This window comes from Alkalihalobacterium elongatum, assembly GCF_019024285.1.
Taxonomy (GTDB): Bacteria; Bacillota; Bacilli; order Bacillales; family Bacillaceae_F; genus Alkalihalobacterium; species Alkalihalobacterium elongatum.
The window spans coordinates 1-56,832 of the sequence record NZ_WMKZ01000021.1; the positions used below are offsets into that span (position 1 = coordinate 1).

The 56,832-nt window shown below is 35.3% G+C and carries 65 protein-coding genes, 1 pseudogene and 1 riboswitch (1 of these 67 only partly in view); of the genes and pseudogenes, 19 read left to right on the top strand and 47 right to left on the bottom strand.

All coding sequences use genetic code 11. The annotated features are described in order from the left end of the window. Positions 1 to 572: 572 nt before the first annotated feature. From GKP30_RS16895 to GKP30_RS16915, 5 genes are all read right to left on the bottom strand, one after another. Entirely contained in the window at positions 573 to 821 is a 249-nt protein-coding gene (locus tag GKP30_RS16895) for a spore coat protein (RefSeq protein WP_328703176.1), read from the bottom strand. Positions 822 to 885: 64 nt separating this feature from the next. Continuing rightward, the gene (locus GKP30_RS16900; RefSeq protein WP_216830644.1) at positions 886 to 1,074 is read right to left on the bottom strand and encodes a hypothetical protein; all 189 of its coding nucleotides are present in this window, start codon (positions 1,072 to 1,074) and stop codon (positions 886 to 888) included. A 65-nt stretch (positions 1,075 to 1,139) separates the two neighbouring features. Continuing rightward, positions 1,140 to 1,412 carry a spore coat protein gene (locus GKP30_RS16905; protein WP_216830645.1) on the bottom strand — a complete coding sequence of 91 codons (273 nt, stop codon included), beginning with the start codon at positions 1,410 to 1,412 and terminating at the stop codon, positions 1,140 to 1,142. A gap of 15 nt (positions 1,413 to 1,427) precedes the next feature. After that, the gene (locus tag GKP30_RS16910) at positions 1,428 to 1,643 is read right to left on the bottom strand and encodes a hypothetical protein (protein WP_216830646.1); all 216 of its coding nucleotides are present in this window, start codon (positions 1,641 to 1,643) and stop codon (positions 1,428 to 1,430) included. A gap of 143 nt (positions 1,644 to 1,786) precedes the next feature. Beyond that, positions 1,787 to 3,760 (bottom strand): electron transport protein, encoded by a 1,974-nt coding sequence (locus GKP30_RS16915; RefSeq protein WP_216830647.1) that lies wholly within the window; start codon positions 3,758 to 3,760, stop codon positions 1,787 to 1,789. Positions 3,761 to 4,015: 255 nt separating this feature from the next. Between GKP30_RS16915 and GKP30_RS16920 the strand changes: the two genes are divergently transcribed. After that, positions 4,016 to 4,603: a lysophospholipid acyltransferase family protein gene (locus GKP30_RS16920; protein WP_216830648.1), complete on the top strand. Its 588-nt coding sequence runs from the start codon at positions 4,016 to 4,018 to the stop codon at positions 4,601 to 4,603. Positions 4,604 to 4,622: 19 nt separating this feature from the next. Here the strand turns inward: GKP30_RS16920 and GKP30_RS16925 are convergent, their stop codons facing one another. The 3 genes from GKP30_RS16925 to GKP30_RS23800 all read right to left on the bottom strand — a co-directional run bounded on the left by GKP30_RS16925 (position 4,623) and on the right by GKP30_RS23800 (position 6,992). Then, positions 4,623 to 5,354: an alpha/beta fold hydrolase gene (locus GKP30_RS16925; protein WP_216830649.1), complete on the bottom strand. Its 732-nt coding sequence runs from the start codon at positions 5,352 to 5,354 to the stop codon at positions 4,623 to 4,625. Positions 5,355 to 5,429: 75 nt separating this feature from the next. Then, the gene (locus GKP30_RS16930) at positions 5,430 to 6,569 is read right to left on the bottom strand and encodes a CapA family protein (RefSeq protein WP_216830650.1); all 1,140 of its coding nucleotides are present in this window, start codon (positions 6,567 to 6,569) and stop codon (positions 5,430 to 5,432) included. A 294-nt stretch (positions 6,570 to 6,863) separates the two neighbouring features. Further along, positions 6,864 to 6,992, bottom strand: coding sequence for a hypothetical protein (locus GKP30_RS23800; RefSeq protein ID WP_268884695.1), 129 nt, complete (start codon positions 6,990 to 6,992; stop codon positions 6,864 to 6,866). A gap of 75 nt (positions 6,993 to 7,067) precedes the next feature. Between GKP30_RS23800 and GKP30_RS16935 the strand changes: the two genes are divergently transcribed. After that, positions 7,068 to 7,397 carry a YolD-like family protein gene (locus GKP30_RS16935; protein WP_216830651.1) on the top strand — a complete coding sequence of 110 codons (330 nt, stop codon included), beginning with the start codon at positions 7,068 to 7,070 and terminating at the stop codon, positions 7,395 to 7,397. Between the two features lie 212 nt (positions 7,398 to 7,609). Here GKP30_RS16935 and GKP30_RS16940 read toward each other — a convergent pair whose 3' ends face one another. Beyond that, positions 7,610 to 8,191: a hypothetical protein gene (locus GKP30_RS16940; RefSeq protein WP_216830652.1), complete on the bottom strand. Its 582-nt coding sequence runs from the start codon at positions 8,189 to 8,191 to the stop codon at positions 7,610 to 7,612. Positions 8,192 to 8,386: 195 nt separating this feature from the next. Here GKP30_RS16940 and GKP30_RS16945 point away from each other — a divergent pair, with 195 nt between their 5' ends. The 3 genes from GKP30_RS16945 (at position 8,387) to GKP30_RS16955 (ending at position 10,238) form a co-directional block, all read left to right on the top strand. Beyond that, positions 8,387 to 8,824 (top strand): MarR family winged helix-turn-helix transcriptional regulator, encoded by a 438-nt coding sequence (locus GKP30_RS16945; RefSeq protein WP_216830653.1) that lies wholly within the window; start codon positions 8,387 to 8,389, stop codon positions 8,822 to 8,824. Positions 8,825 to 8,963: 139 nt separating this feature from the next. Next, complete coding sequence (locus tag GKP30_RS16950; RefSeq protein ID WP_216830654.1) at positions 8,964 to 9,590, top strand: FMN-dependent NADH-azoreductase; 627 nt, start codon at positions 8,964 to 8,966, stop codon at positions 9,588 to 9,590. An 81-nt stretch (positions 9,591 to 9,671) separates the two neighbouring features. After that, the gene (locus GKP30_RS16955) at positions 9,672 to 10,238 is read left to right on the top strand and encodes an FAD-dependent oxidoreductase (RefSeq protein WP_216830655.1); all 567 of its coding nucleotides are present in this window, start codon (positions 9,672 to 9,674) and stop codon (positions 10,236 to 10,238) included. Positions 10,239 to 10,299: 61 nt separating this feature from the next. Here GKP30_RS16955 and GKP30_RS16960 read toward each other — a convergent pair whose 3' ends face one another. The 3 genes from GKP30_RS16960 to GKP30_RS16970 form a co-directional block, all read right to left on the bottom strand. Further along, the gene (locus tag GKP30_RS16960) at positions 10,300 to 10,452 is read right to left on the bottom strand and encodes a hypothetical protein (protein WP_216830656.1); all 153 of its coding nucleotides are present in this window, start codon (positions 10,450 to 10,452) and stop codon (positions 10,300 to 10,302) included. A 69-nt stretch (positions 10,453 to 10,521) separates the two neighbouring features. Then, positions 10,522 to 10,806 carry a hypothetical protein gene (locus GKP30_RS16965; protein ID WP_216830657.1) on the bottom strand — a complete coding sequence of 95 codons (285 nt, stop codon included), beginning with the start codon at positions 10,804 to 10,806 and terminating at the stop codon, positions 10,522 to 10,524. Positions 10,807 to 11,061: 255 nt separating this feature from the next. Beyond that, positions 11,062 to 11,517 carry a hypothetical protein gene (locus tag GKP30_RS16970; RefSeq protein ID WP_216830658.1) on the bottom strand — a complete coding sequence of 152 codons (456 nt, stop codon included), beginning with the start codon at positions 11,515 to 11,517 and terminating at the stop codon, positions 11,062 to 11,064. 612 nt (positions 11,518 to 12,129) lie between these two features. Between GKP30_RS16970 and GKP30_RS16975 the strand changes: the two genes are divergently transcribed. Continuing rightward, complete coding sequence (locus GKP30_RS16975; RefSeq protein WP_216830659.1) at positions 12,130 to 12,675, top strand: CBO0543 family protein; 546 nt, start codon at positions 12,130 to 12,132, stop codon at positions 12,673 to 12,675. Between the two features lie 73 nt (positions 12,676 to 12,748). Here GKP30_RS16975 and GKP30_RS16980 read toward each other — a convergent pair whose 3' ends face one another. Continuing rightward, positions 12,749 to 14,179, bottom strand: coding sequence for a hypothetical protein (locus tag GKP30_RS16980; RefSeq protein WP_216830660.1), 1,431 nt, complete (start codon positions 14,177 to 14,179; stop codon positions 12,749 to 12,751). 170 nt (positions 14,180 to 14,349) lie between these two features. On the opposite strand from GKP30_RS16980, the gene GKP30_RS16985 reads away from it, so the two are divergent. Beyond that, the gene (locus tag GKP30_RS16985) at positions 14,350 to 14,826 is read left to right on the top strand and encodes a DUF4367 domain-containing protein (RefSeq protein WP_216830661.1); all 477 of its coding nucleotides are present in this window, start codon (positions 14,350 to 14,352) and stop codon (positions 14,824 to 14,826) included. 54 nt (positions 14,827 to 14,880) lie between these two features. On the opposite strand, the gene GKP30_RS16990 is transcribed toward GKP30_RS16985, so the two are convergent. Beyond that, complete coding sequence (locus GKP30_RS16990; protein ID WP_216830662.1) at positions 14,881 to 15,333, bottom strand: hypothetical protein; 453 nt, start codon at positions 15,331 to 15,333, stop codon at positions 14,881 to 14,883. A gap of 202 nt (positions 15,334 to 15,535) precedes the next feature. Here GKP30_RS16990 and GKP30_RS16995 point away from each other — a divergent pair, with 202 nt between their 5' ends. Then, positions 15,536 to 15,703 (top strand): hypothetical protein, encoded by a 168-nt coding sequence (locus tag GKP30_RS16995; RefSeq protein ID WP_216830663.1) that lies wholly within the window; start codon positions 15,536 to 15,538, stop codon positions 15,701 to 15,703. Positions 15,704 to 15,896: 193 nt separating this feature from the next. On the opposite strand, the gene GKP30_RS17000 is transcribed toward GKP30_RS16995, so the two are convergent. The 5 genes from GKP30_RS17000 to GKP30_RS17020 all read right to left on the bottom strand — a co-directional run bounded on the left by GKP30_RS17000 (position 15,897) and on the right by GKP30_RS17020 (position 21,984). Next, complete coding sequence (locus GKP30_RS17000; RefSeq protein ID WP_216830664.1) at positions 15,897 to 17,063, bottom strand: DNA cytosine methyltransferase; 1,167 nt, start codon at positions 17,061 to 17,063, stop codon at positions 15,897 to 15,899. Positions 17,064 to 17,161: 98 nt separating this feature from the next. Continuing rightward, positions 17,162 to 17,620: an RrF2 family transcriptional regulator gene (locus GKP30_RS17005; RefSeq protein ID WP_328703177.1), complete on the bottom strand. Its 459-nt coding sequence runs from the start codon at positions 17,618 to 17,620 to the stop codon at positions 17,162 to 17,164. A gap of 60 nt (positions 17,621 to 17,680) precedes the next feature. Further along, positions 17,681 to 19,456: an SLC13 family permease gene (locus tag GKP30_RS17010; protein WP_216830665.1), complete on the bottom strand. Its 1,776-nt coding sequence runs from the start codon at positions 19,454 to 19,456 to the stop codon at positions 17,681 to 17,683. A gap of 302 nt (positions 19,457 to 19,758) precedes the next feature. Then, positions 19,759 to 21,057, bottom strand: a complete 1,299-nt coding sequence (locus GKP30_RS17015; protein WP_216830666.1) for an FAD-dependent oxidoreductase — start codon at positions 21,055 to 21,057, stop codon at positions 19,759 to 19,761. 324 nt (positions 21,058 to 21,381) lie between these two features. Continuing rightward, positions 21,382 to 21,984 carry a CBO0543 family protein gene (locus GKP30_RS17020; RefSeq protein WP_216830667.1) on the bottom strand — a complete coding sequence of 201 codons (603 nt, stop codon included), beginning with the start codon at positions 21,982 to 21,984 and terminating at the stop codon, positions 21,382 to 21,384. 211 nt (positions 21,985 to 22,195) lie between these two features. Here GKP30_RS17020 and GKP30_RS17025 point away from each other — a divergent pair, with 211 nt between their 5' ends. Both GKP30_RS17025 and GKP30_RS17030 read left to right on the top strand, forming a co-directional pair. Next, positions 22,196 to 22,690, top strand: a complete 495-nt coding sequence (locus tag GKP30_RS17025) for a hypothetical protein (RefSeq protein ID WP_216830668.1) — start codon at positions 22,196 to 22,198, stop codon at positions 22,688 to 22,690. 118 nt (positions 22,691 to 22,808) lie between these two features. After that, complete coding sequence (locus GKP30_RS17030) at positions 22,809 to 23,828, top strand: potassium channel family protein (protein ID WP_216830669.1); 1,020 nt, start codon at positions 22,809 to 22,811, stop codon at positions 23,826 to 23,828. A 59-nt stretch (positions 23,829 to 23,887) separates the two neighbouring features. Here GKP30_RS17030 and GKP30_RS17035 read toward each other — a convergent pair whose 3' ends face one another. The 4 genes from GKP30_RS17035 to GKP30_RS17050 all read right to left on the bottom strand — a co-directional run bounded on the left by GKP30_RS17035 (position 23,888) and on the right by GKP30_RS17050 (position 27,665). Next, positions 23,888 to 25,234 carry a TrkH family potassium uptake protein gene (locus GKP30_RS17035; RefSeq protein WP_407928633.1) on the bottom strand — a complete coding sequence of 449 codons (1,347 nt, stop codon included), beginning with the start codon at positions 25,232 to 25,234 and terminating at the stop codon, positions 23,888 to 23,890. A 5-nt stretch (positions 25,235 to 25,239) separates the two neighbouring features. After that, positions 25,240 to 25,896 (bottom strand): potassium channel family protein, encoded by a 657-nt coding sequence (locus GKP30_RS17040; RefSeq protein ID WP_216830670.1) that lies wholly within the window; start codon positions 25,894 to 25,896, stop codon positions 25,240 to 25,242. An 89-nt stretch (positions 25,897 to 25,985) separates the two neighbouring features. After that, a riboswitch (cyclic di-AMP (ydaO/yuaA leader) is annotated at positions 25,986 to 26,131 on the bottom strand. Positions 26,132 to 26,239: 108 nt separating this feature from the next. Further along, a complete protein-coding gene (locus GKP30_RS17045; RefSeq protein ID WP_216830671.1) occupies positions 26,240 to 26,428 on the bottom strand; it encodes a hypothetical protein in 189 nt (62 codons plus the stop codon). A gap of 748 nt (positions 26,429 to 27,176) precedes the next feature. Beyond that, a complete protein-coding gene (locus GKP30_RS17050) occupies positions 27,177 to 27,665 on the bottom strand; it encodes an isochorismatase family protein (protein ID WP_236035160.1) in 489 nt (162 codons plus the stop codon). A gap of 171 nt (positions 27,666 to 27,836) precedes the next feature. Here GKP30_RS17050 and GKP30_RS17055 point away from each other — a divergent pair, with 171 nt between their 5' ends. Next, a complete protein-coding gene (locus GKP30_RS17055; protein WP_268884696.1) occupies positions 27,837 to 28,613 on the top strand; it encodes a metal-dependent hydrolase in 777 nt (258 codons plus the stop codon). A gap of 35 nt (positions 28,614 to 28,648) precedes the next feature. Here the strand turns inward: GKP30_RS17055 and GKP30_RS17060 are convergent, their stop codons facing one another. Both GKP30_RS17060 and GKP30_RS17065 read right to left on the bottom strand, forming a co-directional pair. Then, positions 28,649 to 29,575 (bottom strand): stalk domain-containing protein, encoded by a 927-nt coding sequence (locus GKP30_RS17060; protein ID WP_216830673.1) that lies wholly within the window; start codon positions 29,573 to 29,575, stop codon positions 28,649 to 28,651. 372 nt (positions 29,576 to 29,947) lie between these two features. Next, positions 29,948 to 30,604 carry a hypothetical protein gene (locus GKP30_RS17065; protein WP_216830674.1) on the bottom strand — a complete coding sequence of 219 codons (657 nt, stop codon included), beginning with the start codon at positions 30,602 to 30,604 and terminating at the stop codon, positions 29,948 to 29,950. Between the two features lie 715 nt (positions 30,605 to 31,319). On the opposite strand from GKP30_RS17065, the gene GKP30_RS17070 reads away from it, so the two are divergent. The 3 genes from GKP30_RS17070 to GKP30_RS17080 all read left to right on the top strand — a co-directional run bounded on the left by GKP30_RS17070 (position 31,320) and on the right by GKP30_RS17080 (position 33,517). Continuing rightward, entirely contained in the window at positions 31,320 to 32,243 is a 924-nt protein-coding gene (locus GKP30_RS17070) for a S66 peptidase family protein (protein ID WP_216830675.1), read from the top strand. Between the two features lie 201 nt (positions 32,244 to 32,444). Continuing rightward, on the top strand, positions 32,445 to 32,921 hold the full coding sequence (locus tag GKP30_RS17075; RefSeq protein WP_216830676.1) for a YsnF/AvaK domain-containing protein: 477 nt from the start codon (positions 32,445 to 32,447) through the stop codon (positions 32,919 to 32,921). A 92-nt stretch (positions 32,922 to 33,013) separates the two neighbouring features. Then, positions 33,014 to 33,517, top strand: a complete 504-nt coding sequence (locus GKP30_RS17080; RefSeq protein ID WP_216830677.1) for a YsnF/AvaK domain-containing protein — start codon at positions 33,014 to 33,016, stop codon at positions 33,515 to 33,517. Between the two features lie 171 nt (positions 33,518 to 33,688). On the opposite strand, the gene GKP30_RS17085 is transcribed toward GKP30_RS17080, so the two are convergent. The 13 genes from GKP30_RS17085 to GKP30_RS17145 form a co-directional block, all read right to left on the bottom strand. Beyond that, positions 33,689 to 35,035, bottom strand: a complete 1,347-nt coding sequence (locus GKP30_RS17085) for a Na+/H+ antiporter NhaC family protein (protein ID WP_328703179.1) — start codon at positions 35,033 to 35,035, stop codon at positions 33,689 to 33,691. 313 nt (positions 35,036 to 35,348) lie between these two features. Next, complete coding sequence (locus GKP30_RS17090) at positions 35,349 to 35,507, bottom strand: hypothetical protein (RefSeq protein WP_216830678.1); 159 nt, start codon at positions 35,505 to 35,507, stop codon at positions 35,349 to 35,351. After that, a complete protein-coding gene (locus GKP30_RS17095) occupies positions 35,494 to 35,802 on the bottom strand; it encodes a gas vesicle protein (protein WP_216830679.1) in 309 nt (102 codons plus the stop codon). The genes GKP30_RS17090 and GKP30_RS17095 overlap by 14 nt, the downstream gene beginning before the upstream one ends. 16 nt (positions 35,803 to 35,818) lie before the next feature. Continuing rightward, positions 35,819 to 36,109: a gas vesicle protein K gene (locus GKP30_RS17100; RefSeq protein WP_216830680.1), complete on the bottom strand. Its 291-nt coding sequence runs from the start codon at positions 36,107 to 36,109 to the stop codon at positions 35,819 to 35,821. Positions 36,110 to 36,128: 19 nt separating this feature from the next. After that, complete coding sequence (locus tag GKP30_RS17105; RefSeq protein WP_216830681.1) at positions 36,129 to 36,332, bottom strand: gas vesicle protein; 204 nt, start codon at positions 36,330 to 36,332, stop codon at positions 36,129 to 36,131. After that, on the bottom strand, positions 36,325 to 37,173 hold the full coding sequence (locus tag GKP30_RS17110) for a GvpL/GvpF family gas vesicle protein (RefSeq protein WP_216830682.1): 849 nt from the start codon (positions 37,171 to 37,173) through the stop codon (positions 36,325 to 36,327). Before GKP30_RS17110 ends, GKP30_RS17105 begins: the two co-directional genes overlap by 8 nt. Positions 37,174 to 37,183: 10 nt before the next feature. Continuing rightward, positions 37,184 to 37,432 carry a gas vesicle protein GvpG gene (locus tag GKP30_RS17115; RefSeq protein WP_216830683.1) on the bottom strand — a complete coding sequence of 83 codons (249 nt, stop codon included), beginning with the start codon at positions 37,430 to 37,432 and terminating at the stop codon, positions 37,184 to 37,186. Positions 37,433 to 37,434: 2 nt separating this feature from the next. Continuing rightward, positions 37,435 to 38,190, bottom strand: a complete 756-nt coding sequence (locus GKP30_RS17120) for a GvpL/GvpF family gas vesicle protein (RefSeq protein WP_216830684.1) — start codon at positions 38,188 to 38,190, stop codon at positions 37,435 to 37,437. Then, positions 38,180 to 39,088, bottom strand: coding sequence for a gas vesicle protein GvpN (gene gvpN / locus GKP30_RS17125; RefSeq protein ID WP_216830685.1), 909 nt, complete (start codon positions 39,086 to 39,088; stop codon positions 38,180 to 38,182). The genes GKP30_RS17120 and gvpN overlap by 11 nt, the downstream gene beginning before the upstream one ends. Positions 39,089 to 39,101: 13 nt before the next feature. Further along, a complete protein-coding gene (gene gvpO, locus GKP30_RS17130) occupies positions 39,102 to 39,365 on the bottom strand; it encodes a gas vesicle protein GvpO (RefSeq protein WP_216830686.1) in 264 nt (87 codons plus the stop codon). A gap of 60 nt (positions 39,366 to 39,425) precedes the next feature. Next, complete coding sequence (gene gvpA / locus GKP30_RS17135) at positions 39,426 to 39,668, bottom strand: gas vesicle structural protein GvpA (RefSeq protein WP_216830687.1); 243 nt, start codon at positions 39,666 to 39,668, stop codon at positions 39,426 to 39,428. Between the two features lie 310 nt (positions 39,669 to 39,978). Continuing rightward, positions 39,979 to 41,418, bottom strand: a complete 1,440-nt coding sequence (locus tag GKP30_RS17140; RefSeq protein ID WP_216830688.1) for a YheC/YheD family endospore coat-associated protein — start codon at positions 41,416 to 41,418, stop codon at positions 39,979 to 39,981. A 114-nt stretch (positions 41,419 to 41,532) separates the two neighbouring features. Beyond that, positions 41,533 to 42,642 (bottom strand): YheC/YheD family endospore coat-associated protein, encoded by a 1,110-nt coding sequence (locus GKP30_RS17145; RefSeq protein ID WP_216830689.1) that lies wholly within the window; start codon positions 42,640 to 42,642, stop codon positions 41,533 to 41,535. A gap of 232 nt (positions 42,643 to 42,874) precedes the next feature. On the opposite strand from GKP30_RS17145, the gene GKP30_RS17150 reads away from it, so the two are divergent. The 3 genes from GKP30_RS17150 (at position 42,875) to GKP30_RS17160 (ending at position 44,919) form a co-directional block, all read left to right on the top strand. After that, positions 42,875 to 43,132 (top strand): hypothetical protein, encoded by a 258-nt coding sequence (locus GKP30_RS17150; protein ID WP_216830690.1) that lies wholly within the window; start codon positions 42,875 to 42,877, stop codon positions 43,130 to 43,132. Between the two features lie 448 nt (positions 43,133 to 43,580). Further along, positions 43,581 to 44,099: a DUF2243 domain-containing protein gene (locus tag GKP30_RS17155; RefSeq protein ID WP_216830691.1), complete on the top strand. Its 519-nt coding sequence runs from the start codon at positions 43,581 to 43,583 to the stop codon at positions 44,097 to 44,099. After that, a complete protein-coding gene (locus tag GKP30_RS17160) occupies positions 44,086 to 44,919 on the top strand; it encodes a cytochrome c oxidase assembly protein (protein WP_216830692.1) in 834 nt (277 codons plus the stop codon). The genes GKP30_RS17155 and GKP30_RS17160 overlap by 14 nt, the downstream gene beginning before the upstream one ends. 79 nt (positions 44,920 to 44,998) lie before the next feature. Here the strand turns inward: GKP30_RS17160 and GKP30_RS17165 are convergent, their stop codons facing one another. From GKP30_RS17165 to GKP30_RS17175, 3 genes are all read right to left on the bottom strand, one after another. Continuing rightward, the gene (locus GKP30_RS17165) at positions 44,999 to 46,300 is read right to left on the bottom strand and encodes an MFS transporter (RefSeq protein WP_216830693.1); all 1,302 of its coding nucleotides are present in this window, start codon (positions 46,298 to 46,300) and stop codon (positions 44,999 to 45,001) included. A 318-nt stretch (positions 46,301 to 46,618) separates the two neighbouring features. Continuing rightward, a complete protein-coding gene (locus GKP30_RS17170) occupies positions 46,619 to 47,224 on the bottom strand; it encodes a hypothetical protein (RefSeq protein ID WP_216830694.1) in 606 nt (201 codons plus the stop codon). A 191-nt stretch (positions 47,225 to 47,415) separates the two neighbouring features. Further along, positions 47,416 to 47,694, bottom strand: a complete 279-nt coding sequence (locus GKP30_RS17175; protein ID WP_216830695.1) for an AbrB/MazE/SpoVT family DNA-binding domain-containing protein — start codon at positions 47,692 to 47,694, stop codon at positions 47,416 to 47,418. Between the two features lie 263 nt (positions 47,695 to 47,957). Between GKP30_RS17175 and GKP30_RS17180 the strand changes: the two genes are divergently transcribed. After that, the gene (locus tag GKP30_RS17180) at positions 47,958 to 49,349 is read left to right on the top strand and encodes a sensor histidine kinase (RefSeq protein WP_328703178.1); all 1,392 of its coding nucleotides are present in this window, start codon (positions 47,958 to 47,960) and stop codon (positions 49,347 to 49,349) included. Continuing rightward, positions 49,327 to 50,007: a response regulator transcription factor gene (locus GKP30_RS17185; RefSeq protein ID WP_216830696.1), complete on the top strand. Its 681-nt coding sequence runs from the start codon at positions 49,327 to 49,329 to the stop codon at positions 50,005 to 50,007. Before GKP30_RS17180 ends, GKP30_RS17185 begins: the two co-directional genes overlap by 23 nt. An 84-nt stretch (positions 50,008 to 50,091) precedes the next feature. On the opposite strand, the pseudogene GKP30_RS24045 reads toward GKP30_RS17185, so the two are convergent. The 6 genes and pseudogenes from GKP30_RS24045 to GKP30_RS17215 all read right to left on the bottom strand — a co-directional run. Further along, positions 50,092 to 50,205: pseudogene (locus tag GKP30_RS24045) on the bottom strand (IS3 family transposase); the annotation flags it as partial. Between the two features lie 383 nt (positions 50,206 to 50,588). Then, entirely contained in the window at positions 50,589 to 50,951 is a 363-nt protein-coding gene (locus GKP30_RS17195; protein WP_216830697.1) for a helix-turn-helix domain-containing protein, read from the bottom strand. A 95-nt stretch (positions 50,952 to 51,046) separates the two neighbouring features. After that, on the bottom strand, positions 51,047 to 52,594 hold the full coding sequence (locus GKP30_RS17200) for a multicopper oxidase family protein (protein WP_216830698.1): 1,548 nt from the start codon (positions 52,592 to 52,594) through the stop codon (positions 51,047 to 51,049). A 188-nt stretch (positions 52,595 to 52,782) separates the two neighbouring features. Next, a complete protein-coding gene (locus GKP30_RS17205) occupies positions 52,783 to 53,580 on the bottom strand; it encodes a YncE family protein (RefSeq protein WP_216830699.1) in 798 nt (265 codons plus the stop codon). Positions 53,581 to 53,925: 345 nt separating this feature from the next. After that, positions 53,926 to 54,156, bottom strand: coding sequence for a hypothetical protein (locus tag GKP30_RS17210; RefSeq protein WP_216830700.1), 231 nt, complete (start codon positions 54,154 to 54,156; stop codon positions 53,926 to 53,928). Between the two features lie 367 nt (positions 54,157 to 54,523). Further along, positions 54,524 to 56,832: the 3' portion of a heavy metal translocating P-type ATPase gene (locus tag GKP30_RS17215; protein ID WP_216830701.1), read on the bottom strand. Its footprint extends 154 nt past the window's final position; the window shows 2,309 of its 2,463 coding nt (coding positions 155-2,463); its start codon lies off the right edge, out of view; its stop codon occupies positions 54,524 to 54,526.

The window sequence follows — 56,832 nt, forward strand, 5'->3', positions numbered from 1 at the left end:
ATGTATCTCTTTATTTCGCTTGGCTTTTTGTTCAGTTTTCAAAGAACTTTTTATGTCGTTGTTAGCGACAGGAATTATATCTTACCACGCTAGCAACTTTTGATCAACAACTAATTTTTGGTAAACTTTTTTACCTGTTCACTTCTTTTGAAGCGACAATTAATAATTTAACATGAACTCTAACTCTATGCAACATCTTTTTTGATGCTAAAAATTATTATTACATGTCAAAAAGAAAGCAGTCGTTCAGAAGCGACAAGAAATAATATACCAAATAATAATTAATAATACAATAGTATTACTCCATGAAATCACTGGTAATTTTTTAACATCATCACTATGAAAGAGGATTAAGATTAATTTCCTAACACTTTCTTATTACTTGGCCATTTTCATAAACTTTGTTGCTTTTGGACCGTTTTTTCATGCAGAGCATGAAGAGCCCGTCCTTCACTTGGCTAACGGTCCAATAGCAAAGAGCAACAATCCTTGAGAACATAGCATATTACTTATCAAGATTGCACTAAGCCTTTAGCGCCAAGTAATTATGAATTGAAATTTAATTAGCCATTTTAATTATCTGCAAGGTTTAATGCAGTTTCAGCAGTTTCTAGGTCAACTTTTAATTGTTTCGACATATCTTGTGGGTTATAGTAGCCGTTATTGATCATATAAGTAGATATTTTTTCGTGAAACATAATCGCATCTTCTAAATGATGCACTAATGTATTACGGACCTCTGGTGTCGCAGCTTCTGTAATTGCTAAAGCATAGTTCTTTATTTCTGATTTAGCGGCTACCAATAAATCTGTCGCTATCACTTGATCAGTTAACGGAGCAATCCCCGTCAGCTTTTCAATTAAATTGGTTTATTTAAATCACCTCTTAGTATAAATGGGTTTTTAGCTCTTCAATATGTCTTGATGTCATTTGAACATCTTGCTGCATTATGTCCTTTAAGTTTTGATCTGTAACTAATGCTTGCATAATAGTCGCTTTTGTTAGACATAAACTCTTAAAAGTTATTAGTTCATGTAATTCTAATGTTTCATGTACACCTAAGTTTTCACCCATGAGTTATCACCTCTCTTGAGTATATTGATTTAATTGGCTAGTTAGATTTTTTCTTCTATATATAGTTAATGTTCTAATGCTCTACTTGCGTATTGGACATCTTTTTGTAGTTGTTGTGGCACATTATATGCATCGTATATCCCTCTATCTTGAAGAAAACCATAAATTTGCTCATGCTGTGTAATAGCTGTTCTTAATTCTTGAACTAAAAAAGAACGTATTTCAGGTGTTGACGATTCAGTGATGGCAGTTGCAAAGTCTTTTATTGCAGCCTTCGTTTCAAAGAGCATATCGGTCGCAATCGTATGATCAGCAACACTTAATTGTTTTGAATCCATAATCAATCCTCTCCTTTACTGGTTCATTTGTGTTTGGGCATCACTAAGGAAATCTTTCATCTTCCCTACAGTCATAGTCCCTTGCTGAATGCTTTGTTCAACTAGTTGTTTAAGTTCTGGATTTTCTACAAGTTCTAATCGTGTTTTGGCTTGTGTAAGACAAGCCCATTTAAAATTGCTTAACTCACGTAAATCTACAATTTCATGAACGCCATATCGACTACTTTCCATATTATCACCTCCATTACCCTAAGATAGTTTTCGTTAGCAGGCGTTGTTTATTTCCAAGGAACCTTATTAAACCTTTACTTCATTTTTCAAAATAAACAATGAGAACGAAGAACTTTTGTCCTTCGTCCTCATTGTTTATATTACTAATTATCTATTTGATCATCACTAGAAGTTATCGAAAGTAAAAACTCAATTAAAGCATCTTGTTCTTCTTTTGAAAAACCAGTTGTTTGATCTACCCAGTGCTCGTGTCCAATCCCTTCAACATTTGCCCCTTGAAGTGCTTTTGATTTCCTGTTAGCTTTAACTACTTTTTTACGTAAATTTGAGTCAATCATTGCTTTTAAACTGTTGTATGGGTCAGGGTTAATAGTTTTGTGTAGGGTACCAGGAATTCCAAGATCCTTTTTTTCGTTTGGTCCGACAGCAACACCACCGTCGTGTAAATAAGGCGGGGACCATTTTAACCCAATTAACCCTTTTACTTTATAGCCTCCACTCTTATTTTCATCTTGAGCAAGCACTAATTTCTTCTGGTTCTCGGCAACATGTTCGGTCGGAACCCTAATAGCTTTAGCTTCTTTCGGAATAGGAACTGGTGTATCAAAAGAATAAATCCACGAGTCTTCCATTAGCTTCACCGTATCTTCAAAAGCCTTAGCCCTTGAAGGTTGTGCTTTTACTATATCATTATCAATTACTCGATTATTCGTATAGGCTGGTCCCGCGTGGCAGGAAATACAACCCCCTCGTTCGAAGACATCTCGCCCTTGAGCTTTTGTATTTTCATCAATTTCATACTTTGGTGGAATAAGAGAGTTTTGATAAGCTGACATTGCATTAATTTGTTCACCAAAATGAAATCCTGGTGAGTTAATAACAGTCCCGTTCGGTGAAAACATTGATATTTTCGGGAATGTTGGTGGCTTAACCATTTCGTTAACCCCTGGCACTGCTGGCTCTTCATCAATAACCTTCATAAATTCGGATGGCTTTTGACCTGACTCTGGATCATACCGATAATTAGGATTAGCCGCATTTTGTAATATCGTAGCAATATAAACTTCCTTATCAATTTCAAACAGATCATTACTCTGGTCAGCCTGTGCTAATAAATCAGAGTTTTGCGCATGTACGTTATTATTTAATGAACTAAGTCCTTTAAATGGTCCAACTGCTGCGAAACCATTCCAACCATACGGATGATCACCTAGAGTAAACGAATCGGGAATTTGTGCAGGGTTGTTAACCAAGTCCATGGTTGAATCAAAATTACCTGGAGGCCATTGCACAAGCATTTCATCAACAGCTTGTTCTAGCTTTTGCGGATCAGGTAATGCCTCTTGGTTCCCGTCAGTCGTTTCTACTGTTCGGTCATGATCTTCAATAAATGCTTTTATTTTTTCAGCATCAATATCAGTATTGGTAAAATAAGCGGTAGAATTTGATGCTAACGCTAACATCATCCCAGCGTTAAAGTCTAAATTAGGTGCCCCTTCTATTACCATTCCTGTTTCACGATCAACGGTAGCGTGGCAAGCAGCACAGCTCACACCTGCTTTTAACCTTCCTTCCTTGAAGGAAATAGGCATTCCAAGTGGCGCAAGGGCACCTTTTGGTACATCTAGTCCTGTATCAATCTTATCACCTTTGGCATAGTGCTTCCCACCAATTGTCACGTTTTCGGCAAGCTCAACCTGAAGATTATCGGTTTGTCCGCCTCTTAGCTCCAGTATCGCTTTTGCAATATTAGTTACAGAGATTGGACCATCTAGCATCCCTAAAATATCGGTAATATATATTTCGTTGTCAAAAGTTTCTTTATAAAAGATTTCCCTGCCAAGTTCTACAAAATCTTGATCAACTTCGACAGTCCCGTTTGAAGGAGAGAGCATTTCCATTCCGTCCTCGGTTTCCATAAGCTTCGCTGCTTCTTCAGGGGTAACGGTCACACCCCAAATATCATAGCTCGTACCTTGGCCTACTTCAGATCTTGAGTCATTTAGCACTTGCCCTTTTCTTGGCATATAAGCATATTCTGGCTCAATCATCCCTACTACGCCGACAGCAGCAACAATAAAGATCGCCGAAATGAAAAGAATAGTTCTTTTCCGCACGAATACCTATCCACCCTTCATTGAGTAATTTAGAGTATTTTCCTTAAAAAGCCTCTGTTGTATTCATTAATAAAGAAATTCTAAAAACTTATAATAATATCCATTTTTTGGAGCAAGACCTAATTTTATGAGTTAATAACCTTTTTAACAAAGGAGAATAAGATATAGAAAGTTTTTTAAATAAAATTTATTGCACAACACTCTTGTAGGAAAGCGGTAGCAAGGATAAGACCAAAAAGAGGGTGCGGTGATATAATGTTTTATTATTTTTTACGAATGATCATTAGCCTCTATTTAAAAGTACGATTTAGAATAGAGGTCATAGGAAAGAACAATATTCCTATAAAAGGCGCTCTAATTATCGCCGCTAATCATGTTAGTCACTACGATCCAATCATTATCATGTGCCTAGTAAAGAGAAAGATTCATTTCCTAGCCAAAGTTGAACTTTTTAAGTTTAAAATAACGAGATGGTTTTTCAGAAAAGTACACGCAATTCCTATAGACCGAAATAGCAAGAATATGATTCGGTCGATTCGTGAGTCAATATCCACATTAGATGAAGATAAAGTTTTAGGGATTTTCCCCGAAGGGAAGCGGTTAAGAGTTAATGAAGTAGTAAAGCCGAAAAAGGGAGTAGGTTTTTTTGCTTTAAAGAGCCAAGCACCGATCTTGCCGATTTCAATAATAGGACTTGAGCAAAAAAGGCTATTTAGACAACCTATTAAAGTGGTTGTTAGCGAAGCTATCAAATATGATGATATCGGTACAAGTAATTATGAGGAAATAGCACAATATGTAATGGATATGATTGAAAAAAATAAAAGAATGACACAAAGATAAATAAAGGTGCCTGGCACCTTTATTTTACGGTCAGCCATCCTTGAAGTGCTTCGATAAATTGTTCGGGTTTATCAAGCATACCCATATGTGATGTATCAGTAATCGCTTTCGTAATGCGGGGCGAAGCTGTATGAAAAGGTGCTTCTGACAAATCTTTAGTCCCTTCTAAAAACAATAAAGGAATATCTACTCGATTTAGCATGTCGACTTGATTTGGGCGGTCTCTCATTGCGTACAGAGCACCGACTGCCCCTTCAACTGTTGTTTGATCGGCGTGCTGGTACGCTTCATTCACATCCTTAGGGTCTCCTTGAAATGCAAAATAAGTAGGGATGCGTTTTTTTGCCAGTGCAGCGACACCTTCTGTTTGAACTAATTGAATATGTTCATCTCTTTGTTCCCTATCTTCATTACTATCCTCGACTGGTGATGAATAAACAAATGCGGCTCTCTTTACGTATTCTGTATGATTTTCTATCGCGGCCATTGTGATATAACCACCCATAGAATGACCGATCCATGTCGCATTAATAATATGTAGAGAGGACAATAATTCAACGATCCTAATGGCATAGTCATACACTGTTTTTTCATTATTGTACGAAGACTTGCCATGACCAGGTAAGTCTATGGAAATGACATCGTAGTGTTTTGTAAAATAGGAAAGAACTTTATCATATACATGATTTGTACTCAAAAATCCATGAATGAATAGCAGAGGTTCACCTGTCCCTTGACGATCAAAATGCAACAATTAAAACACCTCACACTAAAGTCAAAATAGTTATACCGTTTTACATAGTTTTTAAATTTCATTAACCCTAAGCTAGTCAGTTAAAAGCTTTTCTGATCTATGTAAATATTGCAATGTGTGGTCGACGACTTGATCATACGTTGTACCTGAAAGTGTTGATCTCTCAACATCAAACATCGGGATAACATAAAACCCACTTTCTTTTTGGATGACAACAGTCGGTTCTATTTTGGGAGAACTAAAGCTCACTGTGACTTCATCTCCATCTGCCACTTTAGTCACATCTACCGTTGCAACCCCACCAATATCAGTGAATTGAAATTTTTGACCAGAAAAAAAGTTCCCTAATGAGTAAAAAACAATGGTTTCAAGACCTTCCTCGCGATCAATTTTTTCTATTGGTTGTAATACATGTGGGTGGTGCCCAAAAATAATGTCAGCTCCAGCTTCTGACAGCACTCTTGCCAAATTCCGTTGTTCATCATTAGGCTCTCGTTCGTACTCATTACCCCAATGCATATGAACTACAATTACATCAGCTTTGCCACGGAGGTTCTGAACATCTCGAACCATTCTCTCTTGATTAATCATAGCTACGACATCAGGATGATCATGAGGAATTGGAATTCCGTTAGTTCCGTAAGTGTAAGCTAAAACTCCGATTGCAATATCGTTTATTATGACGATACGCTCTATTTCCCTATCCTCTTTATTGCGGTAAACACCTACATAGTCCATACCAATCTCTTCATAATAATCAAGGGCACTTTCTATTGCGTTCATTCCACGATCAAGTGTGTGATTATTTGCTCCGATGACCATATCAACACCTAATTTTTGTAATGTTGTAACGATCTCTTTCGGGCTATTAAATGATGGGTATGTAGATAAACCAATTTCGACTCCTCCAGGCATTGATTCCTGGTTAGCCATTAAAAAATCAGGTTTTTTTAGTAGCGGTTTTACTTCATTTAGCATCGGATCAAAATCATAGGTGCCATCTGGCTTTTTTGCTCTTTGGTACACACGTTCATGTAGAAGTACATCTCCTATCGCTCCAATGGTGATAGTTACTTCCTCCACACCTTTTAATTCCTCTTTTTCAAAGAAATTAGATTTAAGGACAGATGAGTGATCTCTGATAGGTTCTGTATGCTGGCATCCAAAAAGAAAAAAGGAAATAGCAAGAAAAAAGAATAACTTTTCGATCATGTTTTTTACCTCCCTCTATTAGAGACAAATAGAGAATTAAGTTAAAGGTCTTCGCTTCCCGTCGACCTTTTTTATCAGTAATTATGTCTATTTACTGAAGTCCTCATCCATTAAATTCACTTTTTTTCAAATAAATCCCTTATTAAATAAAATCAAATTTCTTAGATCTTCCTGTTTTCATAGCATGGAATAATACTTATCCGTGTATTCTGCTCCAATGATTAGAGCGTTCCTTAATTGATAAAATATTTTCCACCCTAAACATTCTTAACAGCTTACTCTTATGGCATATTCCTAGAACTCGACCTTTTCTCCGACTTTCTTGATTGTAATGATGCGTTGAGTAATGATTTCTTTTTTAGAGAGATAGATCATCTCAAGAGGTAATCCTGATAACAAAGCGCATTTTAAAATACCTTGCATTTTTTGTTCGCCTCCTTATACAATATTATACGAACAAATGTTCTAATAAATCAAGTTCAAAAAGGAGACCAATTTATGTTAAAGGACCGTGGAAATAAAAAATGGACCTCCCTCATGTTACCAGAGCATGTTAGACAGCTTAGAATAATGGCAAAGGAACTAAACAAAATTCCGCAACCAACAATTGATGAACAACAACTTGAGGAATTTGAACGAAAAATAAGTGAAGCGATCGAAATTGACCAGACCGTTACAATCTTCTACTGGGAAAGCGGTGAAATTTATATTGTTGAAGGCAAAATTCAAGGAATAAATCGCTCTGAAAAAATGGTTAAATTAATTAAAGAGGATGAACGAATTGCTTTCATTTCCTTCTATAGTGTCATTGAAATAGAATTTAGTTAATTCTGTATTTAGGTATAATGACAGTTGTTGAGAATTAGATCATCATGTGAAATAGGAACATTAACTGCTCCCAACTATTAAAGAACCATTCGCAACCAGTTGCTCCGAATGGTTCTTTCGTAGTTCATTAAATTTTATAAAAACACCAATTTGGTTATTATGATAATAATGTTTGAAAACAATTTAAAGTGTCACATCAACGAATTTAGTATTTACTGCTTTCGAAAAGGAAATTGTTGTGTTTGGTATACATCCCCTGATGGAAATGGGTGTGTCATTGGTCCTTCCATAAAATCGTCCATCATTAGTGGCATCATACCATGATGTTGTTGAGTGTGTGGCATCATTTGCGGCATCATGCCATGGTGTTGTGTGTGTGGCATCATTTGGGGCATCATACCATGGTGTTGAGTGTGTGGCATCATTTGTGGCATCATACCATGATGTTGTTGAGTGTGTGGCATCATTTGCGGCATCATGCCATGGTGTTGTGTGTGCGGCATCATTTGCGGCATCATACCATGGTGTTGAGTGTGCGGCATCATTTGCGGCATCATACCATGGTGTTGAGTGTGTGGCATCATACCATGCATGTGAGAATGTGGCATACTGCCGCAACATGATGGCATCATATGTTGATGATGTGGCATCATCGTATGCATATGGTGTTGGTCCATTAATGGCATTGTCATCCCTGGCTGTGTCATCATTCCGTGATGATGCATATTCGGCATCATATTATCTAATGTTAATGGAGCTTTACTCTTATTTTTACAATTGCAATTTCTATCCATAGAAAACCATCCTTTATAAGTTTACTTCTCTTCCTTTGTATGCAAATACCTAGAAAAGCGAGCGGGCTAATACCTAAAATTAGGTAAATTTCCTAAGTAATTAAAAAACAAAAGATTTGACATCACCTTTTCCCTTTACTATAATTTGAGTTGTAAATAGTATGTATAGCAACTAAATGAATGTGAGGTACCACTTTGAAACTCTCTTTGCATGACTACATTAGTATTAAAATACATCAAACTGACCTTCATTTGACGAGTTATATAAAAACCAAATTAGAAGTTTTTAATATAGCACCAGAACAAAATTTAATCATGATGCTTCTTTGGGAACAAGATGGTCTAACTCAAAATCAGATTTCTCAAAAGTTGAACAAAGATAAAACAAACATCGCTCGTATGGCTTCTAATCTTGAGAAAAAGGGATTTATTTCAAGAGTTAATTGTCATGATGACCGTCGTTCAGTGAAGCTATATTTAACTCCCGAAGGTAGAGCGTTAGGAGAGAAAGTTATTCCGATCACTGAAGAATTCAATGATATTGTCACTAAAAATATTTCAAAAGAAGAACTTCAGCAATTAGAAAAAACGCTTAAAAAAATGAGTAATAATGTAGACTGTTTTCTAAAGTGAAACAGCTACTTTTTACCTAAATAGTTGCTATTACAACATCTTGTATTTATGATTTATTAGTACTTAGTTGCTACAACAACCTTATAGTACTTTAGTTGCTATACCAACTTCTCAATTTAAACATATTCTGGAGGTTATTATGCCAAATGTATTATTTATTAAAGCGAATTCAAGACCAATTGACCAGTCAGTTAGTGTAAAACTATATCAAGCTTTTTTAGAAAGCTATAAAGAAAGTAATCCGCAAGATCAAATTACAGAGCTTGATTTATTTAGTGAAAACTTACCCTATTACGATACAAACATGATCAACGGTATGTTCAAGTTAGGTAAAGGAATTGACTTGTCAACTGAAGAACAAGCGGCCACCGAAATCGTGAACAAATTTTTAAACCAATTCCTTGCAGCTGATAAAATAGTCATTGCCTTCCCTCTTTGGAATTTTACAGTACCTGCTGTGCTACACACGTATTTTGATTATTTATCTCAAGCAGGCCAGACTTTTAAATATACGGCTGAAGGTCCAGTAGGCTTAATCAATGATAAAAAAGTTGTTTTATTAAATGCTCGTGGTGGGGTTTACTCTGAAGGTCCAGCTCAATCAGTAGAAATGGCTGTCAACTATGTACAAAATATTCTTGGCTTCTGGGGAATTCAGGACCCAACTACTATTATTGTTGAAGGTCATAATCAATTTCCAGATCAAGCTGAAGCGATTATTTCTGAAGGTATTGAACAAGCAAAAAAGGTAGCAAAAGAATTTTAACCTTTGCGTTTCGAGACTAGTAAATTTTTTACTTTATAACTCTAGTCTTTCTATAACGATACAATATTAGGAGGAATGAACATGTATGATGTAGCAATTATTGGCGCTGGACCTGCAGGGGCAAGTGCCGCCCTATTTTCAGCTAAAGCGGGGAAGAAAACTATCATATTTGAAAATGATAAAAGTATGACTAATCGTGCTTGGGTAGAAAACCACTATGGTGTAAATGGTATTGAAGGTCCTGCCCTACTTGAATTAGGGAAAAAGCAAGCGGTAAAACAAGGTGCTGAAGTAGTTAATAGAACGGTCGTAAACATTGACAAGGAAAGTGAAGGATTTACGATCACAACCGAAGAAAACCAACAATTTCAAACGAAGTATGTTTTGTTAGCGACAGGTGCAATAACCGATCTTGCTAGCAAAGCTGGTGTTAATTTAGTTGCTGGTACAGAACCGAGAATAAAAACCATCGTAGAAGTAGATGCTGATGGCAAAACGAATATCGATGGGATTTGGGCAGCAGGAACTATCGCAGGAGTTAGTGTTCATACGATTATTACAGCAGGCCATGGTGCCTCTGTAGCAATAAACATTATTAGTGAATTAAATGGTGAACGTTATGTTGATCATGATGTACTAAAATTATAGAATTAAACAGGGTGATCATACGCATCACCCTGTTTTTATTTTATACTAGTTTATTAATATACTAGTTTTTATTTTGGAAATATGGAAATACAGGGAACTTTAGAATAGAGTTATTAATCGGTTTTGATAGGACTTGGTCTTGAAGCCTTTGTAATTTAATTTTTGATACGTCTCTTCCGTCATAGTAATTTGGCTCGTTAATATTTGTTTTCATAATAAACCTCCATTTTTGTTATTGTAAAATTACTTTAGTAACCTAAATTTACATAACATAAAAAATAAATCAGGACATTTTTTCCTTATTAAAAATTTCTAGTATAATTGCAACCAAAATGGAAGCAAAGAATGAAATTGCAAGAAAAATGATGATCAGTATATCATATATCCCCTCAAACCCTTGAGAAATGAATTGCAATTTTATGTAAAAGAAGAATATTCCAGCTACAGAAACTTTCGCTGGTATGTACTTAACTAGATTTTTAGATTTGGCCTTTCCTATTTGGTATACAGACAATGAGACTAAAGCAATTAAAATAACTCCAATAACTAAAGTATATTGTACGGCCATTTTTTAACTCCCTTAGTTTATTTCTCAAAAAATGTATAATATAGGTTACTATGATACCATTTCTATAGTATCATATTTTCCATCTAAACACTTAATATTTTTTAGTAAAATAAGTACTAGTGCTCATATTTAATAAATTGAGAAAAAAATCAAGGGGAGTTTCACAAGTATTCGTAGTGTGATTTTATACTTCCTACTCCCGCTTGCATCAATATAAAATGTGGGAAATTTTGTTCTAATATTTTATACGGAAAATTAAACGTTTTGTACGGTGAGGATCACTTTTCGAATTAGGCACCCTGTTATTAAACCTGGAATAACTGAAAGTATAGGTAACCAGACAGGCCCTAGCAAGACATTATATACTGTGATTTTTGGTGAATACATCGTACCAACGGTGACAAAAAAAGCGGAAAAGACGAGTGGTAGAAATGAATATGGCCCTCTACCTCCTCCCGCATCTTTATATGCGTCCCACATGGCAAAAAAATAAAGACACGGGTAAAACAATAACCATTGAAAATCTGCTCGTTCAATGGCAGCTTGGGTTTCTCCAAGAAAGCTTAACATAATGATTTCATTAAAATTCGCTTGTACATTAACAAGGAATTCTAAGAATATAAATAACACTCCTTTCAAATAGTTTTTGCTTAACACTTGCGCAAACCCTGGAAGAGCAATGCTCCAAAATATTGCTTCGGATTTCTTCATCAAAGCACTACCTCTGTATTAAATTTTTCCGAACGAACATTTTTATTTTCTCTATAAAATTACAATTTATGTAAGTTGTTAGTGATCTGTATAAATAAATTACTGATAATAAATATTTATACGTAATTCATTATAAAAATTCTAAGAGTGTACTTAAAATAAAAGCACCTCCAAATTTGAACTCTCCCTGGCTAGTAGTCAGTTGAGTTATAAAATTTGGGGTGCACCATCTTTTATTCGTTTCATTTATCTATTTTTTTACTACCCAAAACATGCATTCACTGGAAAACGACTTAACTTCTTATGTTTCATCGAATAGGTCCTTCCTATAAAATCCCTCAAAGAATTTGAAATTGGCTAAATATATGGTTTCTTTTACTTCATCCTCACTTGCAATATCCTCATTCTTAAAATATTTCTTTAAAACGTAATTTTCCGATGCCCATAGTTCTACTTCATGTGTTGATTCACGATAACCTATCTACTACATTCTCAAAGGAGTCTATAATGAATTTTTATCTATTTCCATCATACTACCCCCATGTTCTTTTTTGTATAGTTTCATACTAAATAATTACATCATTTTACTTAAAAGGTGACAGACTATATATTATGAAAAACGGGATCGAGAAAATTACTCATTTATTTAAGCAAATCCATGAAATTAACAATCAGCATATCGATTTATGGAGTGAACATGTTTTATTTACTTGGCAATGGTGGTTTGGTCTTTTCCTTAGTATAATACCTTGGGTAATTTGGTTTTTATTTAGAAAAAAGGACAGTACATTAAGATTACTAACAGCTGGTTTTTTAATGATGTTTATCGCTTCGTGGCTAGATAGTATTGGGATCCAATTAGGATTATGGTATTATCATTATGAGGTAATCCCTTTTATCCCCGCTTTTATTCCTTGGGATCTGTCGTTGATCCCAGTGGTTACGATGGTTATTTTACAAATTAAGCCTCATGTTAGTCCATACATAAAAGGAGCCGTTTTTGGAATTATTGCTTCATATATTGCAGAACCATTTTTTATTTGGATTGGCTTATACGAGCCTATAATATGGAAGCATATTTATTCATTGCCGATCTTTTTTATCTTATATGTAATCGCTCATTTTTTATGTCATGGAAAAGCATATCGAGCTTTATAACTAGTCGGTTGAACCAGACAAAGAGCACTTCTTAACAGTAATGGCTTGATACATCCATCAAGCCATTACTGTTTTATAGGGGTGACCGATCATTTTTTTCTCGTAATATCCCAGTGTCGATATACGTAATTTTACCAGTGTGAGCATTTATTGTAGCTATAGCACCGTTTTCACCTGGAAAATTGATCAAATACGCAAGATCATAGATTGAGGGCTCATCAAATTCTTTTATAGACCACGCTAATTTCAAGTCCATTTCTTTAAAATATAGTTTTTGTGCTTCTACAATACTTAGTTTAGGTGTAAGGTCCATTGATTGTAGACGGGTTTCATTTATAAATGATGTAGAACATTCGCGGATTAAACCTGAATAAATGCCAACATGAATATATGCGTTAAAGCCTTCGATCTTCATGCCACGATGTTGACGGATAAAGGTAAACATCTGGGTTGGCTCGTATAAATTAGGCGTAGCGTTATCACCTTCAACGTATAGCTCTTCGAGTTGCTCATCAATTTCTTCCTCTATGATTGTTGGCTCTTCTAAAAGGTATTTTTCATGTATCGTACCAACTACTTGTTCCAAATATTGCAGGGCTTGTTCTTGTAGCTGATTTATAGATAATTTGTTTTCCTGTTTTACCCAAGGAGAGCTTGAACTACTAAAGTGCCCTGTTTCATTGTTAACAATCGAAACTACTGGTTCAAGTTCTGTATCCTCTTGTTTTGTGTTTAGGTGGTCTGTTTCCACCCATAATTGCGATTCCCCATCGTCTTTGTACCTAATTAAATTTTCATATAATCCGAGCAATTGCTCGACGCTTTTTTCGGGTGTGACAGGGGCAATGGTATGCATTCGTAACTCATTAACGCCCATGAATTCATATACATTATCAACTTCTCCATCTACCTTAACACCTGTTATTTCTGGAGTGGCTCGATAGATGAGCTCCACTTGTCCATCATCTTCAACTTGAAGATGTAATTGAATGAGTTGTTCATTACGCAAAAGTTCTTTTGCTTCCTCTTTTTTAACGGTAACCTGTGGATACGTAAGAGTGTATGATGGTATCCCGATATTAGCTGATTTAATCTCCCCATTTGCGTTCATATAAATCGTGCACCCTGTATGGGGAATGGGGAGATTTAATTTATCATCGTTTTCTTCATAGATGATCATATAATCACTTTCGTCCCATTCTACTAACATGCTGAATTCGACCTTTTTTGGGACAAAGTCCTTTATAAACTGTTCTGCTTTCCCGATCATTCCGTCAATTTGAGTTGAAGTTTCCTCGCTTCTCTCTACAGGTTCACAATCCTCCCCCAACATCCATAATTCTAAGTCTAAGCTACTGATTGAACCGTTTTCAAAAAAATCTACAGTCCCATACCACTCACTTGTTTGTGCATCAACAATTTCATAGTTGTATTTGTTTTGAACAATTTTTATTTCAGGTTGGCTTTTAATATATTTGCAAATTTTTAATTCTAGTTGCTCCATTACAATGGCTCCTTTTTAAGGTGTATCATACTACAATTATTAAAAATTTTATCATAGTGCTCTGTATATTGTTCTAGACTAATAGAATATGTTTATCTTATCAATAGAATTATGGGAATTATTATGAAAAAGTGAAAAGCATTACAAATCGCCTATTGGAGGAATGAGAAATGAAGAAGTATGTTCTACTTGTTTTTTTAACCTTGCTGGTGGGTTCTATAATTTTTTTAAATGAAAAAGAAGTCGAATGGGAATTGAAGGTCTACGATCAAAATGAAGTAGAAAGTGCACTTGAAGACTTACAGTTCAAAGTAAAGGTACCTACTTATATTCCTAATGGTATTACAATGCGGGGTGCTGTTATTTATGTACTAGAAAGGGAGCATCGGTCAATTGAAATCCGTTATTTAAATGAAGACAATGCTGATGGACTTATATTCGATGCATCTTTAGGAACTTTAGAGTCGTTACCAGAAAATATACAGTGGGAACCAATAAGCCTTAATGGCCAAGTTGGATACATCGGTCATGCTGATGATATGGTTGAATTATTTCTTGCTTGGATGGACAATGGCATCATGTATCAAATTACTAGCTATACTTTAAGTGAGGAAGAATTAGTACGAATTGCCAATTCGGTCCCTTAAAATCCTCAACAATGATCCTTCAATTAAGTAGTTAATCGAAGGACCTGTTTTTAATTATTTGGTTTCTTTTGCTTGAGGTCTAATATTTCCGCTTTTAATGGGGGCTTTAATATAGTTTTCTCTATTTGTTGGTGCATCCGCAAGTCTACGCAACATGATGAGCTGACCGATATGTGTCATTGCGTCAGCTAAGGGGCCTTGTAAGAGCTGCTCGTTTTTCGCTTTCATTGGTAGTTCTTCTGCAATTGCTTGGTCTAATTTTTCTAATAAATGATAGTACCGTTCAACTTCTTCCTCCCACTTACCAACAATTCTTTTTCTTTCAATCTCTTGGAACCAAGAATAAGCCAGAGTAAGAACATCTGATGTATGGGCTAAAATTTCTACTGGGGTACGTACCCCTTTTCCTACGTTAAAATCAGGAAAATGTGAAGGTGCATCTTTGATAGCCACAGTTGCCCGGTAAGATAATGTAGCGAGAAAATGTCTGAATAAGGTCGCTTCCATAATACACTCTCCTCTAATTTATTATTTTATATTTAAATATACAGTTTATTGCAAAAATTAATGCGTTTAATTTCAGTATATATGATTAGTAGGTTCAATTAAAACAACTATTTATTAAAAATAAGAATAATTATGGCTACGCTCTACTATTTATAGAGGTATTGGGCTATAATTATAGTATCCATCTAGAGAGGGTGATACGATGAAGAAAAATTTGTATACTAATGGTGAACAGGTAGTAATTAAAGCAACAGATGAAACAGTAACCGTCTCTAAATGTCAATATGTTAAAAACATGAAAAGATATTCATATACGGTCAAAGAAAAACCAACGACGTTTTTCTTTGAGGAAGAATTAACGAAAAAGTAATTATATGATGGATAAAGTTGGCACCCGATTTATCGGGTGTTTTTTATTTTGCGACAACAAAGAGTCCTTCACAAGATGATAATTAAAGAACAAATTAAAGTCCATTTATTCCGTCACTAACCTTTACCCTATCTCAGTAAAAGCTATAGTAATACAAAAAAAGAGAGAGACATTCATTATCTCTCTCTAGTATTCATGACATTACTTCCGTTTTTATATCATTGGAAGTTTTTGTCTGTATTGCCGCCTCTAATTTATCGAGTGTATTGCCAATTTCTTTTGCCATCACTTCGATTACAGGGATTGTTACTGAATTTCCGAATTGCTTGTATTGTTGAGCTTTGCTTATTTTAGACGGGAATGAGAATTGATCTACACCGTCTTTCACAAACCCATAATTGATAAATCCTTGTAACTTCCCCCACTCTCTTGGTGTCATCATTCGAATTCCTTCATCATTCAGCGGAGTTTGTTTTCCTTTAACAACTGTTCCTCCAATTCCATCTTGCGGGTCATAAACTAAGTTTCGTTCTTTTCCAGAACCACCTGTTGCTAAGAGAGCGTTAGAAATTGGATTTTTGATACCTTTTTCATTAACAACTATATAACCATAGCCGTTTCCTTTTCCTCTATGACGGTTTTTATGGTCTTTAAGTGTTTGTAAGTAACCAGAAGCTAAGTAATATTCCTGATTGGCATTAAACTCTAATAAGTCGTTTAAATCTTTATACATTGGTTCACCAGGGCGTTTTTTCGGCAGCTCTTTCATGGCAAGGTCTGTAGTAAGTGAACCATATCTGTTTTTATCGAAGCCTATAATGTATACTCGTGGACGATTTTGTGGTAATCCAAAATCTTTCGAGTTAACGAGAAAATCTTTAGAGTTATATTCGAGTTCTTCAGGTACAAGAGAATTTTCACGTACTCCAATAACAGTGTAATTCAATTCTTGTACCAATACTTTTAAGATTGTCTCAAATGTATCTCCTTTTTTATGTCGCAGTAATCCTTCTACATTTTCTAATAGAAAAGCTTTTGGACGAGTTCGCTTTAAAATATCGGCTATATCAAAAAATAATGTTCCTCTTGTTTTATCCATAAATCCTTCTTTTTTACCTGCGATACTAAACGCTTGGCAAGGAAAACCACCTAACAAAACATCATAATCGATCCTTGTTACTTTTTCTTTAAACTCTTCACTTGTAACATCATTAAACGGATCATCTCCATATAAATGTTTATAAGTTTCACATGCGTATTTATCTATTTCTGCTGCAAGAACCGTTTCGAATTGATTCGTAAGCTCAAAGCCTCTACGAATCCCGCCAATTCCTGCGAATAAATCTACTGTTCTGTACATTTGTTCCTCCTACTAAATGGTATCCACCATTAATATTATAATAATATCATAGGTTCCCATCAAATGTTGAGAGAATCCAATGTACTACTTGCCTTCTATCATTTCCGTTTCCCCCATAATTCACTAAGTAGTTCTTCTTTGGTATTCACTTGGTTGTTAAGGAGGTCTTCAAGTGTGATATTTTCTAATATATGAGAAACAGAATTACGAACAAGTCCCCACAACGGTTGCAGTCGACAATTTCCTTCTAAACTGCATGCTTCATAGGAAGTAATACTGACACATCCCATTGGCGCTAAGGGTCCTTCAATTTTTCGAATGACTTCGCCAATACATATTTCGCTTGGATTAACTCTTAGTCGATAGCCTCCACCGAAACCTCTGCGACTCGTGATATAACCTAATTGTTTCAGTTGCATCAATAGCTTTTCTAAATAGGGTGTTGGTACTAATGTTAAATCACTAATTTCTGTAACTGTCATCACCTTTTTTTCATTTTCTCCTAATGTAATTAACGCTCGTAATGAATATTCACCCTTACTTGATATTTTCATCATCCACCTCTAAATTTTTGTGACTCAATAGTCTGTTTTTTTTAGGGTCTCTTCAGCTTTCTGTTAAACAATCCAAACAAAGTACACAATAATGACTGTTACTATTAAATATAAAATATTCAGTGGTATACCCACCTTTAAAAAGTCTGAAAAACGATAGCCTCCTGGACCATAAACGATTAAGTTCGCCTGATATCCAATAGGTGTAGCAAAGCTAGCTGATGCTGCAATTGCAATTGCAACAAAAAATGCCATAGGGTCAACTGCTAATTGTGTAGCAATTGCCAGAGATATTGGGACCATAAGTACCGCTGCAGCATTATTCGTAATGACTTCAGTAAAAACAGTTGTTAGTAAATAAACGACGGCAATTGCACCGATGATACCCGCTCCCTTTGTGAGCTGAACAAAATGGTTAGCAATCCAAGCGGCAGCTCCTGTTTGTTCAAGTGCTGTACCAATTCCAATAGCGCAAGCAATCAACAGTAATACATCGAACTGGATATATTTTTTAGCACTACTAATGGTTATCGTTTTCGTTAAAAACAACACAACGACTGCTAATACAGCAGCTTTAAACATTGGAAAAATATTAAAAGCAGCAAGTAGTATCATAGTTAACAAGGTACTAAGCGCAATAATTGACTTTTTAGGATCAACAATTTCTGGTTCTTCTAGAGAAGATAGTAAATAAAAATCTTTTGAATTTGTCCATCTCGGTTCGAATTCTTTATTTGAGAGAAGTAATAAAGTATCACCAGCTTTTAACTTTATGTCACCAACCTTATCGTTAATCCGCTCATCATTTCTATGTACTGCAACTACCCCAGCCCCATATAAGCTACGAAACTTACTATCTTTTATCGTTTTATGAATTAAAGACGATTGATGCGAAATGACGGCTTCGATAAGAGACGCACTTCCGTTTTGTAAATCCTCTAATTTTAAATAAGTCCCTGTCTCAACCTTAAGGCCCTTGATGTTTTGTATATCAACGATCGTTGACAACATCCCTGTAAAAATGAGGTGGTCCCCAGCCATTAACTTCTTATAGGATGGTACAGAAGTCGTTCGTTCCCCGTTTCGAATAAGCTCAATTAGATAAAGACCACTTAAGTTCCTTAGTCCAGCTTCTTCAATTGTTTTTCCGATTAGTGGCGACTGTAATTCGACAGTTGCTTCCGCTAAATATTTTTTCACATCCTCGCCAAAGGTTTCCTCGGATGTTTTACGAGAAGGTAAAAGTTTATAGCCAATCGTAACCATATACAGGATGCCAAGAAGACCTGCTGGCAAACTAACAATCGCTAATTGGAACATTGAAAATCCAGCAAATCCTTGTTCAAGCATATAACCATGAATGACTAGATTTGTAGATGTACCGATTAATGTTAACGTACCGCCAAATATCGTTGCGTATGATAATGGCATTAAAAACTTTGACGGTGATATATTTCGCTCTTTACACCATTTTCGAACGACTGGAGTAAACATAACGACGATTGGCGTATTATTTAAAAACGCGGATAGACTTGAGATAGGTACCATCATTTGCAATAAGGATCTTCGTTCACTCTTTCCCGAACCTAATGACCTTGTAACGATATTATTTAAAACACCACTTTGTTTAATGGCACCCGCTACTATAAATAGGAGCGCTACTGTTAACATTCCTTCATTGGAAAATCCTTTTAATGCATCTGCTGGTGATAAAATACCTGTTAATAACAAAACAGCTAATGAGCAAGCGACAATAAAGTCTGGTCGTGCAACTTCTCGAATTAGACAAACTAACATTCCAATTACAACAAAAATAACGAATGCCATTTCAAAAGTCATCTGTTTTTTCGCCTCCACTACTAGCTGCTCTTTTATCCTCTTTCAACAAAACTCAACCAATCTAAACAAAACCTATTAGTTTAGTATGAATTATAGTTAAAAAAAGGCTAACACTCCATTTACTCTGAAGTATTAGCCTTTGGTTTGTCCAATCAGCTTCGTATATATTTATTAAATAATATATTATTCTAACTAAACATAGTTGTCAACTATGAATTAAGAGTGATAATTTATATACATTTTGGCATCATTAAAAAGCAAAGCACTCCAATATTATGTGCTTTGCTAGTCGTTTATTTTTATTATTTATTCATGATTAATTTACATACATCATATGCGCTAGAAAAGGATAATTCTGATAATTGTCCTTGCCCTTGGCACCAGTCTCCAGTAAAAAACGTATTACGATAATCTGGGAAGTAAATTGGCATTGCTTGTTGGTTCATATTCCATTTAACTTCTTGAACAACAGCATTCTTAGAAACACGCGGTACAACTAAATTTTCCCGCCAGCCTTCGAAGTGTTTATCATACAGAGCTTCAATTTGTTGCTTATACTTATCCAACGCTTCAGTATTACCAATATCTTCATCTTTCAAATAAGCTACAGCTTGAAGAAGTTGTCCGCCTTCAGGTGTACAGGTTTCGTCGTAATAAGAAATATCTGTAATAAACATTTGATTTTTACGGTCATAAATATACGTGAACGGGCTCTCAACTCGTTTAGAAAGACCAATATCATAAACAAAAACACTTGAAGGTTTATACTTCGCATAATGACTTAGCCAATCTTCTATATCTGTTTCTTTAAATACTTTAAGTAATTCTTTCGGTGGGATTGCAAAAATAAATTCTTCCGCTTCGTATATATCGTCGCCACTAACAATTTGAATTACTTTATTTTCATTTGTTACTGCGTGTGTGACTTTTGCTTTTTCAAAGATTTCTCCATCATTTTCCTTAATGACGCGCACAAACTCATTGATTAATGATTGCCAACCACCACCGATATAAGCAACGGGCTTGTTTGTTGTAAAGATTCGTTTATAGTATTGAAAAAATACTTCTGAAGGAATTTGTTCAGGTTCACTAGTAAAGAAATTGGAAGATGCAAGTGTTAACATCATTTTTTTGACATCCTCACCAATATTTTGTTTTTCTAGCCATTTCCCGATTGATTGGTGTGGAACCCCTGAATCAATGCTTAACATCGTCTTAAAAACTTCCCAAGCAAAGACGACTTTACCTGGTGATGAAAGGATTTTAGTTTTGAAAAGACCTCGAACATTTGAAGGGACATGACTAAGTTCTTCACCTGAGTCATATCTAGCCTTATATGGATTAAAATCCTTCCAGTGTATATTTAGTTTTAGTTCATTTTCAAATTTTTTTAGAATCGAAGTGTCTCTTCCATAGATGGCATGAGCACCAAAATTAAAATTAAAACCTTTAATGGGTAAGGTAACCGCTCTTCCACCTAATTTACCACGCTCTAATAGTGCTACTTTCTTACCGTTAAAAGATAAAAATGCAGCAGCAGCTAATCCTGCCAGACCTCCACCTACAACGACAACATCGTATGATTTCAATTGTTTCTCCATTATAACCTCCAATATAGACCCCATACATTCTCATTTTAAGAAGAAAGTATCTCTATCTCATTATACTTATATAGAAAATTAACAACTCTCTCTATGATAGTACTCTCAAAATTAGAAATCAATGGTTTACACTACGAAAACAGTATAAAATAAATTAAATTCTGTGTTAAAGACTTTTTTTGATTTGGCTTATTTAAATTAAAAGGTTGCTAACGTAAAATTTGTTGCCATTGGGCCGTTAAATCATCAATCATTTAGAAAAGAACCAATTAAAAAATAGCGACTATCACTACTGACTGTCGCTGGAAAAATAGTTCAATCTTTTCATTTTATATCGAAATAATCTAAAATTTCATTTTTCGTCCACTTATATTTTGGATCTTGTTTAATAAAAAAAGTGAACGGGCCTTTTAAAAGTCTTGCTCTTAAAGGAACCTTAAATTTTATAATATAAAAAACAGCTGTACATAGAGATAAGAACCATGTTAATAAAGCATTTTTTTTATGTAAATAACTATATGTATACATTTTCAGGTAGATCGCTGCTGACCAGTAGATATTCCATCCATGTTTAAATCGAATTAATTTTTGTTTTGCTGCCAAATGCTCTATATAAGTTGAAATGATTGTCCATTTTAGAACGTGATATACTTGTTTTGGAAAAGTGTTAGGAAAATGAGATAAATTCGCTAAGACAACTAAGGGTGTAGTAACAAATGTATGTAGGAGACGGATGCCACGCCAATTTATTCCATGGGGGTTAAACTCCCACAGAAGGTACCTTTTGCAAATGTAATAATAAAAAGCATTAAAAAAACTAATGAATACCAATTCCTTAAAATGTTTCGGTAAATGTTTTAAAGAGCCCACAGTTGAAAATATGATCGTTAAAAGTAAAAATAGTTCTTGTTCTTGTTTACGTTTCATGATGGCCTCACTTTATATATCTTATTAATTAACATTATAATTACCAATTTATTTACATTTATGTAAATAAACTTCTGACCTTTTTTAGATTTTAAAGTATTAAGTCATTTTTGTGAAATGTCTGTTAATTTATTCAACTTTTCTATTCTAAAAGCATAAAGTTGTGTTATTATAATTCTTAATATTCTAAAAACTATAAGGTTGTGATCGCGTGGAACATTATGATGATAAAACAAGGCGGGTACTAAAAGAGGTTAAGGAATATTATGGGATTATACCAAAAACGTATTTTGCGGTAGCAGACGCTGGTCTTTTACCAAGACTTTGGGCGCTAGCTGGTGAAACGTTTAAATCAGGTGCTGCTGACCATGAGGATAAAAGAATCTGTGCATCCATCGTAGCTCACACTCTTGGAATTCAAGAGCTACTAGTTGCTCATCTAATGATTTTAAAGCGTTACGGGTGGAACCGCCAGCAGTTCGATGAACTGCTAGAAGAGAACTACCCTTCCAGAATGAGTGAAAAACAAATTCTGCTTGCAAAACTTGCAAAAACCTTGGCTGTTAATCCAGCAAACGTTGACCGAGATACACTCCGTATCCTTCAAGAGCAAGGAACAACAAAAGAAGAGATCGCAGAAATCATCGGGTTACATGGGTTTGTAAGGTACATGGCCACGTTCGTAAGTGTTTACGAAATGGCTTAAACTAAATAATTTTTAAGAGCCATAACTCTTTTTTGCAGAGTTATGGCTTTTTAATATTGATGGATTATCGGTTTAAATCTAAGGAAATAATTGCTTATGAAAGGATGGTAAAAGAAAAATGTTAATGATATTTGAATTAATGAAGGTTGTTGTGAGAATTCGCAAACTCACCCTATTTATCTTCACGATTGTTTTTTTAGTAATGAGTTCTTTCATCATTCATTGGATTGAACCTGAGATGTTTCCTACCCCTTTTATTGGCTTCTGGTATGTCATGACGACGGTAACAACTACTGGTTATGGGGACTTCGTTCCTGATACAACTTTAGGAAAGGTATTTGGCTTATTCCTTTATTTTTTTGGAATTGGATTAATTGGGATTGTTATAGGAAAAATTGTTGAAAGTTTTGGGATTTACCGTAAATTAAAGGAGGAAGGCAAGTTGAGATATAAAGGTTCGGGTCACTATGTAATTATAGGTTGGTCAAATAAAGCGAAGCACACGATGAAAGAAATACTCGAAATCGATGATCATTCTAAAATTGTACTTATTGATCTGATGCCAAAATCTCCTATGGATGAGGATACATTATTTTATGTCCAAGGCGATCCCACGGACAAGGAGGTATTAGAAAAAGCGAATGTTCTCAATGCAAAGGCGGTACTAATCTTTACAAAGGATAATGTAATGGACTCGATTGCAGCAGACGGTAAATCATTGATTATTGTCTCTTCCATTGAAAGTTATGCGAAAGAAATGAACAAAGAAATCTATACACTAGTTGAAATTCTTAAAGAAAAACACATTCCAACGTTTGAGCATGCCAACGTTGATGAATTTATCCTTGCTGACGAGGCATTATCTGACTTAATGGCAAAATCCGCTGTAAATAAAGGGTCTGGTAAGCTCGTAATGAAATTATTAAGTAGGAAAAGTGGTGTTGATTTATGGAAGATTAATAAACATCACAAATGGAAAACGTATAATGACGCCTTTGAAGACTTGAAAAAAGCAGGAGCAAATCTCATATCGGACCGCAATGACTTTAATATCTTAACAAAGCTGGGAGAACCAATTCCTGCAGAAGCAGAACTATATATCATCTGCAATAAAGAAACCTACCAGAAAATAAAGTAAATGTGGTGCCAGGCACCTTTAACGCAACAGCGCATTAAAGGTGCCTGGCACCGTTGTTTTTAACCAGTGAAGACTTCTTCATCAGGGTAACGGATATTCGACTTTTTCGGTCTCGCTAGTGTAAACGCAAGTGTCAAAGGTCCAATTCGTCCGATAAACATCATTACAATAATGACTTGTTTTCCAATTGGAGTTAGTTCGCCAGTTAACCCCATCGAAAGCCCAACCGTTCCGAAAGCAGAAAACACTTCAAAAACAATCATTAAGAATGGTGCATTTTCAGTAATAGTCAAAATAAATAACGTCATAAAAATAAACAATATACTAATAACAATAATCGCAAGTGCTCTAATCTTCGTTTGTTGTTTAATTGTACGATCAAATACAACCGTTTCGCCTTTTCCCCTTAAAAAAGTAATTGTCGCTAATACCATAACTAAGAACGTGGTTAGTTTAATCCCACTTGCTGTTGATGCACTACCTGCTCCGATAAACATTAATAATAAAACTAGTAAGATCGATGCGGTTGTCATATCACCAATCTCTAATGTATTAAATCCTGCGGTTCTTGGTGTTACTGCTTGGAAATAAGCACCCCATAACTTATCAGATAGTGGTAAACTCCCTAATGTTAGTGGATTAGCATACTCTAAAACAAAAATAACTAGCATTGCAATGATATTAGTACCAATTGTTCCAACAATCATTAGCTTCGAATGTAAAGACAGTCGTCGAAAATTCTTTTTATACCATAAATCAGCTAATACGGTAAAACCAAGACCACCTGTGATGAACAAGCCCGTAATAACTAGGTTAACGACAGGGTCTCCAACATAACCAGAGAGACTGTCAGGCCATAGCGAAAATCCAGCATTATTGAAGGCTGATATCGTATGAAACAGGCTTTGATACATCCCTTCCTGCCAACCGTACTCGGGTACCCACCTTAACGAAAGTATGGCGAAAGCGATACTTTCTAAAATGAATGTAAAAATGATCAAGATTTTGATTAAGCGAACTAAACCACCTATTGAAGTTTGGTTAAATGCTTCTTGAATTAGGATCCGTTGTTGTAGCCCAACCTTTTTACCGAGCATCATGATAATCAGTACGGCAAAGGTCATGAGACCAAGACCACCTAGTTGAATAAGACACATGATAACCACTTGCCCAAACACCGTGTAGTCTGTTCCTGTATCAACAACCACTAATCCTGTAACCGTAATCGCAGATGTTGCAGTAAATAAGGCATCCAACCAAGAGATGTAGGTCGTTGATGCAACAGGTAACTTTAATAAAATAGTTCCGATAGCAATAAAAACGAGAAAGCTTAACGCTAAAATTTGTGGAGGGCTAAGATGTATCACTTTCCCCCTCATTTGGTTTGAAGAAAAGAAGGTAGACATTTTAATCACAGCCCCTCTTCTTCAAACCTTTTAAGATCATTCTTATGACCGATAACAATTAATATATCTTTTTCTTCGATCAAACTAGAGGGAAATGGCGAAATATTGATATCTTTATCCCGTTTAATAGCTAAGATCGTACACCCAAACTTAGCACGAATATCTAGCTGTGCTAGTGATTTTCCTGATACTTTTTCTGTTGCGATTAATTCTACTATGCTGTATTCATCTGACAGTTCAATGTAATCAATAATTTTTTCAGATACAATATGTTGAGCAATTCGAATACCCATATCTTGTTCTGGATGAACGATCCGGTCCGCACCGATTTTCTCAAGGACACGGTGATGATAGTAATTCTGTGCTTTAACCCAAACGTTTGTAACTCCCATTTCTTTGAGAATTAACGTACATAGAATACTAGATTGAATGTTGTCACCGATTGCTACGTTGACAAAGTCAAAATTACGTATCCCAAGCGATTGCAATGCGTTCTCATCAGTACCATTTGCAATTACACTATGGGTTGAAAACTGCGTCAAATTATTGACTTTCTCCTCGTTCATATCAATTGCTAAGACGTCATGTCCTAATTTGTATAATTCTCTACAAACACTACTCCCAAATCTTCCAAGACCAATAACTGCAAACTGCTTTCTCACTTTTCTCTACTCTCCTCTTACCTCTGTACCCATACAAAAAAGACCATCACAAATAGAATGGTCTTTGGCTTATCCATAGACCCTTCTCTCTAATAGAAGTGTAACGCTTACGAGGTTAGCTGTCGGATTAGGGACTGAGAGTATCCCCTCTTATTTCAAATAAGACTCACCCCAAGACATATTCCTATGTCAAAAATGGTTCCCCCGCTCGTAATAGATTCAGCGAATAAAAGGTACTAGGTATTAATTTGTTATTTATTATGGAGATAAATTTACTCCTCAAAACCAAAGTTGTCAATATCTATTTTATAAAGAGATATTGGTGCCAGGCACCTTCAATCCGCTATTGCGCTAAAGGTGCCTGGCACCATTTTACTTGAAAGTGTTTTTCTAATTCAGCAGATGGCTCGATGCTTAATAAGCTCAAGACTGACTTCTGATAGCTTCGTTTCTCAGATGAGTCGTTCTTCTTAAGGTAACTTCGTTTTTCTTGCGTTTTTTTGATTAATATAATCATCGTACGTTCCTTCAAATAGTTTGCCCTCCTCCTTGGTAATCTCAACTATTTACATCGTAATTTAACGAATGAAACGAAGGTCATCTTTAGGTCCAACTATTGAAATCCAATCCTATTATGAAAACGCCGTTTAAAGACAACACAAATAAACAGGAAAGATCCTGATAAAAACGCGTAGTCTTCAATTGATTGCTTTCGTAAATAGGTTTAGTACCATTTTGTTTGGTCACCCTTACGTTCATTAAATTAGGCTCTTTCTTATTAATTATTAAAGATTGTTTTTAAACTGGATAAGTGAAGAGAAAGCTTGGTTGTTCACAGATACGTAAGGTAATCAGTAAAATGCAACAAAATAAACAAAAAGAGCCATTAATTAGTTTTACAATAAATTATATGCTAGATTTTGTAAATTGGTAACTTTAATATGTTAACAGATATTACTTTGTTCCCCTGTCAGATAATAGTTCACGACATCTGTATTCTAATTTCTAGGCTCTTTTTCAAAATTCATTTTTCTTAAATTGCCCTTATAACCTATCTAAGTTGTAATGTTACGGTTAGTAAGCTCGGAAAAATCAGCCTTCATTGTTCATCTGGGGTTATGTGATGGGTTCATGAGAGTTACTTTTTAAACAGTATTTCTTCTAATGTAAAAGTACACTCAATCGTTAGATCCTCTACAATATCTAAGCTCATTGGTAATACTACCTTTATTTCAATAGCTTAATAACTTTCTTAAATACATCCCCTTCAGCGATTTCCATTAATTCGAAAAGTGCTGTTTCAACACACCTGTCATTTGAATTCCTGCAGCTTTCATTTTCTCTATCCCTATCTGCTTGTTTACTAATGTTCTAGAAGAAACTGCGTCAGTAACAACCTCGACCTCATACCCCATTTTCTTTAATCCATAGGCTGTTTGATAAACACAAACATGGGCTTCAATTCCAGCCACCAACAACTGACTTCGACCTTTTTTCTTTACTTCTTCTATAAATGCATTTGTTTTACAAGCGTCAAACGTAATTTTTCGAATTGGCGTTTGGTCTAGTAAAAGTTGAGATATTTCTTCTGTTGTTTTACCTAAGCCCTCTGGATATTGCTCTACCCATATGATTGGAATTTCCAATAGGATTAGACCTTGTATTAACTTCTTTAAATTAGTGATCATTGTTTCACTATCATGAACAATTTCTGCCAACTTCCCCTGAACATCAACTAATACAAAAGCTGTATCTTGTTTTTTTAACATTGATTTCCCTCCTAAAAAATGGCATTTTTCTAATTATATTTTAAAATATGCATTCATAAAACGGGTTTGACCTTCAAGCGATTGAAAAAAGTAATTTGCGACAATTAGAGTAATAGTTTAGGACTCAATGTTATAAATATTTATTAGTTTATTAAAAAGGAGCTGGAAATTCTGAAATTTACTCGTTTAGGTCATTCGATGTTTAAATTGGAAAGTCAAAGTGGTAAGAACTATTTAATTGATCCGTTTTTTTCAATGAATCCTGGCTGCGGGGATCTCGCTACTGAAGAATTTACGAAGAGTATAGATGTCGTTTTATTAACACATGCTCATTTTGATCATACAGAAGGTGTAAATGCATTTAAAGACTACAATCCAAACGTACAAATTATCGCACAATATGAACTAGCCTTACTCTTAATGAATGAGGGTTTTCCAAATGTTATGCCATTAAACTTTAGCGGAACATTAAAAACAGATGACGTCAGCATTACGATGGTACCTGCTTTACATACGAGCATGTACGCGGAGTTATCTGACCAAGCAAAGTATGGTGGTGTTGCTGCTGGCTATGTACTTGAATTTACGAATGATAAAACGATTTATGTTTCTGGGGATACGGGCTTAACCCAAGAGATGAAAATTATTTCTGATTTATATCAACCACAAATTGCTCTCTTGTCCTGCTCTGATGTATTGACCATGGGTCCTAGAGAAGCAGAATATGCAGTACGCAACTTATTAGACGTTGACGTAGTCATTCCAGTTCATACATTTCCTAATGAAAAAGAAGCTGTAAGAGGTGATATTTTAAAGCAATTAAAAGAAGCGTTCCCCATTGTTGAGATGATGGTTGGAGCTGACCAAGAATTAGCAGAGCGATTAAAAGATCATAAAACAAAAGTTGTTATCTTTGGATTTGGTGAGACGAAAATAATTAATTGTTAATGTTTGGTGCCAGGCACCTTTAGCGCAACAGCGCATTAAAGGTGCCTGGCACCAAAACCTTTATTTATGAATCCGACAATTTTATTTTTGGAGTTCCAATGTGATTTTGTTGAAAGAGTTTCATTTAGTGTTCGAATTAAAACGTAAACTCTAGAATGAAGGATTTCTGGGTGTCGAGTAAGAGTAATATTTTTTCTGTTTACTTTTGCTTTTTTACTATTTACGTTCATATTTATCGTTGTTTTCGTGTCTCTAACAGTTATTGCGTTTGTTGTTTTGCTCCAGCTATAAGTCATCTTCAAGTTTTCTACCGTGCCTTTTAGTGGAACATAAACTGTTTTATTTCGTGAAAGTGGATTACCTTGTACATTAGCAACTTTCCCATTAATTACTACCGCAATTTGACCATTAGCTGAAAGAGTTTGATTTAGTGTTAGTAAATTTGCATGTATAAACCCACGTGTTTTTCCTGACTGTATTCGATAGAAGTTACCTGTACGCCCAAGAATAGTAATGTTTTGACCTGAACGAACTTTCCCAACTATAGCAGAATTCGTTGTTGCACTTCTTCGAATATTGGCGACATTAACGTTAACCCTTGCTATCACTTGGGTCCCAACTTTTGCTGGTTTGACAGTGGTTTTTGCAGGTATTGGTTGAGTTGTCGGTTGTTGTATAGTGGGTTGAATAGCAACAGGTTGTGGTTGAGCAATCGCTTGTTCCTTAATAGGTTCAGCAACAGGTTGAGACACTGGAATGAATAAAACTTGTCCAACAAGAAGGACATCGGTAGTCAAGTTGTTAGCCGGTTTAATAGCCTGAACCGTTGTTCCAAATAGAAGAGACAGTTTCCATATGGTATCACCTGAAACAACCGTGTGGTAAATCTCTCTTACTGTATTTTGATCTTGTTGATTTGCTGTTGAAGCTATATCATGTCGATGTAAGTCCCACTGATCCATGATTTTCCCAACAACATCCCTGTAATAAATTCCACCTAGGTGGTTATATCCTGCGTTTGCAATTTCATAGAGATATTGTCTCGATGCTTCACGAACACCCCAACCATTGTTAATCCTAGATTGGTAGTTTTGATAGCAAACCGATAACGTTGGTTAACTAATAAAGTACCTGTTAGCAATTCAACTGAATGTTGATAGTAGAAAAGTTTGGTAGATTCGTAGAAAGAGAAGGTTAGGGGTAATACATAGGGGCTATTTTACACAATTTGGATTTAAAACATAAAAATAACCCCTTAATAGAGGTGGTTGTTCCCTTTAAAGTTAAATAACCGCATGAATGGCTTCATTCATGCGGTTTATGTTTATCCTTCTTTATTCACCAGCTGCAATTGTTTCTAACATTGCCCAGAAGCTTGGTTCAGCTCCTTCAGCTGCTTCTTTACTTGGTAAGAACATTGTGAATTTATACAAGTTGCCATTGTACTCTTTTGCAACATGAACGATTGCTGTTGCCCCGCCTTCGACAAGTTCAAGGATAGAATACTCTACATTTGCTAATGGAACATTATATCCTTCGTCAATTGTTCCTTGGGAATTTTCGATAATATGATTTTTTATTTCTTGAGCATCTACGCCCTTCCCTTGTGGATCAATTCGAACAAAAAACTCATCATCATAGTCCATCAATAAAACATCTTTCCCTGGTTCTTCAGACACTAAAGAGTAGCCTTCAAGGGCAAACAGCGAATAATTTAAGTCACTAACTTGTAAGTGGGCAACTCTCTTTTCAACTTGCCCTTCAATTTCCACTTCTAATTCTTTCATTTCAGGTATCAAGAGCATTTCCTCATCATCGTTTACAGGTTCTTCAACACCCTCATTCGAGTCTTGATCCTCTCCTTCACCTGGTGTTTCTACAACTTCACCCTCATTTGGTGTTTGTGCCTCTTCTTCTGGTGTAGCAGTTCCACAGGCTACTAGTGCCCCAATAAGTAGGGTTGCTGTAACGAATAATTTTAGTTTTTTCATAGATAATTCCCCCAAGTGATTTTAATTTGGCTGTTTTCTTAAACTTTGTTGCTAGGTGACAATACTACGATTTACGGAGAGTAAAAAAAGTAAGTTTCACTTCAAACATTTTGTAGAACGGACAACCCTAATCTATCAGCAACCTCTGTTCCATATTGCTAGTCTGCTTTGGAAAAGTGATTAACTAGCCGAAATTTAATTTCTTCATTGTTCGTTTAAAGTCCTGTCACCGTTACTAGGTACCCATTTGTATGTATTGGTTCCATTACCATTTATTATGGTATGTTATAGGAGGTCCGCGATCCCCCAGTTAATAAGTAACTTGATGAAGGGCATGAGGTGATGGAATTCCTGATAAGTTTATTTATATCTCCCTCATCATTCACTCTCCTAGTCTAGCTATATTGGTTTTACTCCCCTATACAAAAGGTAACATTATTACATTTTATATCCAATCAGGTTATACCCTGATCTATACATTCAAAAACCACCAAAATTCTTAGGGATTTAACCTAAAAATTGGGTAATGTCCTATACTTTTTTCTTACCGTCGAAAACCAAAGAACAGCAATCTTTAAAAATAGAGCCTAATAATTTGTAATTATAGGATCATTCATTTCATAAAATGAGAGAAAATAAATCGGTTTAGTTTAAGAGGGTGTATTTTAATACGTGCAAGACTTGTTTTTAATTAGCAAGACAAGGAGCGGATCATATGTCAATAAAACCACCTCGTTTACAAAGTGAAGATACGATTGGCTTAGTTACACTCGGTAGTCCTCTTGATGCGAATATTACAAATTCAAGGATTGAAACGCTGCAAAATATGGGGTTCAATATAGCTTATGGGAGACACGTTTATTCTTGGCAAGGCATTGCAGCTGCGCCTGCTGAGCAACGTGCGGAGGACTTAATGAATATGTTTAGGGACCCTAATGTAAAAATGATCTTACCGACTCGCGGTGGCACTTCTGTTCAAACGATCTTTCCGTATCTTGATTTCGATGAAATAAAAGCAAATCCTAAAATTATTTCAGGTTATAGTGATATTACTGTGCTACTTAATGCTTTGTATCAATTTAGTGATTTAACGACCTTCCATAGTTTAATGCTTATCGATTTCCGACCAGATACACCAACTTATAATTTTAATCAATTTTTTGCAGTTACTTCTACACTTACGTCTCCTAGGGTTATCGAAAATCCACCAGATATGCCTCAAGTTAGTTTAGTTCCAGGTAATGTAACAGGGCCAATTATTGGGGGCAACTTGGCTTCATTAGTCAATACACTCGGTACTCCTTATGAAATAGACACTGTAGGGAAAATTTTATTTCTTGAAGAAATTAATGCACCGACAACGATGATTTTTCGCTACTTTACTCAACTTTTAATGGCAGGAAAATTTGATGATTGCATCGGTATTGTTATGGGTGAATGTTCGAATTGTCTCGTTTCTTACGGAACATCTTATGAAGATTTAATTAATGAATGGCTCGTCCCATTAGGTAAGCCTTTAATGACTAATTTGGCTACTGGTCATGGTTTTTATAAGGCTGCGATTCCAATTGGAGCTACAGTTAATTTAAATACGACCGAAAATACATTAACCGTTATGGAGCCAACTGTTTCACCTTAATTGAAGGATGTCTAAAAAACAGTGTTTACATAAGCGCTGTTTTTTAGTTTGTTTTTAAATTAAAGCATTCTTTATTGTCATCTAATTCATAATCTACATAATTGCTCCATTCAATGAGAGACCGTATAGTTTGTTATTCTTTTGGTTAATATACTACGTGTAAGTTGGTCTAAACACACTATTTCCTAGGAGGGTTTTTACATGGGCTTTTTTGATTGGTTAAATGAAGAAGAAAAAACTCAAAAGGAAAAAGAAGTTCGTAAGGTAGACCGCGTTACAGATACAGAGTTCGCGAATGAAAGTGCACACCTCGACCTTCGTGAAGAAGAATTAGACATTGATAAGCGCCGAGTAGAAACGGGCGATGTTACTCTTCATAAAGATATTATTGAAGAAGAACAAACAGTCAATGTACCAGTTGCACATGATCAGGTCGTTGTTGAGAGAAGAGCTGTAGACCGCGAACCGACAGATGAACGGATTACAAATGAGGAAACGGTACACATTCCAGTAACTGCAGAACAAATCGATGTCGACAAGCATACAGTCGTAACAGGTGAGGTATCTGCGCATAAACGTTCAGTTGAAGAAACACGGCAAGTTCGCGATGTTCTTCATAAAGAAGTAGCAGACGTAGAAACACATGGTAATGCTGATGTAATCAACGAAGACCGTTAATATTGAAGGAGGCTGGCTATAATAGTCAGCCCCTTTTCCTAACTTCTCCGCAATTGGGGTAAATTAAATGAAAGTTATTCAGGAGGTCCTCAATGGGCAAGTCGGTATTAATTGGAGCTATCATTGGAAGTGTAATTGGATGGGTCATGGGTTTTGCAATTTTTACAGGAATTATTGTCGGTGCTATTGTTGGTGGAGTTATTTATTCACTATTTTCAAGAAGAACAACAAAAGCCTCCGATGCCGAAGAACAAATGGTACAACTCCGTGAAGAAGAATTAGATATTAAAAAAGACCGGGTACAAACTGGCGAAGTAAAAATTCATAAAGAAGTCGTTGAAGATACGAAAACAATAACTGTTCCCATTCGTCGACAAGAGATGGTCATCGAAGCTGGTGACGAAGAGCAATACCGTATCCCACTTAACGAAGAAGAAATTGAAATTCATAAACACCCTGTAAAACTAAACGAAGTCTCAATTTCAAAACAGCAGGTTACAGAAATGCAACAGGTAAAAGCTCGTCTTAAAAAGGAAACGGCTAATATTAATGTTGATGGGATCGCAGATGTTCAAGATGAAAATAATTCTGATTAAGTTTAACTAGGTTGATCATTATTTGATCACCTATATTTATTTTATATAATCTAAACATAATAAAAGAAAACCGAGTAATCCTCGGATTTCTAATCCATCAAATGATGATAAGTAGCCCATCCTCCAACCGAATGGTTCATTATAGTTATCACCAACGTATTTTTGGTCAAGCTATGAAATGTTAATTCTTTTCTCTGTAAGGTTATTTGCTCTTGCCTGCTGTTTTTGTTTCACAACAGATACGATAATAGTTAATATCGGTAACACCCATAGAAAGATTGAGTAAGGCAAATAGGCCATTATCGGGACACCAACTATCGTGCTACACATGATTGCTAGTACACTCCATGGGATCATTCCCGGGAACAACATCGTAGAGTCCCCCATTACTCTCGTTAATGATTCTTTTGTTTGGTTTTTAGACCAATGAGGTAAGAAGGTACGACCTGTTAAAATAATCGGTAGTGTTTGATTTGCTGCAATTAAAGAGATACTAAATGTCGCAGCTATGGTTTTAACAGTGTCTTCGACTAACGTTGTTGACTTTATCAGCCAACCATCTAATATAGGTTGAATGATATTAAATTCCTCTAAAAAGCCATTATAGGCACCTGCTAACGCTAAAAAAAGCAATAGTAAGTACATATTAGCAAGACCGCCACCCATTTCATCCACCCCATACACCAATGAATTAATAAGATCAGAAATGGACTTACCTCGTACTAATGATATTAAGCAAGCGACAAGGATACTTGAAACAAAAGCATAAATAATTCCTTTTCGAAAAATAACCGTACCAATTAGTATAAGCGGCGGAAGGAATTGAATTAATGATACTTGTTCCAAGTTAAAAGCTGTTACATAGTCAGCCTTTCCTTCCTTTTGATAATCTAAAATCCCATAAAAGACCATTCCTATAAAGATAGCAAAAATTGTTGTGATCGACATTGCACGAAGCTGCTTTCTTCCCGAGACCTCAACTGTATGTGATAACAGCTGATGAGAACTTGAAAATGGCGATGTTCGGTCACCGACAAATGCTCCCGAAATGAGTGCTCCAGCGACAATTTCAGGTGAAAGGTTTATGGCTAAGGCGCTGCTCATTATTGGAATTCCAACAGCACTTAACGTTCCAACGGATGTACCTAAAATCATTGAAAAAAACATTGCAATGATAAAGGTTAATAAGAAAAAATGTTCGGGTGTAATAATATGTAGTGAAATGGAAACTAATTGATTAATCGTCCCTGACATATACCAGGACGGTAAAACGAAACTGACTAACAGCAAGATAAGTATAACTGTTTGTGTTTTTTTAATACCTTTCATACTTATATCTCCAAGAATTTTTAAAGGTACTCCTTTACGTATTACTAATACAACTAAATAAATAAAACCTGGTAAAAACCCGATAACTAAAGGTTTATCAAAGCTTACGGATAATAACACCCCTAAAAGGGTAACTGAGATAAGGCTTAAAACCTGTATATTTGAAAAGCGATGTGTGTTCAGTATAATTCACTCCCATTTACGATGAAAGGCCTTATAGATTTATTTTCCTGTAATCGTAATATTTCAACCTATTTATACTAACATGAAAAATGTCATATTGTTTATCACCTTTAGTTAAAGTAATATAAAACATCCAAAAAGCGTCCCCACGATTGTAGAAACGCTTCCACTCTACCTTTTGTTATTTGTTTGAGTGAATAAACAAATAACAAAGGATGGTTTGGGTACATCTTCTAAATTCCAGTTCTTATGTTGAAAGAATGAAAAATTACCGATGTAGCACAGTAAGTTTTTTGGCAAACTAAATAAGTATATGGGACTAAAGTTTATCTTTTTCATTTAGGCCGACTTTAGCTTTTATAACATACTGACTTTTCAAACCTTTTTTATCGTCTTCAATTTCCCCCATGGATACCGATTTACCGTGTTCAAGCAAATCATTAATGATGTGTTTTAAATCTGCCTTAATCCATTTCATTAGCTCCTTCAAGGACTTCCCCTTCTTTCAATTGAATTATTTCTTGTTTTAGTAAGCGATTTTCCTCTTCTAATGATTTTGCTTTAGTCGATAGATATGGATCACTTTCCCACCAATCTAAACCAATCTCTTTAGCTTTATCTACAGATGCTACAATCAACCGAATTTTTATCGTTAATAACTCAACATCTGCTAAAGAAACTTTAATATCGCCCGCGATTACAACACCCTTATCTAGTATCTTCTCTAATATTTCTAAGACATTACTCGATTGAGCCGAATGTTGGATAGACATATGCTCCTCCTTATAATTAAAGCAAATTCCCTAAAGGACCGAGGTCAATATTTAGATCCTCACCCTCTAAATTGAAGGCACTTTTTAATTCTTCCATCTTTTCCTCTAGTTGCATCAATGTTACTCCTAAATCCTCAATTTGTTGGTCTGATAGTGATCCACCCTCTACTCTACGCAGGGCTTGACGCTCGACAAGCTGTCTTAATAATTCGATCACAGTCAATACGAGCTTTGCTAATCCTTGTTCAATTTTTTCAGAGTTAAAATTCAATTTTTCCCTAGGTAAAAAATTCGATCCAGCAGCCATTTTTCATTCCTCCGTAGCCTTAGATAATCGTTTCTCCTCTTACTTTTTGGTTATTTAATGACTCCACAGCCGTCACAAGTAACCGTAAATCGACATAAACAAGATCAATATCCGCAACAGATATTAAAATTTCACCACTTATCGTTACACCTTTATCGAGTACAGCATCTAGAATATCTAATAAACTAATATCTTTATTTGAATTTAATCGCAACTCATCCAATTTTTAACCCCTCACGCTCTACGTCCAGAAAGTCATAGGGAGGCCAAGGACCCGTAATTTCAATCATTAACCCTTGCTTTTCATAGTTTAATTGAAATTGTTTGATTACTTTCTTAATTTCGTTAAGAGTATCGTCGTTATTTTCAACTAAATAAACACCATTCCAAACCATTTCTTCCTGCTTACCAGTTACTTGTTTATTCCATATTTTCTTAGACGTATATTGAGTGGAATTTTTGATTAGTAATTCATGAAATTGATGAATTACTTTTTCTATATGACTATCTACTGTATGGATTAATTTTTGTTTTAACTTCTTCTTCATTAGAAATTGAGTTCCAGGTGACATTTGGGAGATTTTTTCTTTTTCTTTTAGTACCGTCCTATCATGTACCTCCCAAAAAGCAAGCCATGTTTCTTTTTGACAATAGATTTTTACATTCCAACCATCACAGTTTTCGAAACGTGTAAATAATTTTAAAATATCTTCTTGGTTTTGCTGTAACTCTTGCTTTAAACTAGTTTCATTTGAATAAATCGTACAAAATTTTAAGGGAACGACAGTGCAGCTTTTGTGAAGATTATTTACAATCTCATGGTGGTGGGTTGCTTTTACTGTAAGCCATTGCGGATCTTGTGTATTTTTTTCAATACTATCAATTGAAAATTCATTAGAGTCTAATTCACATAATACAGCTGTAATATGATCAAATTCTTTATGTGAAATACGACTGTTTCCGTCTATCCCCATCAAGTTCTCAAGTTCGATTTTTCCTTTTTCATTCGATGGAACTAATGCATAAACATAAATCAGCCTGTTCTTATTCATTTCAGCTGTCATATGAGCCCTCCTATTCTTCTATTCCCTCCACATTACTCTGTTCTCTTTCCATTGCGATTTCATAGCGCAGCAATAGCTCTTCTTCTTTGTCTTGAAATTCCTCTTCTGTAATTTCATCCATTTCTAAGAGCATTTGTAACTGGATCAATTCCTGTTGGATATAATCAAGATCATAAAGTTCTCGGTCGGCTTCCTCTTTAATTTTTTCTCCCACTTTAATAACCGCTTTAAAGGGAAGAGTAAATAGTTTATGAAGCATCGCTATCCCTCAACTTTTAATTTAATATTGATAAAATTATAAGGGGGCCATGGTCCTGTATATTTAAACTCTACTTTACCAGCCCATTTTTGGTAGAGTTCGTTTACTTTATTATCGAATTCAGATTCGGCATCAAAGTCTATCAAAAAAGCAGCATTTAAAAGCATTCTTTCATTAACGATGTTATTTTGTTTTGATGATACTGCCAGTTTGGATAAGGGGACAAACACCTCTTCAATAATTTCTTCTTGAAGTGAATCAAAAAAATTCTTTGTAAGTTCCCCTAACTTAATCCGATCATAGTACGCAGCGTCTTTCGATTTTTCTTGGATGATTTTTTTTAGTTTTATTATTTGTGGATTTTGCTCAATTTCTTTCTTTAACCAACCTTTTTGCCCAATTAATTTAAGACCAACTTCAAATTTATTTTTGATTTTCGGAAAAATATCATTGAACTCTTTATAAAGCTTTTTTAATAATATAATGACATCTTCTTCTGATTTAAAAACGTTACCAAAACTTATAGGAATTACGGCATACTCTTTCATGACAATTGAGATGACAGATTGATGAGCGAGGAGATTTTCTTTTTTCGGTGTATAGATTTTAAGAGGAACTTTGGCAACAACCATTGCAATATCTTTGTAGTGAACGGTATAAACTTTTGTTTCTTTTTGATCAATCTTTACGGATTGAAAAGTAGCTGGATCTTCCGTTTTTATTGAACAAAACGTATAGATCCCTGATTTATTTTTCAAAATCCCACCCCCGAATATGTTCAATTAATATCGATAACAACTCCTCTGGGTCCACTTGGTCATCTTTGGAAATAGGTGTATATAATATATCCTCACAAAGAAGCAAAAAATGTTTACTTGAAATATCTATTTTTATATGATTTTTTTGTGCAATTGTGGCGATCATTAAAGAGGAACGAATACTAGGAGCTTGGATATGCTTACTTTTGTAAAGCGTCCGAGCATAGCTTACAATTTTTACGATCGCTTCAGCATCTTTTTTAGAGATGCCAGTTTTCTTTGAGACAATTAAAGTTTCTGTTTTATTATCATAATGCTGGAGGCGAAAAGTGATCATTCGGTCTAAAAGTGCATCTTGCGTTTTATATATCCCTGTATATTCCTCTGGATTACTAGTAAATACAACGGAAAAGTTGGGGTGAACCGATATTAGCTTTTCTTTCGCTTTTTTACCATATAAAATTAAAGATCTCTCTTGAAGAACAGATAATAATAGGTTGTTTGTTTCAGGCTTTGAACGGTTGAATTCATCATAAATAAACAACGATCCTTTTTTAGCAGCGTCTAGTAATGGACCATCCGTCCAAAGTTCCTTCTGCTCTTGTTCTGACTTATAAACAGTATGAATATAGTTATCTACGATTTTCTTCTGTTTAAAACCTGTGCTCCCACCTAGTAAATCTATATTACTTAGTTCATGATTTCCCTGAATGTACGAACAAGGGCGGTTTAGTTTATGGGCAAGATAAAAAGAAAGCTCTGTTTTTCCTACACCTGTTGGCCCCATAAAATGTATAGGGTAACCAGCTCTCATATATGTTAATGCCCTATGAACAATACTTTCTAATTGAGGGGAAAGTATTATTTTTTCTAAGTTCTTCCCTTTAGCCTGTTCCAAACTATACCCTCCCTTATAAATCATTAGGTATTGAACTGCGTGGTCGTAAACATTTTCTTTTAAAAGTCTCTATTTCCATCTGATGATTTAATTGGACATGGTATACACCAATCATTTGATCCTTCGCATGTGATTTCATATATTCTTTTTCTTCTATGACTTCAACCAACACGTTCCATCCAGTATCTGTGCCCTCGATTGTTGTAATTTTGTGTACAGGTAGTAAATATTCTTTAAAGAAGTTTTTTACAGCTTCTAACACCTTAATAATTTCCATACCCTCACCTTTCTTTCAAATTGCAAACCAAGGCACAGGCCTTGGTCATCTAAATAACGTTTATTCTTCAGGTTCATTGCCGTCTTCATCTTCATCTTCATCTTCATTCAGTAATCCAACCGCTCTAGCATACTTTAGCCATGTTTCTACACTTGCAATAACAACACGAGCTTCAATCGCAAGCAATTCTATTCCAACTAACGAAATCCTAGCATAAACATCGATAACGACACCTTTATCGAGTATACGGTCGATAACTTCAGCTAAGCTCGAACTGTCTACACTTTTTTGTATAGCAGCCATGTTCAACCTCCTTTATCATTGATTATAGGAATACCCGTTCACTTTTAGTTATATTTTATGGGCGTAATAGAAATTGGTTACAAGGAATATTTCAGGCTTTTCCTATTAGTTATCATATGTTTTTCAATCTATACGGGTATAGTCATCTTTCCAGAACATTACAAAAAATGAAGTTCCCGAATAATTTATCGAATTGAAAAATCCATTAAAGACTGTCACAAAAAAGCCCCTTATTAAGGGACTTAATTCATGTCTCATTTTCAGCCTTTAGGTTGTTATAAATGTTGTGCTTATCTTCGAGAGGTTGTTCTTATTCTACGAGCGGATGTTCAGCTTTAAGACTGACTGGTTCACTTTGTTTTTCATCATTGTGATGTTCCTGTACGTCAAGTGATTCTACATCTAACTCTTTTGTAATTGGTTTTTCGTTCTTAGTTTCATTTTGTACTCCAAAGCCTGCTAAAGCACTTGCATATAAGAATGGATTTTGAATAATTTCACCATAAAGAGGTTGATCTTCCATAATTGAAAAGCTTTTATATCCATATCGCTTGTTCATTTCTAATATCCAAACATGCTGTTCTTTGTCTATAATAAAATCAATTGCAATATCTCCATAGCATCCGTGTTCATCTAACAATTCACATGCCTTGATACATATAGTTACCACTTTTTTTTCTAGTAGTTTTGCTTCTTCTCCATTGAGCCCAAATATTTTTTCAAACGCTTGTTTTCCTTGGAGCAAATAATCCAGGTGGTGTAAATTAGTTGTTATACTTCCTGGCTTTCCAAATCTAGCAATTAGCCCTGAACACTTCCATTTTTTTGTTGCATCCTTTTGTACATACATTCTGAAATCGACATTTCTAGAATGATGCTCTATAGGAACTCCTTGCTGGATCATATATCGTTTTTTGCTTTTAAGGACCTTTTTAATTAATGAGTGCTGCTTTAGATCTGTTATCGTTGAAACTCTATTTTTATCATCAATTACTTGGAAAACATTTTCATATCGCTTTACCTGAATGATTCCTTTTCCTTGCGAGCCTTTTATCGGTTTTAAATATACTGAAGAATAGATCTCTAGCATTGAATTTATTTGATCTATAGTATTAAACTCCTGTGTATCCGGTAAATGATTTCTTATTAATGTGTTAGGTGACAGCCACTCCCATATATCCCATTTGTTAAAAAACCTGGAATTAAATACCCCACCCTTTGTCATTTGTATTAAATGTTCATTGATGCTTATTGGAACAGATACCCGTTTAAAAATAGCCCCTGGATATTGGAAAATTCCCGACTTCCAGGTCGCTAATTTGCTTTCCGTTTTTGGTTTAAAATAATAGCCCTTTATTTTACGATTATGTGTATCGATTCTGGAAACAGTACTAACGATAATTAATCCATTAAGTGAAACATTATTTTTTATACGCTTAAATAATAGATCTAAACGTTTGTATAAATTTTTCGAAACTAAATATAAAATGACGGGACCTATACTTATACTATTTTCAGTTGTAATTACATCGTAAAAAAGGTCATCAGGAATAAAAACATCTAGTTGTAAATTATGAGAAAGGCCAATCGTATTACTAGGAAGATCTTCTTTATATTCAATAGACACTTCTTTATTCCATGACCCAAAGTGAAAAGTAATTTTACTATTAGAGAACTTAATCTCATTTTTTAATTGTTCAGGTAAATACATAACATCTACTTCTTTAGTTGGTACCCAAGAAATATACATAACATCCCCTCCTTCGGATAACGTATAACTCAACATATGAAAGACATGCTGAGCCTGCATAGACTAATAGAGGAACAAACAAGCACTATATATAAAATGAGAGGATGTTACTATTTAAATCCTATTTATTGCCAATAGGTTAGCATAGTCTATGAGTAATTTATTTGAATACTCATATATTCCGCTAAATCCCGCATCCATGGCCATACGATGTCTTGGATTTCGATGATTGATTTCAATAATCCATAGGTTCCAAGCACAATCTATTGCCAAGTCAATTCCCACGTTTCCTATATTTGCGTCCACTCCTGCTTGTTTTTCAAGGTAATGAACAGCAGATAGTGATATTTCGGTCAGTCGTTTTCTAATTTTTATTGCCTCAAAACGTGGTATTAAAAGCAGGTTTTGTAATGCAAAGGTACCTATCTTTAGATTCCCACTATTACTAATTACTCCGTTTTTAATTCCTTTACGAGCAATTAAACCTACGTCCTCCCACTCTCCATAACCGTTCTTGACCATGATCAGTCTAAAATCAACAGGGTGATTACCGATATATAAGTTTATTAGTTTCTGGATGATATATTTTTTATTAATTCTTTTATTATTAAAGTAATTTATTAGCTCCTCTGAAGTAAAGACCAATGAGTTGCATTGCTTTTTCGAATTGTATTCCACTAAATATTCATTCTCTTGTTTTGTAATTTTATAAATCCCTTTCCCAAAGCTGCTGTTTATTGGTTTTATAATGGCCTCATTGTATTGTTCAAGGAAATTTATAATGTCTTTTGTAGTCAGTATTTTCTGTGTTACTGGTAAATGCTTGCTTAAAGTTGGGTCAGTTGACAACCATTCGTACATTTTCCATTTTGAAAAAGTAAAATTATTTATCATTCTAGTGCCCAATAATTCCCGAAAAAACTGTTGCCACTTCCTAGTTAAGGTAATTCGGTTAATGATTGCATCAGGCATTTTTACTGTTGTCTCTTTCCATATGCCTTTTTCCTTCCAGTAAACATAACCTTTAACTTTGTTTTGTTTTCGTTTAACTCCTTTTAACGAAAAGGCGATAACCTGTCCAGTACTAAGTTCAGCTAAATCCTTTAATTGATGGAGTACCCTTTTTAATTTCCAATTAGTCTTAGCTGCTAAAATACCAATTCTTACATCACTCCTTACTTCGAATACTGTTTTGCTTAGGAATTCACCCTCTCTCTCTTTCATGCTTCGTTAAGCCTCCTTTTTGGTGATGGTCCTTGAATTACATCACTTTATTAAGTTTCTTATATACCGTATGTCTCTTAAATAACTACGGAATAGACTATTCAATCTACTACGTAAGCCTTTTTCTATGAAATTAAGAAAATAGCACTATGATTTACTAGGTCAAAGAACAACCAGTAAAAAAGTTAAAACATATAGATGGAATTATGTTAAGAGAAAGGAGGTTACGTCGATGGGAAATAACAACAATAACGGTTGTCCAGATAGTTGTTGTACTGGTAACGAGATTTTATGTGTTGGAATTCCATGCCCAATTGACATTGTGTTACTTGGCATTGAACTCCAAGTAGAATTACCTTGTGTAAGAATTACGTCCCCAGCTGGTCAATTAACGCAAGATCAAATTCAACAGTTGCTCGGTGTTCTTACTGGAATTCTTGAAGCACTAGGAAATATCGGTACAGGCGGAGCTTTAGAAGAGGAAGAGTAATTTTCAGTAAGGAGATGTGAAAGGTCAGTGCCCCCTGCATTACATTTGGAAGAGTACTAGTCCTATTATGTAACAGGGGCCTGTCCCTTCTCTTTATTTTCCATTTTTATTTAAATATTGTAGTCTATTTAAATTCTTTAGTACTAGAGCTTCGTTTTTATGGACAAGCCTAAATACTATAGTGACTATTAATAGTTGGTACACGTCACTATGTTCGGTGCCAATCAATTAGAATAATTAGTTTTAGGGAAGATGTATTGCGTTACGGGTTATATTTGGATTTATGCCGATATATTTAATAAAAGCATAAAAATTACTGTTGCCTAAACTAAATTGAAGCCCTAATATTCATTCTTCCTGACTATTTCTTAATAAACATGGAGAAAATATGTGGATGATGTGAAGATAACCTACTTTTAAGAGGACCTACACAGCATTGGAGGATGTTATGGAAAAAGATACAGTTCGCATAAATGACGAAGCGAAAAAAATTAATCAGCAGCTCTATTCTAGACGTAATCTCTGGTCTGGTATTTTATTTGGACTTGGCTTAATCGCCTTTTTTGATGAAGTTGTCTTTCATCAATTGCTACATTGGCATCATTTTTATGATTTATCGACAACAAGTGTTGGTTTAATTTCTGACGGTCTGTTTCATGCTTTTAGTTGGTTTGCAACGATTGCAGGTTTGTTTATGTTTGCAGACCTTCGTCGTCGCCATGCATTATGGCCCACTAGATGGTGGGGCGGAGTATTTTTAGGTGCTGGAGTTTTTCAATTGTATGATGGGATTATCCAACATAAAATAATGAGAATACATCAAATCAGATATGTTGAAAATGTAATCGTCTATGATATTATTTGGAATATTTTTGCTGTTGCCTTAATTATTATTGGTTGTATCCTCATCTATAAAACGAGAACTAAAGAACCGACGGAAGGAGTCATTTCTAATGGTTCATCCTAATCATTTGCACCATACTGATACTAGTCATCTTTCCCATACGATTGGGTTAGCGCCACAACTAGTATTGGCAATGCCGTTCTTATTGGCACTATTCGTTTATATCATAGCTGTTATCATTACTCATCGTAGCGGAAAATCATGGCCAATTTATCGGACAAGTCTTTGGTTCGCAGGAGTTTTTTGTGCAGTAGTAGCAGTTGCTGGTCCGATAGCAGAACAAGAACACACAGATTTTACTGTGCATATGGTAGGCCACTTACTACTTGGAATGCTTGCCCCCCTCTTAATGGTACTCGCTGCCCCAATGACTATTATCTTACGTTCACTTCCTGTTTCAATAGCTAGACGCGTTTCGGGGTTGTTAAAAAGTCGATATATTCGAGTTGTAACTGATCCAATTGTTGCATTGATCCTTAATGTTGGTGGGCTTTGGCTCCTCTATACGACGAATTTATATTCAGCAATGCACGAAAATGTTCTTTTGCACGTTTTTATTCATTTTCATGTCTTTCTTGCTGGGTACTTGTTTACGATTTCAATGATTTATATTGATCCTACACCTCATAGAACGAGTTATTTATATCGTTCTATTGTGCTTATTTTGGCGTTGGCAGCCCACGGAATTTTATCAAAATTTATTTATGCATACCCACCTGCTGGTATTGATGTCACCCAGGCACAAATGGGTGCAATGCTGATGTACTATGGCGGTGATGCTGTCGATATACTCATTATTACGGTTCTTTGTTTTCAATGGTATAAAGCTACACGGCCTCGTGGTACCATTCAGTATTCTTCTAATATCTCACACAGTACTTAAGAACAAGATTAAATCAAAAGAATTAAATAAAGCCAATTCCTCTATCTGGGAATTGGCTTTATCGATCTATATACGTGTATTAACTTGTTCTCTTCTGATTTGTACGTGACCATACAACTACTGGGATCAGTATAAGTGCCAGTATTCCGCCAGAAAGAGATAAAAATGTAAAACTTGAATGAGCTACGACCATGCCCGACAAAGCTCCCCCAGAAGCTCCTGATAAGGCAATTAATACGTCAACAGAACCTTGAGTTTTAGCTCTGTTGGATGGTGTGGTTGAGTCAACGATTAAAGCTGTTCCACTTATTAAGCCAAAGTTCCAACCGAGACCAAGTAAGGCTAGAGCAATAATAAGCATCACTAGCGATTCACCTGGTGCAAAGGCCCCTACTATCCCTGCAACTAGTAGAGTAGCTCCTGAAGCAATTGCCATTGTTATACGTCCATATTTATCGACAAGAATCCCAGTAACGAGTGATGGCAAGTACATAGCCCCGATGTGAATACCGATAACAAGTCCAATTTCACTTAATCCGTGACCATGATGACCCATATGTACTGGTGTCATTGTCATAATTGCTACCATAACAATTTGTGTTAAAACCATTATCATTGCCCCTACAACAACTCCACGATTATTCAGTTTGCTTTCATTTTCACTTGAAGAATTATCATCTTTCACTTTAGTATTATTAGAAATCGCTTGAGCAACTAAGAGAGGATCAGGTCGTAATAATACTAAAATGACTAACCCTGCTAGAATGTAAGCTGTTGCAGCTAAAATAAATGGACCAGCCAAAGCAGGAACACCAATGGAAGTAGCAAACTGGCCCATAACTTGAACTAAGTTTGGACCAGCAACCGCACCGAATGTTGTCGCAACTAAAGCCATACTTACTGCGGTTGCTCGTTGTTTTGAATTGGCCAGATCAGTACCTGCATACCGAGCTTGCAAGTTTGTTGCGGTTCCAGAACCATAAATCAATAAAGAAGCGAAAAGCAGGAAAACATTAGACAGTAATGCTGAAATGACAACTCCGATTGCTCCAATACCACCAACTATAAATCCAGATGCTAGACCATAACGGCGTCCAAAACGTTGAGAAAAACGGCCGATTAAAAGCGCAGCCCCAGCTGAGCCTAAAGTAAATAAGGCAACAGGTAGACCTGCTAAACTATCTGTTCCCAACATATCATGGACAAGAAGAGCTCCGACCGTTATTCCAGCAGCAAGACCTGCACCACCGAAAATTTGTGAAATGACGACAATCATTAACGTCCGTTTATATAACTGCCGTTGTTTTTCGGATGAATCTATATAACTCTGTAACAAACTGGCTTGATTTTGTAAAGGTTTTGATTTTTTAATATTAGACATCGCTTCTACCTTTCAATAGATTTATGACCAAAACATCTTTATAACTTTACTCTTCACTTGGTCCCCATCATTTTGTAGTTTAATAGGTATAGAATAAACGGAATACATTTTATGAGCAACTTAATTGCTTGAGACTTTATTTTTGTGAAATGGTTTGAATGATTTACATCAATATGTTCGTGTATAACCTTCTTCTGAATGGGTACATGCCGTTAAGTTTATTGTTGTAACTCAAAAAGCGTCTCTCATTAGAAACGCTTAGTTCTGTTTACCTCTTATAATTATAGCATTATAACCCTGAGTGAAATTCCACTACTTCTAATGCTCTCTATAATGTTCATGGTAATGGTGTTGTTCATGCTTGTTTTTCGATTGATCATCCGACTGCACCACATCTTTGCTAAGCTGAAAGCCAAAAACTAAATAGGAGCCGATACCAACCATCACTAGAAGTGGCTTCAAAAATAACCAAGTTGTATTTTTATAACCATTATTATTTTCTTTGTCATCGTAACTCAATACAAAGAATAACAAGATTGAACATAATGAAAAAGTTAACAAGATCATTAACATGATGGATGCTTGAGCCACTGTTATCATTTCACCGAGCATGGCGCCCATCATACCGCCCATTAAACCAGTCATTCCCCCTTCAATCGATGTTACAATACCAAAGCAAATACCACATAGTATCCCTAGAACTAGACCTATAAAAATAGAAATAACTGTTGAAGTAAATAAGTTTCCTTGGAAGATGACACCAAATAAAACACCAATTGTTAAGCCTATATTCATTGAAAAAGTCATCGCTAAAATCATTTTGTGCATCGGAAGAAGTCTCGCTTTTATAAAATACGATAGAAAGATGATCGTGATCGTAATTAGTAAGAGACTGCAGATGATGTAATAATAAAATGGATTCAAGTCGCCCCCTCCTTATTTAATAGTTATGTTTAAATCACGTTGTACATGTAAGATAAATGTACAGATTTTATATTGTTTTGTATTGGCAGCCTTTCAGGAACCTGCGCTGAAAAAGCAAAAAACACGTGTTACATTAACATAACACGTGTTAGATCTCTACTCTTTTTCATGTATCAAGATTTGGCTTGTTGTTATTCTCTTGTTAAAAAAATTTTCTCTCCCATACCTTCAATAATAAATTGATCATTTGTATTTATATATAGAAGGTTTCGGATCTCTTTAGGGATCGTAATCTTACCTTGGTGAAATACACATTGATTATGGGTTGTATCTTTTATAGTAGGCTCAATGATAATTGCTTCACCTTTTAAATAAACGGAATATAGTTTTCCATTAATTAGGTTGAGTGGCTCTCTTATCTTTTTGGAAAAGTTAATAATTCCTCGGTTAGATATTTTACATACATTCATTTTATTTGAATCACCTTTATTACAAAATATATTTACTTTAACCATAACAATAATACTTGAAGAAAGTGTGCAGATTAATAGTAAATAATATTTCATGATGGTGAGTCTAGTTCTTTTATCTTTGCTGCATACTTTCTTGACAATTTCTAATTAAACTAAACTTATTAACGGGACTGGTTGTTGATAATCGTTGATTATGGTCTTAACATGTGACTGTTTAAAAATGAATGAAAACAACACTCAATAAATAAAAGGTGATTTAGGTGAAATTTTCTATAAAATTAGGACTATGGTTTTTTATATGTATATTAGTTATCGAATCGGTTTCCATGTTATTCTTACACAAAAATGTCGTTCATTCTTTAGTTAACGAAGAACTTCATTCATTACAAGCAAGAGGTAACAGCCATCGTGATGTTTTAGAAATGTCTTATACTAGCGAAACCCTTCATCACATTGCTATGATGGAAACTCAAACAGATACTGAAGTTGTAATAACTAATTTAAAAGGATCAGTTGTGGAAGCCTCTCGGAAGATAGATCCTGGAATTCAGTATATTTTAGAAATAGAAGTAGATGCTCCGCCAAGAAATGGTTATATTATACAAGCAGATTGGAAGGACCAACAATATATATCAACCGTATCACCCTTTGATGATGGTGCTGGAAATCAAGGCTATGTCTATATGCTGAAAAGTAACGATCACATTCAAGCTTTTATTGCTAAGTTGAATCATCATTTTCTTATAGCTATAGTCCTTATTCTTGTCTTTCTATTAGTAACCATTATTTTTCTATTAAAAGTTTTAACAAGTCCCCTTGTATCAATGAAGGAAGCGACAAAGAAATTAAGTAATGGTGATTTTTCTGTAACCGTGCCCGTAATGTCAAATGATGAAATAGGTGAATTATCAAAATCCATTCAGTTGTTGGCAAATGATTTAAGTTATTTAAAAAAGGAACGAAATGAATTTTTAGCTAGTATCTCTCACGAGCTTCGTACGCCATTAACTTATATTAAAGGCTACGCTGATATTGGAAAAAGAAAAACTATCACCGAGGAAGAAAGAATTAATTATATGAATATTATCCATGAGGAATCTGAAAATGTTCATCAACTTTTACACGAATTGTTTGAGCTAGCAAAAATAGATGAAAATATGTTCACTATACAAAAAATGCCTATCAACATTAAGGATTTCCTATTCCCTATTTATGAAAAGGCGCGACATGTATTTTTAGCTCAAGGTCATCAATTGGAATTAGTTTGTCGTGGCGAATGGAGAGTTGAGATCGATCCTCGCCGCTTTGAACAAATTATTTTGAATTTATTAGATAATGCGCTTAAATACTCAAGTGAAAAATCACTGACTAAAATAGATGTTTACAAAGAAAATCAGGAGATCCTAATTGCTATCAGTGACCAAGGACAAGGTATACCTAGTGAAGACTTACCTTATGTTTTTAACAGATTATTTCGAGTTGATAAATCGCGCTCGCGCTTAACTGGTGGATTTGGTTTAGGTTTAGCGATTGTAAAAGAAATCGTTGAAGCCCATTCTGCTAGGATTTCAGTAGATAGTGAATTTGGAGAAGGTACATGCTTTACTATTCGTTTGAAGGAGAGTTTTCATGAAGACAGTTTTACTCATTGATGATGAAAAGAGAATGCTTGATCTATTAGAACTTTACATTTCCCCTTATGGGTACAAATGTATTAAAAATACGTCGGGACAAGATGCGATAAGGCTATTAGACGAAGAAAAGGTTGATATCATTCTATTGGATATTATGATGCCAGGTATGGATGGCTGGACTACCTTAAAAAAAATCCGTGAGTTTTCCAATGTCCCAATCATTATGGTCACAGCTCGAAATGATAAAGGAGATATTATAAAATGTTTAAAAACAGGTGCAGACGACTACGTATCTAAACCATTTGATGAAAAAGAACTACTTGCCAGAATGGAAGCGGTTATTCGGCGGACCAACGGAAAAACCGCTGAAGATACATTATTGTCTTTTAATGATTTAACCATTGATCCCACAACCGTCGAAGTTCACTTTAAAAGCATAAAGATCCCGATGACACCGAAAGAGTTTGCTCTTCTTGAATTATTTTTACAGTACCAAAATAAAGTCTTTTCTAGAGAGCATCTACTTTCAACCCTTTGGGGGCTAAAAGTAGATACCGAAGATCGAACTATTGATTCTCATATTCGGAACCTAAGGGAAAAATTGCGTAAACAAGGTTTTCCTGTCGATGATCATTTAAAAACGGTATGGGGAATCGGTTATAAGTGGAGTTCTTAATCCCGTAATGATTCATTTATTGTCGTATGGTTTAAGGTGAATTATGAGAAAAGGTTAACGTTCCCGTATGTGAACTGCACCTTGTCAAGTAGACATTGGAAATAATAAAAAGGATGTAAGCGGCTTTATCTCTAATTCCATAGGGCTTAGGCCGTTTAATCTTTTTTGGTATCTATCATGATTATAAAAATGGATGTACTCATCTAACGAAGAGAAAGTTCCTCAAATGTCTTATATTTATGTAAATAATACTACTCGCATTTCAGTGTTCCCCAAAAAAAGATTCCATTGATCCATTATCAATACACCGACCAACTTTTGACATAATTTGTGCCATCTTCGCAGCCTCTATCTTACGGTTATATCCTATAGAGGTGTATTGAAACCCACGGTCAGTAGCTCTGCTTCCTCTTTTTCCTTCCACGATTATCTTTAATTACCTCATCTCCATCAGTTTCATACTTCTAACCCATAGGTATACTTGTTGATAGGAAACTTTATAAGTCTCGACTGTTTTTAATAATCTTTTCCGTCCCAAAACAATGCATTACAATTTGAATCCGTTCAATCTAAGTGGTTTTTCAACTTTTAGTCATGGAACTTGTCCTTCCTTTTGAAGTATCCTTTAATTCTCTATGACTATTATACTTGTTAATCCACTGAAGGATGCCTATACTTGTGATTTCATATTTTCGAACAATTTCATATTGAGAGGATTCCCCAGATAAATATTCTCTTACCGCTGCTTCTTTTAATAATTTAGGATATGACTTCAATGTTTCAAATCCATTTATTCCCTCTTTCTCAAATTTCTCTATCCATTTATATAAAGTAATATTAGGAACTTGATACTTTTCCGTTAATTCTTTAAGTGTAAACTTTTCACTCTTAGATGCCGTTACTACATCATACTTAAACTGTTTCGAGTAATATTTATTGGACACAAAAAAACTCCCTTTAAGGTAAAACAGATTTTTATTTTTTAATCTGTCTACCTTAAAGGGAGCATATCAATGGGGGAACATTAATCTTATTATTTTTATTCTGGTTGGTTTGGAACGTTAGGATCTAGTTCAAAAATAGGTTCAAATCCTTTATATATAACTTCTGCAACCATTCCATTGTTCGCATGATGGAACTCATGACAGTGGAACATCCATATTCCAGGATTTTTAGCTTCAAATACAATTTCGTAGCTTTCATCGGGTCGAACATTTAGTGTATCTTTTTTTATCGCTGAGCCTTTTACTAGCTGCCCATTTTTAGAAAGAACGTAGAAAAATTCGCCATGCATATGCATTGGATGATCTACTTCTGTATCGTTAATAATTGTAAATTTAACCACATCTCCTTCCTCCACTTCGTAAACCTCATGGTTAGGAAATTGCTTTCCGTTAATCGTAAAAGTTTCTCCACCGTCTTTCGACCCTAGCATCATTTCATACTTTTTTGTTATTTCGCCAATTGAAAGTTCAATAGGACTACCGTAATTTGTAAAGTCAAAATAACTTGAGAATGTACTACTTTCTAATTCTGTATTTTCAAATCCACTATAAACAATAGGTACGAGTGCATGAAGATTCGATGGGTTTTGTTCAGCGAATACTTCAATTCCCCAAGCACCTGGGTGATTCAATTCTATTTCAATTTCATATCGTTCAGCTGGTGCAATTCGTATAGCCTGTTCAGAAATCCATTCTGGTTCGTTTACTTCTTGTCCATCGTAATGTGTAACTTTAAAAGAATGACCTGGGATTGAAATGACTTGAGTGAACAACCCTGCATTTAAAAAGCGTAACTTCATTAGATCCCCTTCTTTTACTTCAACAGGTGCGATAGCAGGAGTAGCTTTTCCATTAATGACCATCGTATCATACATCATATTCATCATTTCAGAATGAGATATACCGTCATTACCCATTGTATGACCCACGCCATGACCGCCGTGTCCACCATGTCCACCGTGCATGCCACTGTGATCCATGTTTTGATGATCTATGCCCATTTCTGCCATCATAGATGACCATTCATCAATGACAATTAACTCGTCTACATTATATTCAGGTTGATCGTTTGGCTCTACAATAAAAACGCCATATAACCCCTGATCTACTTGTACTGCACCGTTTTGGTGAGAATGATACCAATACGTACCAGGTACATCAGCAGTATATTCATAGGTAAATTCTTCACCAGGCATAATCGCATTTTGTGTAATTCCAGGAACCCCATCCATTTCATTCGGGACTGGGAAGCCATGCAAGTGGAGTGCTGTTGGGACTGAGAGTGAATTTTTCACATTCAATACCACTTCATCGCCTTCTTGTACTCGAATTTCTTGGCCAGGAAGAGTTCCATTATAGGTCCAAGCATCAAAAATCAGTTCATCGTTTAACATCCAATGAGATTCTTTCACTTCAATATTAAATACTTTTTTTCCTTCTGATACATCTACTGCTACTTCTTCAACCGTTTCTTTCTGGTCTTCACCATGATCCATCGTTGAGTGATTAACAGTATTATTACTACAAGCTGTAAGTCCAAAAATAAAGACTAGAACAGCAGTAAATAGAACTTTATATATCATCCTTTTCACCTCAATAATTTTTATCCTACTAAACCATTTTAAAAAAAAAGTTTCAAGAAAGTATGCATAGGAAGACATTTGCTGAAACTTTGAATATATAAAACTCTCTTAAAACAAGAGGGTTAAAGGTTAATTTTTCTACGAAGTAAATCGGTAAGGGAAACTAATTCCATACGTATTAAATTTATTCAAATAAAGCGTTCATCAGCGCTAGTTAGTAAAGGTGTTTGATCCATCATTTTCTCAAAGATGGCTAAGAAAATAGGATGATGCGAATCGTTATTTAAAACTAACCATTCTAATACAGCAATTTTCTTACCACTTCCATTTGTAAGGGAGATCATCCCTGTCCATGGTAACGCAGTTAAATCACCAGAATGTGTTGTTAAATTAATCTGGAGAGCATAATAATCAAACAAATCTAGATTTGTCTCATCTAGTATTTTTACTGCATCCTCTTTAACATACGGTGAAAGTAGCTTTACTTCAATATCGACACCATCGATATGTTCTTTGTTAGGGTTAGAAGTATGGTCTACTCTTGCCTGTCTCTCTATATCATGTTCTACGAGTCCTTTTAATGTCATTTCATGCGGTTCCTTTCCTAATGGAAGACTTTTTTCAACCCGCCGTTTTTTGGTGTCAATAACAGATAGATCGTTTGGCTGCCTGTGAGTTACAAATTCCTGCTTACCATCTTTAGAAAAGGAAATATGGTTCGGATAACTACCAGTATCTATCGTATCCAAAATTGTAAAAGTGTTACAATCTATCACAGTTACATTATTTGATTCATTATTTGTAGTCCATATTTGTTTACCGACATGGGAAACAGTCACACCATGTACTCCTTTACCAGCTAGTATTTCATCCACAACTTCAAACGTTGACATATCAATTCTTGAAATGCTATTTGAACGAACATTAGCAGAATACGCGTAATCAAGGGTCGGACTAAGGGCTACTTCATTCGGAACTTCTCCCACATCAATTGTAGCTAAATTTTGATAGGTATAAGCATCGACGACACTTATGTATTGGCATTTACATTAGCAATCCAAACTTGAGAACCATCTACAGTCACAGAAACGTGAGCTGGTCCATCATCTGTTTTAATAAGTACAATGGTCTCGAATCTCTCAGTATCAATAACAGCTAGATTTCCGCCTTCTTTCCTAAACCAGCCATTAATGAGATATATAAGTATTTACCAGATGGGTGAATATCGATGCCGTGAACTCCTTCTTTAAACTGGACTGTACTTAAAACTTCGTGGCTTACGGTGTCAATTGCTAAAACACTTTTTCCTAAAAATCCTGTACCCGTGTAAATTATTTTTCATCGGGAGAAACGGCTATCCCGTGAGAGAGTTGCTCATAACCTATATCTATAATCCTCTCTGTATCGCTCTTGTTTACATCTACTATGGAAATGGTTCCATCCCCAGCATTAGCTACATAAAACACGGGGCCATCAGGTGTAGACTGCGATAAAGTAGCACATCCTATAAGTACAGTACTGCTTAATAAAAAACTCCCTAAAACAAAGCTAATCTTTTTCATATTGAATCCCCCAACAATTCTTAATGTCTATTCACAATACGATTTTTTAAAGTTATCTAACTTCATACCCTAACTTTTCGCTTCCTTCTTCCGGTCTTTGTAAGGTTCCATCCTTTTCACTGTATCGAATAGCCACAACTCATTCCTTCCACTTAAATGTTTTCGTCTTTCAAACAGTCCTCCTACTTCAGCATGTTTAATAAAAGCTATAAGACTACAATTTAACAATAAAATATCGAGAATTTATCGAGAAAAAGCTATCTTTAATCAATGACACAAAGTGTTAATAGTTTGGACAAAGATTAGGTATTTACGGAATATAAGAGAAATGGCACTTTACCTTTATAGATAAAGTGCCACGTAATAATTAGACTGTGCTCGATTTAAATTTTCTGAGTCGTAAAGTATTTAATACTACCGAAACTGAACTGAATGCCATGGCTGCTCCTGCTAACATAGGATTTAGAAGTATCCCATAGAATGGGTAGAATAAACCAGCCGCAACAGGAATGAGAACGACGTTATAGCCAAAAGCCCAACCGAGGTTTTGCCAAATCATTTTCATTGTTTGTTTAGAAAGGCGTAAAGCAGTAACAACACTTAATATATCTCCACGCATTAACGTTATATTTGCCGTTTCCATTGCTACATCTGTCCCAGTACCAATAGCAATTCCTACATCAGCTTGCGCTAAAGCGGGAGCATCATTAATCCCGTCTCCTACCATCGCTACAACTTTACCTTGTTCTTGTAGTTTTTTTACTTCTGCAGCCTTGTGCTCTGGGAGTACTTCAGCAATATATTGATCAATTCCAGCTTCTTTAGCAATTGCTCCTGCAGTCCGTTCATGGTCACCCGTCAACATAATGACTTCAATTCCCATTTTCTTTAGTGTAGTTATAGCAGATTTACTATTTTTCTTCAAAGTATCCGCAACTGCAATAATACCAGCAAATTGACCGTCAATCGCAACATACATCGGTGTTTTTCCTTGGTCAGCTAAGGACATCGCTTCTTGTTCATAGGAGGCTAGCTCAATATTATACTTCTGCATTAATTTAATATTACCTATTAATATTTCTTTTTTCTCCAGGGAGGCAATGAGCCCATGACCAATAACAGCTTCAAAAAATTCAGGTTCTTGAATATTTACTCCTTTATCTTTCGCTGCTTCAACAATGGCTTCACCTAAAGGGTGTTCTGACGCTGTTTCAACAGATGCTGCTATTGATAATAATTCATGTTCTGATAGATGATTAGCCGTAATTAAATCGGTTAATTTAGGTTTACCTTCTGTAATAGTTCCTGTTTTGTCCAAGATAATCGTGCTTATTTTATGTGCTCTTTCAAGACTTGTTGCATCTTTAATTAAAATACCATTCTCCGCACCTTTTTCTGTCCCAACCATAATGGCTGTCGGAGTAGCTAATCCAAGTGCACAAGGACATGCAATGATAAGGACTGCGATAAAAGTTGTAAGGGCAAAAATTAGACTTGGGTCTGGTCCCACAAAGTACCATACTACAAATGCGAGAAGCGCAATACCCACAACGGTAGGTACAAAATATGCTGAAATAATGTCTACTACTCTTTGAATCGGTGCTTTTGAACCTTGAGCTTCATTTACCATTCTAATAATTTGAGCTAAAGCAGTTTCTCTACCTACCTTTGTCGCTTCGAATGTAAAACTTCCCGATTTATTAATGGTTGCACCTATCACATGATCTCCTGTTGTTTTCTCTACAGGTAGCGATTCACCTGTTAACATAGATTCATCGACAGCTGACTTGCCTTTTAATACGACCCCATCGACAGGAATACGCTCTCCTGGTCGCACGAGTACTTGATCACCAATTTTCACGTCTTCTGTAGGAATTTCAAGTTCATTTCCATCACGAACAACTCTGGCGGTTTTAGCTTGTAGACTCATCAACTTTTTAATAGCAGTTGACGTTTTCCCTTTTGCTTTAGCTTCAAAATAGCGACCAAGTAGAATTAACGTTGTGATTACCGTAGTTACATCATAATAAAGTTGATAAGGAAAACCAATTTCAGTTAACTGAGTAGGAAATAAAGTCATTGCTCCACTATAAACCCAGGCAGCTGTAGTTCCCATTGCAACAAGAACATTCATATCAGCTGATTTATTTTTCAGCACCTTATAACTGTTACGGTAAAACCTCCAACCTGGTACTAATTGAATATAACTCGTTAATACTAGAAGAAAGAATGGACTAGCTAGAAAATCAGGCACCCGAGTTCCCCATCCGTGCATCATGTGAGGAATACTTCCAATTAAAACGATTGTTGTTAATATTGCTGCTACGGTAAAATCCTTAAATAATTTCTTTGTTTCTTCTTCATTATCATCTTTAGCTTCATTTTCATTACGTTCATCTAGTAATGCTGCTTCATAACCGATCTTCTCAATCGCTTTAATGACTTCATCCACTTGGATGATCCCACTCTCTCCTTCGACTTGAGCTTGATGAGCAGCTAAATTTACATTTACCTTTGTAACCCCATTTACCTTAGAAATCATTTTTTCAACTCTATTTACACAGGAAGCACACGTCATTCCTTTTACGGAAAACAGTAATTTTCTTTGTCGTTCTTCTTCATCTATTCTTTTCGTTTCATAGCCAAGCTTCTCGATCGCTTTAATAATCTGCTCAG

Excerpts from the sequence above, each read along its gene's own strand:
- GKP30_RS17165 (WP_216830693.1), bottom strand. The coding sequence starts at position 46,300 with ATGTCTAATATTAAAAAATCAAAACCTTTACAAAATCAAGCCAGTTTG.
- GKP30_RS23800 (WP_268884695.1), bottom strand. The coding sequence starts at position 6,992 with ATGCAAGGTATTTTAAAATGCGCTTTGTTATCAGGATTACCTCTTGAG.
- GKP30_RS16985 (WP_216830661.1), top strand. The coding sequence starts at position 14,350 with ATGAAGAAGTATGTTCTACTTGTTTTTTTAACCTTGCTGGTGGGTTCT.
- GKP30_RS17005 (WP_328703177.1), bottom strand. The coding sequence starts at position 17,620 with ATGATGAAAATATCAAGTAAGGGTGAATATTCATTACGAGCGTTAATT.
- GKP30_RS17100 (WP_216830680.1), bottom strand. The coding sequence starts at position 36,109 with ATGGCTGCTGGATCGAATTTTTTACCTAGGGAAAAATTGAATTTTAAC.
- GKP30_RS17070 (WP_216830675.1), top strand. The coding sequence starts at position 31,320 with ATGTCAATAAAACCACCTCGTTTACAAAGTGAAGATACGATTGGCTTA.
- GKP30_RS17155 (WP_216830691.1), top strand. The coding sequence starts at position 43,581 with ATGGAAAAAGATACAGTTCGCATAAATGACGAAGCGAAAAAAATTAAT.
- GKP30_RS17035 (WP_407928633.1), bottom strand. The coding sequence starts at position 25,234 with ATGTCTACCTTCTTTTCTTCAAACCAAATGAGGGGGAAAGTGATACAT.
- GKP30_RS17015 (WP_216830666.1), bottom strand. The coding sequence starts at position 21,057 with ATGGAGAAACAATTGAAATCATACGATGTTGTCGTTGTAGGTGGAGGT.
- GKP30_RS17115 (WP_216830683.1), bottom strand. The coding sequence starts at position 37,432 with ATGCTTCATAAACTATTTACTCTTCCCTTTAAAGCGGTTATTAAAGTG.
- GKP30_RS17185 (WP_216830696.1), top strand. The coding sequence starts at position 49,327 with ATGAAGACAGTTTTACTCATTGATGATGAAAAGAGAATGCTTGATCTA.
- GKP30_RS17010 (WP_216830665.1), bottom strand. The coding sequence starts at position 19,456 with ATGACTTTTGAAATGGCATTCGTTATTTTTGTTGTAATTGGAATGTTA.
- GKP30_RS16980 (WP_216830660.1), bottom strand. The coding sequence starts at position 14,179 with ATGGAGCAACTAGAATTAAAAATTTGCAAATATATTAAAAGCCAACCT.
- GKP30_RS16910 (WP_216830646.1), bottom strand. The coding sequence starts at position 1,643 with ATGGAAAGTAGTCGATATGGCGTTCATGAAATTGTAGATTTACGTGAG.
- GKP30_RS17090 (WP_216830678.1), bottom strand. The coding sequence starts at position 35,507 with ATGAAATGGATTAAGGCAGATTTAAAACACATCATTAATGATTTGCTT.
- GKP30_RS17000 (WP_216830664.1), bottom strand. The coding sequence starts at position 17,063 with ATGTACAGAACAGTAGATTTATTCGCAGGAATTGGCGGGATTCGTAGA.
- GKP30_RS16905 (WP_216830645.1), bottom strand. The coding sequence starts at position 1,412 with ATGGATTCAAAACAATTAAGTGTTGCTGATCATACGATTGCGACCGAT.
- GKP30_RS17210 (WP_216830700.1), bottom strand. The coding sequence starts at position 54,156 with ATGAAAAAGATTAGCTTTGTTTTAGGGAGTTTTTTATTAAGCAGTACT.
- gvpO (WP_216830686.1), bottom strand. The coding sequence starts at position 39,365 with ATGGAAATTATTAAGGTGTTAGAAGCTGTAAAAAACTTCTTTAAAGAA.
- GKP30_RS17075 (WP_216830676.1), top strand. The coding sequence starts at position 32,445 with ATGGGCTTTTTTGATTGGTTAAATGAAGAAGAAAAAACTCAAAAGGAA.
- GKP30_RS16935 (WP_216830651.1), top strand. The coding sequence starts at position 7,068 with ATGTTAAAGGACCGTGGAAATAAAAAATGGACCTCCCTCATGTTACCA.
- GKP30_RS17150 (WP_216830690.1), top strand. The coding sequence starts at position 42,875 with ATGGGAAATAACAACAATAACGGTTGTCCAGATAGTTGTTGTACTGGT.
- GKP30_RS16940 (WP_216830652.1), bottom strand. The coding sequence starts at position 8,191 with ATGGATAGAAATTGCAATTGTAAAAATAAGAGTAAAGCTCCATTAACA.
- GKP30_RS17095 (WP_216830679.1), bottom strand. The coding sequence starts at position 35,802 with ATGTCTATCCAACATTCGGCTCAATCGAGTAATGTCTTAGAAATATTA.
- GKP30_RS17175 (WP_216830695.1), bottom strand. The coding sequence starts at position 47,694 with ATGAATGTATGTAAAATATCTAACCGAGGAATTATTAACTTTTCCAAA.
- GKP30_RS17020 (WP_216830667.1), bottom strand. The coding sequence starts at position 21,984 with ATGAAACGTAAACAAGAACAAGAACTATTTTTACTTTTAACGATCATA.
- GKP30_RS17160 (WP_216830692.1), top strand. The coding sequence starts at position 44,086 with ATGGTTCATCCTAATCATTTGCACCATACTGATACTAGTCATCTTTCC.
- GKP30_RS16965 (WP_216830657.1), bottom strand. The coding sequence starts at position 10,806 with ATGGCCGTACAATATACTTTAGTTATTGGAGTTATTTTAATTGCTTTA.
- GKP30_RS16955 (WP_216830655.1), top strand. The coding sequence starts at position 9,672 with ATGTATGATGTAGCAATTATTGGCGCTGGACCTGCAGGGGCAAGTGCC.
- GKP30_RS17080 (WP_216830677.1), top strand. The coding sequence starts at position 33,014 with ATGGGCAAGTCGGTATTAATTGGAGCTATCATTGGAAGTGTAATTGGA.
- GKP30_RS17140 (WP_216830688.1), bottom strand. The coding sequence starts at position 41,418 with ATGTATATTTCTTGGGTACCAACTAAAGAAGTAGATGTTATGTATTTA.
- GKP30_RS17200 (WP_216830698.1), bottom strand. The coding sequence starts at position 52,594 with ATGATATATAAAGTTCTATTTACTGCTGTTCTAGTCTTTATTTTTGGA.
- GKP30_RS17065 (WP_216830674.1), bottom strand. The coding sequence starts at position 30,604 with ATGAAAAAACTAAAATTATTCGTTACAGCAACCCTACTTATTGGGGCA.
- GKP30_RS17145 (WP_216830689.1), bottom strand. The coding sequence starts at position 42,642 with ATGAAAGAGAGAGAGGGTGAATTCCTAAGCAAAACAGTATTCGAAGTA.
- GKP30_RS16930 (WP_216830650.1), bottom strand. The coding sequence starts at position 6,569 with ATGATCGAAAAGTTATTCTTTTTTCTTGCTATTTCCTTTTTTCTTTTT.
- gvpA (WP_216830687.1), bottom strand. The coding sequence starts at position 39,668 with ATGGCTGCTATACAAAAAAGTGTAGACAGTTCGAGCTTAGCTGAAGTT.
- GKP30_RS16900 (WP_216830644.1), bottom strand. The coding sequence starts at position 1,074 with ATGGGTGAAAACTTAGGTGTACATGAAACATTAGAATTACATGAACTA.
- GKP30_RS16970 (WP_216830658.1), bottom strand. The coding sequence starts at position 11,517 with ATGAAGAAATCCGAAGCAATATTTTGGAGCATTGCTCTTCCAGGGTTT.
- GKP30_RS16995 (WP_216830663.1), top strand. The coding sequence starts at position 15,536 with ATGAAGAAAAATTTGTATACTAATGGTGAACAGGTAGTAATTAAAGCA.
- GKP30_RS16950 (WP_216830654.1), top strand. The coding sequence starts at position 8,964 with ATGCCAAATGTATTATTTATTAAAGCGAATTCAAGACCAATTGACCAG.
- GKP30_RS17060 (WP_216830673.1), bottom strand. The coding sequence starts at position 29,575 with ATGGATCAGTGGGACTTACATCGACATGATATAGCTTCAACAGCAAAT.
- GKP30_RS17110 (WP_216830682.1), bottom strand. The coding sequence starts at position 37,173 with ATGACAGCTGAAATGAATAAGAACAGGCTGATTTATGTTTATGCATTA.
- GKP30_RS16990 (WP_216830662.1), bottom strand. The coding sequence starts at position 15,333 with ATGGAAGCGACCTTATTCAGACATTTTCTCGCTACATTATCTTACCGG.
- GKP30_RS16960 (WP_216830656.1), bottom strand. The coding sequence starts at position 10,452 with ATGAAAACAAATATTAACGAGCCAAATTACTATGACGGAAGAGACGTA.
- GKP30_RS17050 (WP_236035160.1), bottom strand. The coding sequence starts at position 27,665 with ATGTTAAAAAAACAAGATACAGCTTTTGTATTAGTTGATGTTCAGGGG.
- GKP30_RS16920 (WP_216830648.1), top strand. The coding sequence starts at position 4,016 with ATGTTTTATTATTTTTTACGAATGATCATTAGCCTCTATTTAAAAGTA.
- GKP30_RS17030 (WP_216830669.1), top strand. The coding sequence starts at position 22,809 with ATGTTAATGATATTTGAATTAATGAAGGTTGTTGTGAGAATTCGCAAA.
- GKP30_RS16975 (WP_216830659.1), top strand. The coding sequence starts at position 12,130 with ATGAAAAACGGGATCGAGAAAATTACTCATTTATTTAAGCAAATCCAT.